Annotated in this window: 47 protein-coding genes and 2 pseudogenes (2 of these 49 only partly in view); 24 read left to right on the plus strand and 25 right to left on the minus strand. The window is 72.1% G+C overall.

Annotation, left to right across the window (positions count from 1 at the left end; genetic code table 11):
• Positions 1-497 carry the 3' portion of a glycoside hydrolase gene (locus tag ACYQ8Q_RS06545; protein WP_460073198.1) on the plus strand. Its footprint begins 2680 nt before the window's first position, so the window shows 497 of its 3177 coding nt (coding positions 2681-3177); its start codon lies beyond the left edge, outside the window; its stop codon occupies positions 495-497.
• A gap of 16 nt (positions 498-513) precedes the next feature.
• Here the strand turns inward: ACYQ8Q_RS06545 and ACYQ8Q_RS06550 are convergent, their stop codons facing one another.
• Genes ACYQ8Q_RS06550 through ACYQ8Q_RS06570 form a run of 5 tightly spaced genes read right to left on the minus strand, consistent with a single transcriptional unit; the run spans position 514 to position 7628 of the window.
• The gene (locus ACYQ8Q_RS06550; RefSeq protein WP_460062718.1) at positions 514-2646 is read right to left on the minus strand and encodes a glycoside hydrolase family 127 protein; all 2133 of its coding nucleotides are present in this window, start codon (positions 2644-2646) and stop codon (positions 514-516) included.
• A gap of 35 nt (positions 2647-2681) precedes the next feature.
• A complete protein-coding gene (locus ACYQ8Q_RS06555; RefSeq protein ID WP_460062720.1) occupies positions 2682-4574 on the minus strand; it encodes a glycoside hydrolase family 127 protein in 1893 nt (630 codons plus the stop codon).
• Positions 4575-4578: 4 nt separating this feature from the next.
• Complete coding sequence (locus tag ACYQ8Q_RS06560) at positions 4579-5400, minus strand: carbohydrate ABC transporter permease (protein ID WP_460062721.1); 822 nt, start codon at positions 5398-5400, stop codon at positions 4579-4581.
• A gap of 14 nt (positions 5401-5414) precedes the next feature.
• Positions 5415-6290, minus strand: coding sequence for a carbohydrate ABC transporter permease (locus ACYQ8Q_RS06565; RefSeq protein WP_460062723.1), 876 nt, complete (start codon positions 6288-6290; stop codon positions 5415-5417).
• Between the two features lie 27 nt (positions 6291-6317).
• Positions 6318-7628 (minus strand): ABC transporter substrate-binding protein, encoded by a 1311-nt coding sequence (locus ACYQ8Q_RS06570; protein WP_460062725.1) that lies wholly within the window; start codon positions 7626-7628, stop codon positions 6318-6320.
• 163 nt (positions 7629-7791) lie between these two features.
• On the opposite strand from ACYQ8Q_RS06570, the gene ACYQ8Q_RS06575 reads away from it, so the two are divergent.
• The 3 genes from ACYQ8Q_RS06575 (at position 7792) to ACYQ8Q_RS06585 (ending at position 13696) form a co-directional block, all read left to right on the plus strand.
• Positions 7792-8820 (plus strand): LacI family DNA-binding transcriptional regulator, encoded by a 1029-nt coding sequence (locus tag ACYQ8Q_RS06575; RefSeq protein WP_460062726.1) that lies wholly within the window; start codon positions 7792-7794, stop codon positions 8818-8820.
• Between the two features lie 128 nt (positions 8821-8948).
• Complete coding sequence (locus ACYQ8Q_RS06580; protein ID WP_460062728.1) at positions 8949-12206, plus strand: discoidin domain-containing protein; 3258 nt, start codon at positions 8949-8951, stop codon at positions 12204-12206.
• Positions 12203-13696, plus strand: a complete 1494-nt coding sequence (locus ACYQ8Q_RS06585; RefSeq protein ID WP_460062730.1) for a family 43 glycosylhydrolase — start codon at positions 12203-12205, stop codon at positions 13694-13696. Before ACYQ8Q_RS06580 ends, ACYQ8Q_RS06585 begins: the two co-directional genes overlap by 4 nt.
• A 32-nt stretch (positions 13697-13728) precedes the next feature.
• Here ACYQ8Q_RS06585 and ACYQ8Q_RS06590 read toward each other — a convergent pair whose 3' ends face one another.
• The gene (locus tag ACYQ8Q_RS06590) at positions 13729-14643 is read right to left on the minus strand and encodes a peptidoglycan-binding domain-containing protein (protein WP_460062731.1); all 915 of its coding nucleotides are present in this window, start codon (positions 14641-14643) and stop codon (positions 13729-13731) included.
• Positions 14644-14857: 214 nt separating this feature from the next.
• On the opposite strand from ACYQ8Q_RS06590, the gene ACYQ8Q_RS06595 reads away from it, so the two are divergent.
• Both ACYQ8Q_RS06595 and glpK read left to right on the plus strand, forming a co-directional pair.
• On the plus strand, positions 14858-15703 hold the full coding sequence (locus tag ACYQ8Q_RS06595) for an MIP/aquaporin family protein (protein WP_460062733.1): 846 nt from the start codon (positions 14858-14860) through the stop codon (positions 15701-15703).
• Positions 15704-15730: 27 nt separating this feature from the next.
• Complete coding sequence (gene glpK / locus ACYQ8Q_RS06600) at positions 15731-17248, plus strand: glycerol kinase GlpK (RefSeq protein ID WP_460062734.1); 1518 nt, start codon at positions 15731-15733, stop codon at positions 17246-17248.
• Positions 17249-17308: 60 nt separating this feature from the next.
• On the opposite strand, the gene ACYQ8Q_RS06605 is transcribed toward glpK, so the two are convergent.
• Positions 17309-18859, minus strand: coding sequence for a multicopper oxidase family protein (locus tag ACYQ8Q_RS06605; protein ID WP_460062736.1), 1551 nt, complete (start codon positions 18857-18859; stop codon positions 17309-17311).
• 374 nt (positions 18860-19233) lie between these two features.
• On the opposite strand from ACYQ8Q_RS06605, the gene ACYQ8Q_RS06610 reads away from it, so the two are divergent.
• Entirely contained in the window at positions 19234-20004 is a 771-nt protein-coding gene (locus ACYQ8Q_RS06610) for a polysaccharide deacetylase family protein (RefSeq protein ID WP_460062737.1), read from the plus strand.
• 20 nt (positions 20005-20024) lie between these two features.
• Here the strand turns inward: ACYQ8Q_RS06610 and ACYQ8Q_RS06615 are convergent, their stop codons facing one another.
• Positions 20025-21503 carry a hypothetical protein gene (locus tag ACYQ8Q_RS06615; RefSeq protein ID WP_460062739.1) on the minus strand — a complete coding sequence of 493 codons (1479 nt, stop codon included), beginning with the start codon at positions 21501-21503 and terminating at the stop codon, positions 20025-20027.
• Positions 21504-21668: 165 nt separating this feature from the next.
• Here ACYQ8Q_RS06615 and ACYQ8Q_RS06620 point away from each other — a divergent pair, with 165 nt between their 5' ends.
• The 3 genes from ACYQ8Q_RS06620 to meaB are packed head-to-tail and all read left to right on the plus strand — an operon-like array spanning position 21669 to position 26664.
• The gene (locus ACYQ8Q_RS06620) at positions 21669-23477 is read left to right on the plus strand and encodes a methylmalonyl-CoA mutase family protein (RefSeq protein ID WP_460062740.1); all 1809 of its coding nucleotides are present in this window, start codon (positions 21669-21671) and stop codon (positions 23475-23477) included.
• Positions 23477-25669 carry a methylmalonyl-CoA mutase gene (gene scpA / locus ACYQ8Q_RS06625; protein WP_460062741.1) on the plus strand — a complete coding sequence of 731 codons (2193 nt, stop codon included), beginning with the start codon at positions 23477-23479 and terminating at the stop codon, positions 25667-25669. Before ACYQ8Q_RS06620 ends, scpA begins: the two co-directional genes overlap by 1 nt.
• Positions 25666-26664, plus strand: coding sequence for a methylmalonyl Co-A mutase-associated GTPase MeaB (gene meaB, locus ACYQ8Q_RS06630; protein ID WP_460062742.1), 999 nt, complete (start codon positions 25666-25668; stop codon positions 26662-26664). The genes scpA and meaB overlap by 4 nt, the downstream gene beginning before the upstream one ends.
• Here meaB and ACYQ8Q_RS06635 read toward each other — a convergent pair.
• Positions 26643-27251: an O-methyltransferase gene (locus ACYQ8Q_RS06635; RefSeq protein WP_460062743.1), complete on the minus strand. Its 609-nt coding sequence runs from the start codon at positions 27249-27251 to the stop codon at positions 26643-26645. The two genes, meaB and ACYQ8Q_RS06635, sit on opposite strands and share 22 nt — an antisense overlap.
• A gap of 83 nt (positions 27252-27334) precedes the next feature.
• On the opposite strand from ACYQ8Q_RS06635, the gene rox reads away from it, so the two are divergent.
• Together rox and ACYQ8Q_RS06645 are read left to right on the plus strand one after the other, a co-directional pair.
• On the plus strand, positions 27335-28765 hold the full coding sequence (rox, locus tag ACYQ8Q_RS06640; protein ID WP_460073200.1) for a rifampin monooxygenase: 1431 nt from the start codon (positions 27335-27337) through the stop codon (positions 28763-28765).
• Positions 28766-28847: 82 nt separating this feature from the next.
• Positions 28848-29864, plus strand: coding sequence for a phosphotransferase family protein (locus ACYQ8Q_RS06645; RefSeq protein WP_460062745.1), 1017 nt, complete (start codon positions 28848-28850; stop codon positions 29862-29864).
• 170 nt (positions 29865-30034) lie between these two features.
• Here ACYQ8Q_RS06645 and ACYQ8Q_RS06650 read toward each other — a convergent pair whose 3' ends face one another.
• A complete protein-coding gene (locus tag ACYQ8Q_RS06650; RefSeq protein WP_460062746.1) occupies positions 30035-31036 on the minus strand; it encodes a DMT family transporter in 1002 nt (333 codons plus the stop codon).
• Positions 31037-31117: 81 nt separating this feature from the next.
• Between ACYQ8Q_RS06650 and ACYQ8Q_RS06655 the strand changes: the two genes are divergently transcribed.
• Positions 31118-32041, plus strand: coding sequence for a LysR family transcriptional regulator (locus tag ACYQ8Q_RS06655; RefSeq protein WP_460062748.1), 924 nt, complete (start codon positions 31118-31120; stop codon positions 32039-32041).
• A 190-nt stretch (positions 32042-32231) separates the two neighbouring features.
• Here the strand turns inward: ACYQ8Q_RS06655 and ACYQ8Q_RS06660 are convergent, their stop codons facing one another.
• The gene (locus ACYQ8Q_RS06660) at positions 32232-33260 is read right to left on the minus strand and encodes a DUF3152 domain-containing protein (protein WP_460062749.1); all 1029 of its coding nucleotides are present in this window, start codon (positions 33258-33260) and stop codon (positions 32232-32234) included.
• Between the two features lie 137 nt (positions 33261-33397).
• Here ACYQ8Q_RS06660 and ACYQ8Q_RS06665 point away from each other — a divergent pair, with 137 nt between their 5' ends.
• The 5 genes from ACYQ8Q_RS06665 to ACYQ8Q_RS06685 all read left to right on the plus strand — a co-directional run bounded on the left by ACYQ8Q_RS06665 (position 33398) and on the right by ACYQ8Q_RS06685 (position 38430).
• On the plus strand, positions 33398-34093 hold the full coding sequence (locus ACYQ8Q_RS06665) for a response regulator (protein WP_460062750.1): 696 nt from the start codon (positions 33398-33400) through the stop codon (positions 34091-34093).
• Complete coding sequence (locus tag ACYQ8Q_RS06670) at positions 33994-35688, plus strand: ATP-binding protein (RefSeq protein WP_460073201.1); 1695 nt, start codon at positions 33994-33996, stop codon at positions 35686-35688. Before ACYQ8Q_RS06665 ends, ACYQ8Q_RS06670 begins: the two co-directional genes overlap by 100 nt.
• Complete coding sequence (locus tag ACYQ8Q_RS06675) at positions 35685-36296, plus strand: hypothetical protein (RefSeq protein WP_460062751.1); 612 nt, start codon at positions 35685-35687, stop codon at positions 36294-36296. Before ACYQ8Q_RS06670 ends, ACYQ8Q_RS06675 begins: the two co-directional genes overlap by 4 nt.
• 74 nt (positions 36297-36370) lie before the next feature.
• Positions 36371-37765, plus strand: a complete 1395-nt coding sequence (locus ACYQ8Q_RS06680; RefSeq protein WP_460062752.1) for a histidine kinase — start codon at positions 36371-36373, stop codon at positions 37763-37765.
• A complete protein-coding gene (locus ACYQ8Q_RS06685) occupies positions 37762-38430 on the plus strand; it encodes a response regulator (protein ID WP_460062753.1) in 669 nt (222 codons plus the stop codon). Before ACYQ8Q_RS06680 ends, ACYQ8Q_RS06685 begins: the two co-directional genes overlap by 4 nt.
• 139 nt (positions 38431-38569) lie before the next feature.
• Here the strand turns inward: ACYQ8Q_RS06685 and ACYQ8Q_RS06690 are convergent, their stop codons facing one another.
• The 3 genes from ACYQ8Q_RS06690 to ACYQ8Q_RS06700 are packed head-to-tail and all read right to left on the minus strand — an operon-like array spanning position 38570 to position 42029.
• Positions 38570-39547 (minus strand): VOC family protein, encoded by a 978-nt coding sequence (locus ACYQ8Q_RS06690; protein ID WP_460062755.1) that lies wholly within the window; start codon positions 39545-39547, stop codon positions 38570-38572.
• Positions 39544-40422: an alpha/beta fold hydrolase gene (locus ACYQ8Q_RS06695; protein WP_460062757.1), complete on the minus strand. Its 879-nt coding sequence runs from the start codon at positions 40420-40422 to the stop codon at positions 39544-39546. Before ACYQ8Q_RS06695 ends, ACYQ8Q_RS06690 begins: the two co-directional genes overlap by 4 nt.
• A gap of 8 nt (positions 40423-40430) precedes the next feature.
• Positions 40431-42029: a bifunctional 3-(3-hydroxy-phenyl)propionate/3-hydroxycinnamic acid hydroxylase gene (locus ACYQ8Q_RS06700; protein WP_460073203.1), complete on the minus strand. Its 1599-nt coding sequence runs from the start codon at positions 42027-42029 to the stop codon at positions 40431-40433.
• Positions 42030-42257: 228 nt separating this feature from the next.
• On the opposite strand from ACYQ8Q_RS06700, the gene ACYQ8Q_RS06705 reads away from it, so the two are divergent.
• The 5 genes from ACYQ8Q_RS06705 (at position 42258) to ACYQ8Q_RS06725 (ending at position 46416) form a co-directional block, all read left to right on the plus strand.
• Complete coding sequence (locus ACYQ8Q_RS06705; protein ID WP_460062759.1) at positions 42258-42890, plus strand: TetR/AcrR family transcriptional regulator; 633 nt, start codon at positions 42258-42260, stop codon at positions 42888-42890.
• The gene (locus tag ACYQ8Q_RS06710) at positions 42887-43606 is read left to right on the plus strand and encodes a 2-keto-4-pentenoate hydratase (protein WP_460062760.1); all 720 of its coding nucleotides are present in this window, start codon (positions 42887-42889) and stop codon (positions 43604-43606) included. The genes ACYQ8Q_RS06705 and ACYQ8Q_RS06710 overlap by 4 nt, the downstream gene beginning before the upstream one ends.
• Before the next feature lie 116 nt (positions 43607-43722).
• Positions 43723-44772, plus strand: a complete 1050-nt coding sequence (locus ACYQ8Q_RS06715) for an amidohydrolase family protein (RefSeq protein WP_460062761.1) — start codon at positions 43723-43725, stop codon at positions 44770-44772.
• Between the two features lie 28 nt (positions 44773-44800).
• The gene (locus ACYQ8Q_RS06720; RefSeq protein ID WP_460062762.1) at positions 44801-45439 is read left to right on the plus strand and encodes a DUF6629 family protein; all 639 of its coding nucleotides are present in this window, start codon (positions 44801-44803) and stop codon (positions 45437-45439) included.
• Positions 45440-45483: 44 nt separating this feature from the next.
• Positions 45484-46416, plus strand: a complete 933-nt coding sequence (locus ACYQ8Q_RS06725) for a hypothetical protein (RefSeq protein WP_460062763.1) — start codon at positions 45484-45486, stop codon at positions 46414-46416.
• Between the two features lie 50 nt (positions 46417-46466).
• On the opposite strand, the pseudogene ACYQ8Q_RS06730 reads toward ACYQ8Q_RS06725, so the two are convergent.
• The 5 genes and pseudogenes from ACYQ8Q_RS06730 to ACYQ8Q_RS06750 form a co-directional block, all read right to left on the minus strand.
• Positions 46467-46667: pseudogene (locus ACYQ8Q_RS06730) on the minus strand (recombinase family protein); the annotation flags it as partial.
• Between the two features lie 43 nt (positions 46668-46710).
• Positions 46711-46857, minus strand: a pseudogene (locus tag ACYQ8Q_RS06735) (IS30 family transposase); the annotation flags it as partial.
• A gap of 143 nt (positions 46858-47000) precedes the next feature.
• Complete coding sequence (locus ACYQ8Q_RS06740) at positions 47001-47372, minus strand: VOC family protein (protein ID WP_460062764.1); 372 nt, start codon at positions 47370-47372, stop codon at positions 47001-47003.
• A 345-nt stretch (positions 47373-47717) separates the two neighbouring features.
• Positions 47718-48143 carry a hypothetical protein gene (locus ACYQ8Q_RS06745; protein ID WP_460062766.1) on the minus strand — a complete coding sequence of 142 codons (426 nt, stop codon included), beginning with the start codon at positions 48141-48143 and terminating at the stop codon, positions 47718-47720.
• Between the two features lie 333 nt (positions 48144-48476).
• On the minus strand, positions 48477-50159 hold the full coding sequence (locus ACYQ8Q_RS06750; RefSeq protein WP_460062767.1) for a recombinase family protein: 1683 nt from the start codon (positions 50157-50159) through the stop codon (positions 48477-48479).
• Between ACYQ8Q_RS06750 and ACYQ8Q_RS06755 the strand changes: the two genes are divergently transcribed.
• Positions 50160-50486, plus strand: coding sequence for an antibiotic biosynthesis monooxygenase family protein (locus tag ACYQ8Q_RS06755; RefSeq protein ID WP_460062768.1), 327 nt, complete (start codon positions 50160-50162; stop codon positions 50484-50486). It begins immediately after the preceding gene.
• A gap of 50 nt (positions 50487-50536) precedes the next feature.
• Here ACYQ8Q_RS06755 and ACYQ8Q_RS06760 read toward each other — a convergent pair whose 3' ends face one another.
• The 6 genes in view from ACYQ8Q_RS06760 to ACYQ8Q_RS06785 are tightly spaced (at most 37 nt apart) and all read right to left on the minus strand, a layout consistent with a single transcriptional unit that may run on beyond the window.
• Positions 50537-52861, minus strand: a complete 2325-nt coding sequence (locus ACYQ8Q_RS06760; protein WP_460062769.1) for a discoidin domain-containing protein — start codon at positions 52859-52861, stop codon at positions 50537-50539.
• The gene (locus tag ACYQ8Q_RS06765; protein ID WP_460062770.1) at positions 52858-53892 is read right to left on the minus strand and encodes a peptidylprolyl isomerase; all 1035 of its coding nucleotides are present in this window, start codon (positions 53890-53892) and stop codon (positions 52858-52860) included. Before ACYQ8Q_RS06765 ends, ACYQ8Q_RS06760 begins: the two co-directional genes overlap by 4 nt.
• Complete coding sequence (locus ACYQ8Q_RS06770) at positions 53889-55289, minus strand: alpha-L-fucosidase (protein WP_460062772.1); 1401 nt, start codon at positions 55287-55289, stop codon at positions 53889-53891. The genes ACYQ8Q_RS06765 and ACYQ8Q_RS06770 overlap by 4 nt, the downstream gene beginning before the upstream one ends.
• The gene (locus tag ACYQ8Q_RS06775) at positions 55286-55474 is read right to left on the minus strand and encodes a DUF6903 family protein (protein ID WP_460062773.1); all 189 of its coding nucleotides are present in this window, start codon (positions 55472-55474) and stop codon (positions 55286-55288) included. Before ACYQ8Q_RS06775 ends, ACYQ8Q_RS06770 begins: the two co-directional genes overlap by 4 nt.
• Positions 55475-55511: 37 nt before the next feature.
• Positions 55512-56390 carry a carbohydrate ABC transporter permease gene (locus ACYQ8Q_RS06780; protein WP_460062775.1) on the minus strand — a complete coding sequence of 293 codons (879 nt, stop codon included), beginning with the start codon at positions 56388-56390 and terminating at the stop codon, positions 55512-55514.
• Between the two features lie 10 nt (positions 56391-56400).
• Positions 56401-56719, minus strand: partial view of a carbohydrate ABC transporter permease gene (locus ACYQ8Q_RS06785; protein WP_460062776.1) — the 3' portion only. Its footprint extends 659 nt past the window's final position; the window shows 319 of its 978 coding nt (coding positions 660-978); its start codon lies off the right edge, out of view — the gene reads right to left on this strand; it ends in the stop codon at positions 56401-56403.

Raw genomic sequence — 56719 nt, forward strand, 5'->3', positions numbered from 1 at the left:
ACTTCTACCGGGACGGGAGCAACCTCTCCTTCCCGGCGGCCCTGAAGGCGCAGGTGCGTGACCCGGCCGGTGTCTGGACCGACGCGAGCGACGAGATCGCGGTCGGGACCGAGGGCACGCCGGTGGTGGACGTACCGCTGAGGGCGGGTCCGGCGACCGGGGTGCGGCTGGTGATGACGGCACGGGCCGGGGGGTACATCACGATGAGCGAGATCGAGGTGTACGCCCGGACGGCCGGGGTCTCCTCCGACGCGGCGGCCGGGTCGATCGAGGTGGCCGGTGTCCCGGTCGCGGCCTTCGACCCCGCGACGACGGACTACCGCGCGGTGACCGCCGACCCGGCCCGCGCCGTGGTCACGGCGACCGCCCGGGACCCGTACGCGACGGTCACCGTCACGAAGACGCGCGTGTCCGGCCGGACCCTGGCCGTCGTCGCCGTGACCGCCGAGGACGGGTCACGGACGACGACGTACCGGATCGAGCTGGTACGGCGCTGACGGGCTCCGGCGGCCCTCAGCGCCGCAGGTTCGCCCGGACCGCGGCGGCGACCACCGCGTCCCGTTCGGCCCGGGTGAGGCGGCCCTCGGCCAGCCAGCCGTCGGCGAGCGCCCGCACCGCGTCCAGGAAACGGGCCTGCGACGCGAAGGGCGCCCCCGCCCAGAGGACGTCGAGGAAGGTCAGCCCGTCCCCGCGGGCCCGGTTGGGGACGCCGGAGTCGGCCGTGCCGAACACCACGACGGGTTCGGAGCGCCGGAAGTAGGCGTGGTAGGGGGTGGAGTCCGCGACGAAGAACGGGGCGAGGGTCAGACCGTGGGTGGTGAAGTACTGCGGCCGGCCCTCGGGCCTGATCGCGGCGGTGAGATCGCCCTGGAGGGTGAAGTCCTTGTAGAAGGAGAACGCCCGGAACCCCTGGGCCGGGCTCTGGGCGACCAGCAGGACCGGCCCGTGGAACACCGACTGGACGGTGGGATCGTCCGGGGTCCGTTCGATCCGCAGGCGGTAGGGGGTGGAGATCTCCACCCGGTCGCCGGGCCGCCAGGTCCGGCTGACGGAGAGATGCGTGCCCGGTACGGCCGGGGCCGGGTGCGGGACCCCGTTGACGGTGACGGTCACCCCGGTCGTCGCCCAGGACGGGATCCGCAGCCGCAGATCGAGCGGTCCGGCGCCCTCCCGGAACGTCAGGGTGCGCACCCCCTCCGCCGGAAAGGCGCTGCTCTGCTCGACGACGAACCCGCGCTCGGGCCAGCGCAGGGTGGCGGCGAGGGGGAGGTCGACGTACAGGGTGCCGCCGTCGGCGGAGCGGAAGTAGACCGAGTCCTGGTACTTGGTGTGGTTCTCCATGCCGGTGCCGCCGCAGCAGGTCCCGGTGTTGTCGTACTCCCGCACCACCCCCGGGCCCATCCCCACGAAGTAGGTGACCTCCGGGCTGCTCGTGCTGCGGGCGTCACCGCGTGAGGCGAGGATGTGGTTGGTCAGGCCGCGTTCGTAGTGGTCCATGTAGGCCGGGTCCGGTTCGCGGAAGAACAGCTGCCGGCTCAGCTTCAGCAGGTTGTACGTCGCGCAGGTCTCGGCGTTGTTGTCGCCCAGGGTGGCCGCGACGGCGTTCCGGGCGCGGAACATCTCGCCCTGGCCCGTGCCGCCCAGGCTGTACGTCCGGGGCCCCACGACCATCCGCCAGAAGTGCCGGGCCGCTTCGGCGTACCGGGCCTCTCCCGTGTGGTCGAACATCCTCAGGTAGCCCGTGAACTGGGGGATGTGCTGGTTGGCGTGGCGGCCGTCGAGGAGGTCGCGGTCCTCGGCGCAGGCGTCCAGCAGCGCGGTGTTGTCGAAGCAGCGGGCGGCGGTGAGGTGTTCGGCCCGGCCGGTGAGGGCGTACAGGTCCGCCAGCACCTCGTTCATCCCGCCGTACTCCCCGGCGATGTAGATCGACCACATCCGTTCCAGTTGTGCCGTGGGCAGCCGGGCGAGCCTGCTGTGCACCCAGTCGCCCAGCCCCGAGGCGAGGGTGAGCGCCTGGGCGTTCCCGGCCAGGGTGTGGGCGTCGAGCAGCCCGCGCAGGATCTTGTGGCAGGTGTAGTACGGCGCCCAGATGGTGGGGTAGGTCGTGTAGCTCTCCAGCAGGACGAACTGGGTCTCCGGGTACGCCGCCAGATAGCCGGGGTGGCTGGGCCCGGGCGAGCCGTGCTCGGCGAAGGCCTGCCGGCAGGCCTCCAGCGCGCCGATCAGGTGGTCGAGCTTGGACTTGAGCGCGGCCTCCCGGGTGTCGGCGTACGCCTGGGCGAGGAGGGTGAGGAAGTGGCCCGCGAAGTGGCCGCGCAGATTGCCGTCGGAGGTCTCCCAGCCGCCGGGCGGCCGGGCGCCGCGGGTGTCGAGACCGGCGTTGGCCCGGAAGACGGCCAGGATGCGGTCGGCGGGGTAGGAGCGGGCGTATTCGAGCATGAGGTCGCGCTTGCGGCGGAACACCCCGTCGCCGAGCGCGACCTGGTCCAGCGGGAAGGGCTGCACGGCCCAGGTGGCCGGTGCGGGAGCGGATGCCGTGGCCGCGGCGGCTCCGGGGGCGGGGGTCGCCAGGGAGACGAGGGGGGCGGCCGCGGCCGTGCCGGCGGCGATGCCCAACAGGCGTCGGCGTGTGGGGGGTCGGGACATGGGGGGCTCCGATCGGGTCCGACGGTCGGCTGGGGTCAGGGGGCGCTCGGCAGCCACACGCGCATGGTCGAGGGACCGCGGTTCGCCCAGGAGTGGTAGGGGACGAGGACGATTCCGGTGCGCTCGGCGGCGGGGGGTTCGGCGGGCGCGTCGAGCGGCGCGTACGGCCAGGTCCCGTCCACCGGGCTGGTGGTCGCTCCGTCGGCCACGACGGTGTCGCCCCCGCCGTCCCGGGGCGGGACGGACGGGTCCACCCGGATCGCGTCGACGTCCTGATCACCCGTCAGGTCGACGGACTCCGCGCAGTACACCCGCGGCCCGCGCTGCACGGCGACCGTGCCGCGGATCGCGTCCACGCGCGCGTCGCCCACGATCCAGCGGGGTCGGACGGGCAGGTCGAGCCGTATCTCGTCGCCGGGGCGGAAGAGCCGGGTCACCCGGGCCGTTCCCGGGGCGACCTCGCGAGCGGCGCCGTCCGGGTCGACCAGCCGGGCCGTGTCGCCGTGCGCCCAGTCGGGCACCCGCAGCGACAGGGTCCACGGGTGGTCGGGGGCCCGGTCGATCCGTACGGTGACGCCGCCGTCCGAGGGGTAGCCGGTGCGGATCCGCAGCCCTACGCCGCCGGTGGAGATCTCCGCGTCGGCGTACTGGTGGAGCTGGAGGCCGCGGTCGTCGGTCGTGGCCAGATAGGCGGGCAGCGCGGCCAGGGTGCGGGACACGTTCGTCGGGCAGCAGGACACCGCGAACCAGGGGGCCCTGAGGCTCGACTCGGCGCGCGGGCTCTCGGCGTCCTTCGCCGGTGCGGTGCCCCGGCGGCGCCGGTGCAGGGTGTTGGCGTAGAAGAAGGCCCGGCCGTCCTCGGCGGGGCAGGTGGCGACGACGTTGTACAGGGTCCGCTCCGCCAGGTCGGCGAACCGGGGCTCCCCGGTGGCGAGCAGCAGCCGCCAGCTCAGCTGGACGGAGGCCACCCCGGCGCAGGTCTCCGAGTAGGCGCGGTCGGGCGGCAGGACGAAGTCGTCGCCGAAGGACTCGTCGCGGTGGTGGGAACCCATCCCGCCGGTGAGGTACGTGCGCCGGGCGACGGTGGCCTCCCACTGCCGTACGACGGCGGCGAGCAGGTCGTCGTCCCCGGTCTCCACGGCCACGTCGACCGCTCCGGCGGCGAGGTACAGGGCGCGCACGGCATGGCCGCGCAGCACACGGGCCTCCCGCACCGGCAGGTCGTCCTGGCAGTAGGCGCGGCCGAACTCGCCGTCGGCGAGGGTGCCGTGGCCCCTGCGGTCGACGAACAGGGCGGCCTGGTCGAGATAGCGCTGCTCGCCGGTGAGCCTGGCCAGTTCGACCAGGGCGGTCTCGATCACCGGGTGTCCGCAGACCCGTTCGACGCCGCCCCTGCCGAAGGTGGCGCAGACGTGGTCGGCGGCCCGGCGGGCGGTCTTCGCCAGCTCGCCCTCGCCCCTCGCCCGGGTCTGGGCCACGCCTGCCTGGATCAAGTGCCCGTAGCAGTACAGCTCGTGGCCCCATTCGAGGTCGCTGTAGCGGGGCTGCTGGCCGGGGCGGCCGAAGGCGGTGTTGAGATAGCCGTCCGGTTCCTGGGCGGCGGCGATCGCCGCTTCGAGGGCCGGGTCGCCCTGGTGGGCCGTCTCCCAGGACATGGCTTCGAGGAGCTTGTAGACGTCGGAGTCGGCGAACTCCCGGCCGCGCCGGTCCCGGTGGAGCCGGCCCTCGACGGCGGCGGTGAAGTTGCCGGTCCAGCCGACGCGTTCCATCCAGTCCCGGCAGTGGTCCAGGGTGGCGGTGGCGTTGACGTGCCGGCGCCGGGCCCAGAATCCGCCGGTGATCCGGACCTCGTCGAGGCCGAGCGGCCGCAGCCGTCCCCGGCTCGGCGCCACCGGCAGGACGGCGGACCCCTTGGTGTTCTCCTTCACGCCATCATCCCTTCAGCGCGCCCGACATGAAGCCCCGTACGTAGTGGCGTTGCAGCAGCAGGAAGAGCAGCAGACAGGGGACGGCGAGGACCACCACGCCCGCCTCGGTGGCCCCGTAGTCGACGGCGCCCATGCTCTGCTGGCGCAGGGTGGCGACGGCCAGCGGCAGGGGCGCCTTCGCGCTGTCCGAGATGAGGATCAGCGGTGCGATGAAGTCGTTCCAGGCCGCGAGGAACGCGAAGAGCCCCACGGTGATCAGGCCCGGTCGCACCGCCGGGAGCAGCACCCGGCGCAGCGCGCCCGCGGTGCCGCAGCCGTCGACGAGCGCGGACTCCTCCAGTTCGCGCGGGACCGCCTCGAAGGAGATCCGCATCATGAAGGTGGCGAACGGCAGTTGGAACAGGGTGAGGACCAGGCTGAGCCCGATCAGCGAGTTCTGCAGATGGAGTCGGCCGAGCAGCACGTAGAGCGGGATGAGCAGGGTGGCGTACGGGACCATGAGGACGGCCAGGGTCAGCAGGAACAGCAGGTTCCTGCCGGGGAAGGTGAAGCGGGCGAAGGCGTAGCCGCCCAGCAGGGAGACGCTCACGGTCAGGGCGACGGTGAGGGCGGAGACGACCGTGCTGTTGAGGAGGTACCGCCCGAGGCCGGCGTCGTACTCCAGCAGGGTGCGGTAGTTGCCGAGGCCGTGGCCGGACTCCTGGGCCGTGCCGGGCTGGGGGCTGACCGAGGCCCAGGCGTTCCACAGCAGGGGGAAGAGGAAGACGACGGCGAGACCTCCGGCGAGGACGTGGTGGGGCATCCGGCCGAGGGCGCGGGTGGGCACCGGGGGGTACCTCCTCAGGTTTCGTCGGTGTGGCGCAGACCGCGGAACTGCAGGGCGTTGAGCAGGAGCAGCGCGCCGAGCACGAGGATCGAGAGGGCGGCCGCGGTGCCGAGGTCCATCCGCTGGAAGGCCTCCCGGTAGATCAGCTGCACGACGGTGACGGTGCTGTTGTCCGGTCCGCCCTTGGTGAGGACGAAGAACTGGTCGAAGGCGAGCAGGGATCCGGTGACACAGAGCAGGAGGGACAGCGCGAGGGACGGGCGCAGGAGAGGCAGGGTGATCGAGCGGAAGGTCTGGGCCCGGCTCGCCCCGTCCATGCGGGCGGCCTCGTACACCTCGTGGGGGATGCGCTGGAGGCCCACGAGCAGGATCAGCATGTAGAAGCCGGCGAACTTCCAGACGACGAGGAACACCGTGGACAGCAGGGCGGAGGTGGGGGTGCCGAGGAAGGACACCGGGTCGTCGGCGAGTCCGAGGTGCTGCGGGAGGCGGCTGAGGGGTCCGGTGGTGGGGCTGTACAGGCCCCAGAAGAGGAGGGAGGCGGAGGCCAGGCCCAGGGCGCCGGGGAGGAAGTAGACCGTGCGGTAGAAGCCGGCGCCGGGGCGGGACTCCTGGACGAGGAGGGCGAGGAGGAGGGCGAGGCCGAGGAGGACGACGGTGACGAGGGCGGTGTAGAGGAGGGTGAAGCGGACGGCGGGCCAGAAGAGGGTGCCGTCGGTGACGTCGGTGTAGTTCTCGGGGGCGTTGGTGCCCCGGTCGCCGGCGAGGAGCGGCCAGTCGCTGAGGGACATCTGTCCCACGAGCAGCAGGGGCAGCAGGAAGAAGACGGTGACGAACAGGGCGGTGGGGGCCGCGTAGCCGAGTCCCTGGAGGGTGCGGGACCTCTGCATGCTGTCCTCCGGGTCGGTCGGCGACGGTCAGTCGGCCAGCGAGGCGGTGACGGCCTCGTTGTCCTTCTCGAGGGATCCGCCGTCGCCGAACACGGCGTCGCGCATGAGGGTCAGCCAGGGCCCGTTGGGGTCGTTGAAGGTCTGGCCGAACTTCAGCGCGTAGGGGGTGCGGCCGTCGGCGACGAGCTGGTTGACGGTGACCTGGCGGGGGTCGGCGGAGGAGTACTTGTTGGCGGCGAGGTCGGTGCGGGCGACCACGTCCTTGTGGGCGGCGACCACGTCGACCTGGGCCTCCTCGCCGAGGGACCAGGCGAGGAAGTTCCAGGCCTGGTCGGCCTTGTCGCTGGTGGCGGAGATGCCGACGGCGTCGCCGCCGACGAAGGTGGACTTCCCGCCGTCGGGTCCGGGGATGGGGGCGACGCCGAGGTCGAGGCCCTTGGGCATCAGGCCCAGGGTGGTGGACGGCATGGGCATGATGCCGACCTTTCCCTTGGGGAAGACGCCGGTCCAGGTGGTGCCGGTCTCGTCCTTGGCGCCGGGGGCGACGATGTCGTCGCGGACCCAGCCCCGGTAGGTGTCGTAGACCTTCCGCGCGGTGGCGGAGTCGAGGTCGGCCGCGGTGCCGTCCTTGTCGAGGACCTCCGCACCGGCCGCCCAGATCGATGGCCACCAGGTGAAGACGCCGCAGCCGCCGCAGTTGCCCCCGAAGAACGTGCCGTCGACGCCTGAGCCGAGGGCGTCCACGGCCCGTGCCTGCGCGTCCCACTCGGCGAGCGTGGTGGGCGGCTTCTCCGGGTCGAGCTTCGCCTTGCGGTAGAGGTCCTTGTTGTAGAACAGCACCGACAGATCGAGGGTGTGGGGGACGACGTACTTCTTGCCGTCGTACGTCCCGGCCTTGATGTGCGACTGGGCCAGCTGATCGGCGAAGGGCAGCGCGTCGATGCGGTCGGTGAGGTCGGCGAAGAGTCCGCTGGAGGTGTAGTTGGGGACGAACACCACGTCGGAGGCGAACAGGTCGGGTAGGTCGTGGGAGCCGGCCGCGGCGCCGACCTTGGCCTGGTAGTCGTCGGTGGGGACGACGGTCAGCTCGATCTTGTTCCGGTGGCCCGCGTTGTAGGCCTCGACCAGCGCCTCGCTCTGCGGCCGGGTCGCGGCCCGGGTCCACATCGTCAGCTTGCTGCCGTCGTCGAGGCCCTTGGCGTCGGCCGTCCCGTTGCCGCGGGAGCCGTTGCCGTCCCCCGAGCCGCACGCCGTGACCAGGCTCGTGGCGGCGAGGAGCGCGAGGGCACCGGTGACGAGCCGGCTCGTCCGTCCACGTGATCGGGTCGTACTCCCCATGACGTTCCCCCTCGACGGATCCGCGACAGATGCGCGACAGATGCGCGACAGAAATGAACCGAAAAGGCTTTCTGAAAGCTAGAACCGGGCTGACGTGTCGTCAATCCCCCCGTCCGCAACGGGTTTCGGGGTCGCGCCGAAACTTCTCGCGTACCGTTTACGCATGACACCGGCTGCCGGCTCCGCCCGTTCGCATCCCGCCACCCTGAGCGATGTCGCCCGGCTGGCGGGCGTCTCCGTCGCCACCGCGTCCAAGGCCCTCAACGGCCGCAGCCAGGTGCGCGCCGAGACCCGGCAGCGGGTGATCGAGGCGGCCGAGCGGCTGTCGTTCCGGCCCAACCAGCTCGCCCGCGGACTGCTCGTGGGACGCTCCGGCACGGTCGGTCTGCTCACCAGCGACCTGGAGGGCCGGTTCAGCATCCCGATCCTGATGGGCGCGGAGGACGCCTTCGGCGCGGGCGAGGTCGCGGTGTTCCTCTGTGACGCCCGCGGCGACGCGATCCGTGAGCAGCACCATGTCCGGGCGCTGCTCGGACGGCGGGTCGACGGGCTGATCGTGGTGGGCAGCCGGACCGATCCCCGCCCCTCGCTCGGCCGCGAGCTGCCCGTTCCGGTGGTCTACGCGTACGCGCCGTCGGACGACCCGCAGGATCTGTCGATCGTCCCGGACAACGTGGACGCCGGGCGGATCGCGGTGGAGCATCTGCTGGCCTGCGGCCGGACCCGGATCGCGCACATCACCGGCGACCCCGGGTACGCCGCGGCCCACGACCGGGCCGAGGGCGCCGCGGCGGCGCTCGCCGGCGCCGGTCTCGCCCTCGTCGGCGAGGCACGCTTCGGCGCCTGGTCGGAGGGGTGGGGGCGGGCGGCCACCGCGCTGCTGCTGGACCGGCACCCCGAGGTCGACGCGGTGCTGTGCGGCAGTGACCAGATAGCGCGGGGCGTGATGGACGTGCTGCGGGAGCGCGGGCACCGGGTGCCGGAGGACGTGGCGGTCATGGGCTTCGACGACTGGCAGGTCCTGACCGCCGCCTCCCGTCCGCCGCTGACGAGCGTCGACATGAACCTGGAGCAGGTCGGGCGGGCCGCCGCGCAGGCCCTGTCGGGGGCGATCGGCGGGGCCCGGCGCTCCGGGGTGGAGACGCTGCGCTGCCGGGTGGTCATCCGTGGCTCCACGGCCCCGCTGTCCTGAACCGCGCCGTCCCCCGACCGCCGCCGCACCGCACTGTCTTGACATGCCCTCAGCACGCTCCTACGGTGCCCGAAAACCTTTCAGGTCCCTTTTCCGTGCCTCTCGTCACCCCGCCCAGGGAGCCTTCGATGAGAAGACCGCACGCCCTGCTCGTCGCTCTGTTACTGACCTTCTGTTCGCTTCTCGTCGCTCCGTCGGCGCATGCCGCGCAGACCATCGGGTTCCCCACCTTCAGCGGGCCCGCGATCCCCGCCCCGCCCGTGGCGTACACCCCGGGCGACATGATGCGGAGCATCTACGACGCGGAGAGCTCCGGCACCGACTTCTGGATGGACCGGCTGCTGGCCCGCAGCGGTGACGACCCGGCCGGGCCCTGGCTGATGAGCCGGGGGCGTGCGCTGTTCATGAAGACCCACGACCCCTCGGTGCTGGGCTTCGGCGGCCATGTCGCCTACTGGGAGAGCATCAGCGACAACAACGCCTACACCGTCGCGATCACCCCGGGCACCTTCACCGAGCAGGTCGCGCAGCGCCGCCAGGCACCCAGCAACTGGCAGAGCGTGCACACCAGCGGCTCGGTCGCGGTCACCCAGACCAAGTTCATCACCGAGAACAACGTGGCCGTGACCAACCTGTCGATCAAGAACAACGGCAGCGCCTCCACCACGCTCCAACTGCGGGCGACCTCGCCGTACGCCACGTCGGGCTCGGGGAGCGAACTGACCGGGCAGGTGAACGCGTACAACAACCTCACCACGATCCGCCCCCGGCTGACCGGCGACGGGTTCACGGTGTCCAGCGGCGGCCTGAACCGCTCCGTCACCGTCGCCGCCGGGGCCACCGTCACCGCCAAGCTGGTGATGGGCTTCGTCACCGACGAGATCCCGCAGTCACTCACGGAGTACAACGCCTACGCGGGCTACTCGGCCGCGACCGCCTTCGCCACCCATGTGCGGGCCTACAACCTGTGGTGGGCGAAGAACGTGCCCTACATCGACGTACCGGAACCGGCGATCAAGAAGAACATCTACTACCGCTGGTGGCTGATGCGCTTCAACAACCTCGACGCCGACATCCCCGGGCAGACCTTCCAGTTCCCGACCTCCACCGAGGGCGTCCTCGGCTACAACAACGCGATCGCGCTGACCCAGCCGATGCACATCGACGACCTGAAGTACCTGCGCGATCCGTCCTACGCGTACGGGGACTGGCTGAGCGTCGGCCAGGTCTCCAAGGGCGGACGGTTCCTCGACAACCCGGGCGACCCGGAGAACTGGTCCAACAGCTACACCCAGTACATCGCCGAGGCGGCCTGGCGCAGCTACCAGATCCACGGCGGCCAGCCGGCCGTCGCGGGCAGTCTGGCCCACTACGCCGAGGGGGACGTCAAGGGGCAGCTGGCGTACTACGACCACGACGACAACAAGCTCATCGAGTACGACTGGGGCGCGCTGACCGGCAACGACGCCGACGCCGTCTCCTTCCACTGGAAGCCCGGGAACATGGACCGCGCCGAGTCCGCCTACCAGTACAGCGGGGCGCTCGCCGCCGCCCAGGCCTACGACGCGGCCGGCAACACGGCCAAGGCGACCGAGATGCGCACGCTCGCGGGCCAGATCAAGGACGCGATCGTCAACGTCCTGTGGAACCCGAACCGCCAGCTGTTCGAGCACCGGCTCAAGTCGACCAATGAATGGGTGCCCTGGAAGGAGATCAACAACTACTACCCGTTCTCGGTCGGCGCGGTCCCCAACACGGCCACCTACCGGCAGGCGCTGCGGCTGTACGACGACCCGGCCCAGTACCCGGTGTTCCCCTTCTACACCGCCAACCAGGTCGACAAGAAGGCGGCGGCCGACGCGGGCGAACCCGGTTCCAACAACTTCTCCACCATCAACTCCACGGTCCAGTTCCGGCTGTACTCCTCGGTGCTGCGCAACTACCCCAACTCCTGGATGACGGCGACCGACTACAAGAAGCTGCTGTACTGGAACACCTGGGCGCAGTACGTCGGCGGCAACACCGCCTGGCCGGACGCCAACGAGTTCTGGGCCGACTGGAACGGCAGCGCGATCACCTACCGCTCCTGGATCCACCACAACATCCTGGGCAGCAGCAACTGGACGGTGATCGAGGACGCGGCGGGGCTCCGGCCGCGCAACGACGCGAAGGTGGAGCTCTCCCCGATCGACATCGGCTGGAGCCACTTCACGGTCAACAACCTGCGCTACCGCAACGCCGATCTGTCGATCGTCTGGGACGACCCCTCCGACGGCATCGTGCGCTACCCCGGCGTCCCGGAGGGTTACTCCATCTACGTCAACGGCAGCCGGGCGGCGACCGTGAACTCCCTGGTGCCGTTCACCTGGGACCCGGCCACGGGTGAGGTGACGACGAGCGGCACGGTCTCCTTCCACACCGCCGTCCCCGGCCTCCAGGCGCCCAACCAGGTCGTGCAGGACAGCGCCCGGATGACCGACATGCTCGCCAAGGCGGGCGTCGACCTGACCGGCGATCCCGCCAACCTGGCGGCCGGGGCGACCGTCTCCGCCTCCTCCACCGGCTCCGGCGCCACCGCCTCCGGAGCGGTCGACGGCTATCCGACCAACGAGCCCTTCTGGGGCGCGGGCGGCTCGGCCGCCCAGGACTGGTACGAGGTGAGCCTCGGCACCGCACGCCGGCTCAACGAGGTCCGGCTGTACTTCAAGGACAGCCGCCCGGCGAGTACGACCTACCGGGCGCCCTCCGCGTACACCATCCAGTACGACAACGGCGGTTCCTGGACGGACGTGCCGAGCCAGACCAGGAGTCCGGCGGCCCCCCGGGGCAACTACAACCTGGTGACGTTCCCGGCGGTCACCGCCCAGCGGATCAGGGTCCTCGCCACCCACGCCTCCGGGGCGCGAACGGGGCTCACCGAGGTCAAGGTGTTCGACCGGGGCGGGGTCCAGCCACCCGCCAACCAGGCCACGTCCGCGACCGCCTCGGCGTCGTACACCTCGCCCTGGGAGACCGTGACGGCCGTCAACGACGGCATCGACCCGCCCTCCTCCAACGACACCGCCAACCCGCGCTGGGGCACCTGGCCGGAGACGGGACAGCAGTGGGCCGAACTGACCTGGCCGACCGCCAGGACCGTCAACCGGGCCGAGGTGTACTTCTTCGACGACGACCAGGGAATCGACATGCCGGCCTCCTGGAAACTCCAGTACTGGAACGGCAGTTCGTACGTCGACGTGCCCGGCGCGAGCGGCTATCCGCTGGCGAGGAACCAGTACGACAGCGTCACCTTCACCGCCACCAGCACCACGCGCCTACGGGTGCTGCTCACGAGCAACGGCTCCAACTCCGTCGGCCTCCTCGAAGCGAAGGTGTACAGCCCGTGACCCGGTCCAGATGCCTGTGCGCGCTGCTCGCGCTGTTCACCCTGGCGGTGGCCTTCCTCGTGGCGCCGCCCGCGTCCGCCGCCGTCTCCTTCACCTCGACGGGGGTCAACCAGAACGGCGGCAACTGCCTCGATCTGCCCGGTGGTTCGACGACCGCGGGAGCCCAGCTGCGGGCCTTCGCCTGTTCCTCGGGCGCCGACCAGAACTTCGGCTACACACCGGTGGCCGGGACGAGCGACACATACACGGTCACCACCCGGTCTGGTCAGTGCGTGGACGTCTACGGGGCGTCCACCGCGGACAACGCGGCGATCATCCAGTGGCCCTGCCACGGCGCGACGAACCAGCAGTGGCGGCTCGTCCCCGTCACCGTCTCCGGGACGGACAGGACCTTCAACCTGGTCTCCGTCGGCTCCGGCAAGTGCGTGGCGCCGAGCGGCGGTTCGTCCGCGTCGAACACCAACCTCGTGCAGCTGCCGTGCTCGTCCACGGGCGGCAGGGTGTGGCGGCTGCCCGGCTTCACCTCCGGCGGCACGAGCGCGGGGACCTACACCAACCCGCTCTCCCAGCACGGGCCCGACCCCTGGCTGACGTACTACGACGGCTTCTACTACCTGGCCACGACCACCTGGAACTCCACGGTGACCATGCGCAAGGCCAGCACCCTGGCGGGCCTCGCCACCGCCACCGACCAGGTGATCTTCACTCTCACCCGGCCCAACGGGGCGGGCACGATGTGGGCGCCGGAGTTCCATCTGCTCGACGGGCCGAACGGCAAGCGCTGGTACTTCTACTACACGGCCGGACGGGAGCCGTACGACCTCGGCACCCAGCGGATCCATGTGCTGGAGAGCGCCGGGCTCGACCCGATGGGGCCCTACAGCTTCAAGGCCGATCTGCTCGACCCCACCCAGGACAACACCTGGGAGCTGGACCCGAGCATCCTCCAGCTGAACGGGAACCTCTATCTGCTCGGCACCTTCTACAACGGCTCGCAGCCGATGTTCATCCGGCCGCTGTCGAACCCGTGGACCGCGAGCGGCACCCGCCGGGTGCTGTCCACCCCGACCTACGGCTGGGAGACGGTCGGCGGCGCGGTCAACGAGGGGGCGGAGGTCCTCCAGCACGGCGGGAAGACCTTCATCGTGTACTCGGCGAGCCACTGCTCCACCCCCGACTACAAGCTGGGCATGCTCACCTACAACGGCGGCGACCCGCTCAGCTCCTCGTCCTGGGTCAAGTCGCCGAATCCGGTCTTCCAGCGGTCCAACGCCAACGGAGTGTACGGCCCCGGCCACAACGGCTTCTTCAAGTCGCCCGACGGGACCGAGGACTGGATGGTCTACCACGCCAACTCCTCGGCGAGCGGCGGCTGCGACATGAACCGGACGACCCGGGCGCAGAAGTTCACCTGGAACGCCGACGGCACGCCGGACTTCGGCACGCCGGTGGCCCTCGGCGTCTCCCTGCCGGCGCCCTCGGGCGAGTAGACCGGCTCAGGGCTCCGAGGCCGTAGGGCCGCTCAGGGCTCCGAGGTCTCGGACTCCAGGGCGGCCCTGGTCGCCTTCCCGTAGACGCCCGACTCGTCCGTGAGGACGAGCCGGGCGAGCTGGTAGCTGCGGACGGCGCTCTCGACCTCGCTGCCGTACCGGCCGTCGGCGTCACCGTCGTAGAAACCGGCCTGGGTCAGCCGGAGCTGGAGTTCGGTGACCTCGGGTCCGCTGTCGCCGGGGCGGAGCACGGGGGCCTGCCCGCCGGACGGGCTGGGCGCGGGGGCCGCGGTGGAGGTGGCGCCGGTGCCGGTCGGGGACACCGTCGGCTCGGCGGACCCGGAGGGGGCGGAGGCGCTCTCGGAGGCGGTCTCGCCCGGTGACGCGGTCGGGCTCGCGGAGGTCTGCGTGGGGGACGCCGTGGCGGACGGTCCGGCGGTGGCCGTACCGGTCACGGTGGCTCCGGCCGGGACGCTCGCCCGGATGTCGTCGGGGCCCGCGTCCTTGCGTGCGGGGCTCTGGTAGCTGAACAGCGCGGCGATCGCGCCGCCCGTCACCAGCACCGCGGCGGCCGCCCCGACCCCGCTGAGCTGCACCAGCCGCCGGGGCCGCCACCGCTCTCCGGCCGCCGCTTCCACCCCTTCAGCCTCTTCAGCCTCCTCATCCTCTTCCGTCGCCTCGGTCTCTTCCGCCACGGGCTCGGGTGCGGTGCCGGCGCCGGCCGGGGTGATCGGCCCGGCTAAGTCCCCGGTGCCCTCCGCCGCGACCGCCGGTTCCGCGAAGGGACGTATCCGCAGGGGGTCGAAGTCCTCGGCGGCCGCCGCCTCCGCCGCCCGGGTCTCCAGGTGGGCCTCGGCAGCGCGGCGGGCGCAGGAGCAGGACGGACTGCCGTCCGCCGCCCTCGGCGCACCGCATTCGGGGCAGACCAGACCAGTCGGTTCACTCACGCGCCGTTCCTCTCCCTGATAACTACAGAATTCAACCAAACTTTCTGCACCGAATCCCCGGCGGACCGACGGGAAACGGCCAGCGCGCATCCGCCCCATCCACCGCAGATAAATATTCTGTATGTGCGGTAAGTGCTTGATCGTCCTATTCTGATCTCGTGAGGACTCGGGGCAATCTACGGCCGGTCCTGAGGCCGGCGGGAATCGAGCTGCTATGGCTGAGCGGCTGAAAAGATCGGCACTGGTCGGCGAGGTGTCGGCCGAATTCGCCGGAACCATGGTTCTCATCCTCTTCGGCTGCGGCGTGGTGGCCCAGGTCGTGGCCGGCGGAGGACTGACGACACCCCCGGGCGGGCTGGGCAACCACGACAGCATCGCCTGGGCATGGGGCATCGGCGTCACCATGGGCGTCTACGTCGCCGGACGGCTGAGCGGCGCGCATCTCAACCCCGCGGTGACGGTCGCCCTCGCCACGTTCAAAGGGTTCCCCTGGAAGAAGGTGGCGCCCTACGTCGTGGCCCAGACGGCCGGCGCGTTCGTCGCGGCCCTCATCGTGCGCTGGAACTACACCGACGCGCTCGCGAAGTACGACCCGGGCCACACCATCAAGTCCCAGGGCGTGTTCTCCACCCTCCCGGCCAACGGCAACCCCAATCTGCCGGTCCACGAGTGGGGCGCGTTCCGCGACCAGGTCATCGGCACCGCCATTCTGCTGCTGCTGATCCTGGCCGTCACGGACCTGCTGAACAATCCCCCCGGCGCCAATCTGGCCCCGTTCATCGTCGGCCTCGTCGTCGTGGGCATCGGCATGGCGTGGGGCACCCTCGCGGGGTACGCGATCAACCCGGCACGTGACTTCGGCCCCAGACTCGCGAGCTTCATCACGGGGTACGGCACAGCCTGGAGAGATCAGTACGACAACTTGTACTTCTGGGTGCCGATCGTCGGTCCGCTGATCGGCGGTCTGCTCGGCGCGTTCCTGTACAAGGTCTTCGTCGGCCGGTTCCTGCCCACGGCCGAGGCGGAGCCTCCCGGTCGTATCCCGGCCCCCGAGGACTGACACCCCCGACGAAAGAGGCGGCATCCCATGGCGGACTTCGTGGGAGCGGTGGACCAAGGCACCACCAGTTCCCGTTTCATGATCTTCGACCACAACGGCAACGAGGTGGCGAAGCACCAGCTGGAGCACGAACAGATCCTCCCCAAGGCGGGATGGGTCGAGCACGACCCGGTGGAGATCTGGGAGCGCACCAACTCCGTGATCCAGAACGCCCTGCGGCACGGGAACCTGTCCCCGACCGACCTGGCGGCGATCGGCATCACCAACCAGCGCGAGACCACCGTGGTGTGGGACCCGCGCAACGGACGGCCGTACTACAACGCCATCGTCTGGCAGGACACCCGCACCGACTCCATCGCCGCCGCCCTGGAACGCGAGGGCAAGGGCGACGTCATCCGCCGCAAGGCGGGGCTGCCGCCGGCGACGTACTTCTCCGGCGGGAAGATCCAGTGGATCCTGGAGAACGTCGACGGCGTGCGTGAGGCGGCCGAGCAGGGCAACGCCATCTTCGGCAACACCGACGCCTGGGTCCTGTGGAACCTGACCGGCGGTCCCGACGGCGGCATCCACGCCACCGATGTGACCAATGCCAGCCGGACCATGCTGATGGACCTCGAGACCCTCGACTGGGACGACGAACTGCTCGGGTTCTTCAACATCCCCCGGGCGATGCTGCCGAAGATCAATCCCTCCTCGCACGCGGAGGCGTTCGGGACCACCCGGACCTCCCGTCCGCTGCGCGAGGCCATCCCCATCGCCGGTGTGCTCGGCGACCAGCAGGCGGCCACCGTCGGCCAGGTCTGCTACGCGCCGGGCGAGGCGAAGAACACCTACGGCACCGGCAACTTCCTGGTGCTCAACACCGGTACCGAGCTGGTGCGTTCGCAGAACGGACTGCTCACCACGGTGGCCTACCAGTTCCAGGACAGCCCGGCGATCTACGCCCTGGAGGGCTCGATCGCGGTGACCGGTTCCGCGGTGCAGTGGCTGCGCGACCAGATGAAGATCATCGCCAGCGCGCCGGAGAGCGAGACGCTGGCCCGGGCCGTCGAGGACAACGGCGGCATGTACTTCGTCCCCGCGTTCTCCGGTCTGTTCGCGCCGTACTGGCGCTCCGACGCCCGCGGCGCGATCGTCGGGCTCGCCCGCTACAACACCAACGAGCATCTGGCCCGGGCGACCCTGGAGGCCATCTGCTACCAGAGCCGCGATGTCGTCGAGGCCATGGAGCAGGACTCCGGGGTCCATCTCGACGTCCTGAAGGTGGACGGCGGGATCACGGCGAACGACCTGTGCATGCAGATCCAGGCCGATGTGCTCGGCGTGCCCGTGAGCCGTCCGGTGGTCGCCGAGACCACCGCGCTCGGCGCCGCCTACGCGGCGGGCCTCGCCACCGGTTTCTGGCAGAGCCAGGACGAACTGCGCACCCACTGGCAGGAGTCCAAGCGCTGGGAGCCGCGGTGGTCGGAGGAACAGCGCGCGGAGGGCTACGAGGGCTGGAAGCGGGCGGTGGAGCGCACGCTCGACTGGGTCAAGGTCGAGTAGCCCCGGCCCCGGCCCCCGCACGGCTCCCGGCCACCCCGGCCGGGAGCCGCCTTCGTGCCGTCAGCGCACGTACTCGACGATCTGCATCATGCCCTCGTCCTCGTGCTGGGACTGGTGGCAGTGCACCATCGCGCGGCCGGTGAAGTCCTCGGCGCGCAGCCGGAAGGTGATCGACCCGTGCGGCGGGAGACCCACGGTGTCGTGCCAGACGGGGGTGGCCAGCGGGCGGTGGTTGATCTCGGTGACGAGGAAGTGGTTGGTGTGCAGATGGAGGGGGTGGTGGGCGTGGCGGTGGGAGTCGTTGGAGACGGTCCACTCCTCGACCTGGCCGAGGCGCACACGGTGATTGACGTAGTCGGGCCGGAAGCGGCCCCACTGGGGGTCGGTCCGCGCGGCCCGGAGGTCGCTGGGCGGGGTCTCCCCGTCGCCCAGGATGCGGTAGGCGTTGCGGAAGTCCCCGGAGAAGACGTTCTCGTAGCTGCGGAAGATCAGTGAGCGCCTGCGGGTGGGTTCCGGCAGGCTGGTGGGCCGGCCGGGCAGCCGGCTGGGCAGGGCCATCGTGCGGGGGGTGCCGGTGACCTTGAGGGTCATCAGCGGCTGGCGCACCCCGCCCGCGGTGAGCCGGTAGGTGCCGGGCTCGCCGCCGCGGACCAGCAGGTCGGCCCGGCCGCCGACCGGGAGCTGGAGGGCGGTGACGGGGACGGGCTTGGTGAAGGTGATGCCGTCGGCGGCGATCTGGTGCGTCTGCTGGCCGTCCAGGGTCAGATAGAGCGTGGTGAGCGCCCCGGCGTTGACGATCCGCCAGCGCTGGACCTCGCCCGGGGCGATGGTCAGGGTGGGGTTGGCCGCGCCGTTGACGAGGAAGGTCGAGGCGATGTCCTCGTAGGTGGTCTGCGCGGTCAGGTCGGGCACCTTGCCGCCGGACACCTTCAGTTCGTTGATGCAGACGACGATGTCCTTGGCCGCCGCGACCTCGGGCACCGCGTCGATGTCGCCCTCCACGATGATCACTCCGGCCAGGCCGTTCAGCAGCTGGGTCGCGGTGGAACCGTGGTGGTGCGGGTGGTACCAGAACGTGCCGGCCGGGTGGTTGAGGGGGATGTCGACGACGCTGCGCCAGCTGGTGGCGGCCTTCTGGGAGGTGGCGGCGGGCTCGAAGGAGCGGAAGACGTTGTCCGCCTCGCCCGTGGGGGCGACATGCATGCCGTGCAGATGCAGGTTGAAGGTGTTGAAGCCGTGCGGGACGTTCATGCCGGAGTCGTGGTGGGCCGGCGCGGGGTTCGGCGGGAGCGCGTTGACGTGCGTGATGTGCAGGGAGTCGCCGGGGCGCACCCGCAGGGTCGGTCCCGGCAGGGAGCCGTCGTAGGTGCGGGTGAGCACGGTGCCGACGCCGGGCAGCCGCTGCTCGGTGAACCCGACCGTCAGCCGGGTCTCCAGCCGGCGCGGGCGGGGCCGGACGGTCCGGGTCGCGGGCTGCGGAAAGGGGGTTCCGGCGGCCGTACGCGTCGTGGGGAGGGCGTCGGCGTGTGCGCCCGTCGCCCTCCCCGCGATGGCCGCCCCGGCCGCGAGCGGCAGGCCCTTCAGTACTCCACGACGCGGCACAGATGCCATGAATCGCCTCCAGGGCGGCAGCGGTCAGACCATCGATTCGGACACACCACACCCCTGTCATCACGGAGTGTGATGATAGTGTACGAGGAGTAGCCACCGGTGCACGGGTGGCGCGGCCGATCGGGGCACCGCCGTCCTCCGACCGCCACGGGTGCCCTCAGCCGCCGTCGGGGATGCCGGAGAGCGCTGCCGTGTCGGCGCGCCCGGCTCGATCCGCCCGGAAATCCGTTCGCCGCCCGCCGAGTTGTCCGGGAACTCCCCCGGAATTGTCCGTGATCCGTAACGAAGGGATCCCGCGGCCCCCGCTCCTCGTCCTGCCAGGTGATCGGAACGCGGCCGAGGGTCGCCGGGGAACTGCGGGAAAGTGGGCGGACATGGCGCGGCACAGCGGGCGGGGCTGGTACGGCAAGGTGCTGGGGGCGGCGCTCGGGGTGACGGTGCTGGCCACCGGCGTCTCGGTGTGGACCGCGCAGGCCGGTGCCGCGGGTGCCGGGTCCTCCCGGGCGGAGAGCTCCGCCAAGCCGGGCACCGCCGTCAAGCCGGTGGACGTGACCATCGCGCACGCCTCGGACAAGGGGGCGCGGGGCGTCAACATCACCATCGACGACGGGCCCGACCCCGAGTGGACCCCGCAGGTCCTCGACGTGCTGAAGGAGTACGGGGTGAAGGCCACGTTCTGCATGGTGGGCACGCAGGCGCAGGCCCACCCGGACCTGGTGAAGGAGGTGGTCGCGGCCGGGCACCGGCTGTGCGACCACTCGGTGTCGCACGACACCACCATGGACAAGAAGTCCGAGGCCTACCAGTCGCAGCAGATACTCGACGCCGAGCGGATGATCACCAAGGCGTCCGGGGGCGTCCGGCCGATGTACTACCGGGCGCCCGGCGGGGCCTTCACCCCGTACAGTCGGGGGCTCGCCGCCTCCCGCGGCATGCGCCCGCTGGGCTGGAACGTGGACTCCAAGGACTTCGAGCGCCCCGGAGCCGACGCCATCGTCACCACCGTCGAGCAGGAGCTGCCCAACGGGCCGACCATCCTCTTCCACGACGCGGGCGGCGACCGCTCCCAGACCGTCGAGGCGCTGCGCCGGATCCTGCCCTGGCTCCAGGAGCAGGGCTACTCCTTCGGCTTCCCGGTGCGCTGAGGCCGGCACAGGCCGGCCTACTAGCGCAGGCCCGGCGCGAGGTACGCCAGCAGGGCGCCTGCGCGGGCGGGGGTCCAGGAGCGGGCGTAGGCCGGTGGCGTCGCGCCCGGTGGTACGAGGGTCGCGACGGGCCGGCTCCGGGCGGCCCGGCCGATGGCCGCCGCGGTGGTGTTGGCGTCGTGGCCGCGGGTGGCGGCGGACGCGCAGCCCGCGTAGTAGGCGAGCGGGACGTAGTCGTGTCCGGTGAGCAGGCAGGGCGGACGGACGCCCAGACGGTGCAGCGCGGCCGCGGTGCGGGCCCACTCGCGGTGGGCGGCGGTGGTGCGCCGCACGGTGTGGTCCAGCACCACGAACTGCACGGTCAGATGCACGGCCAGGGCGAGCGTCACCAGAGCCGCCGTCAGCCGCCGCCGGGTCCGCCCCGGCACCCGGACGGCGTGCACCAGCAGATCGGCGACCGGCACCGCGAGCAGAGCGTAGGCGGGCAGCAGGAACCGGGGCGCGGCGTAGCCGATCAGGAAGAGGTAGGGAAAGGCCGCCGAGGCGGCGCAGGCCAGCGGTACCAGGGTGAGCGCCGGGCGCCGGGCCCGCACGGCGACGACGGCCGCGCCGACGGCGAGCAGCGGCAGCGCCCACCACCACAGGGTGAGCACGACGGGGGGCAGGTCTCCGGTGCACGGGCGGCACAGCGTACGGCCCGACAGGGCGCGCGCCTGGTCCACGACGGCGGGGTTCCAGCCGAGGCCGCCCTGGATGCGGGACGCGTCGGACAGGCGCCGCACCGGTCCGCCGTAGGAGAGCCAGGCCTCGATCACCCACTCGGCGGCTCCGAGGGCGAGCCCGCCGACCAGTGCCGACAGCGGCGCCGGGCGCCGCCACCGCCGTACCCCCACCAGGAGGACGAGCAGCGGCAGGGTCGCCCAGACCGCGTCCGTGGGGCGCATCCAGGCCATGAGCGCGGCACTGAGGGCCAGACCCCACAGGGCGGGCCGGGACCGGGGGCGCAGGAAGCAGCCCGTGGCGGCCAGGGCGCCGACGGCGACCCAGTAGTTGGGCATGGCCTGCGGTCCGTAGAACAGCGTCACCCACAGGGAGGCGAACAGGGCGCCCGCGACCGTGAGCACCCGGGGCGGGAAGACCCCGCGCCAGGCGCGCAGGGCGAGGAGGAGCCCCAGCCCGGACAGGACGGCCAGATAGACCCTCAGCGGCACGACGGACGACGACCAGAGCGCGACCGGCGCCACCAGCAGCGGGACGCCGCGGGCGCGCGGGGCGCTGAAGAACGCGGCCGGGGCGTGCGAGGAGACCTGGCTGACATAGACCGACTCGTCCCAGCCGAGCCCCATTCCCGGCCGTACGAACAGGAGTTGGGCCAGGGTGAACGCGCCGGCCACGGCGAGCGGCCCGACGTCCGGCCCGGACCGCCACGGGGCGCGGCCCGTCCTCGGGGAGCCGGGGCCGCGCGCACCGGTCAGCATGGCCTGCTGGCTGTCGCTCACCCGGCCAACGTCCCAGCCGGGACCGGAGCGGGCCTGCGGGACGCGGCCGAACGGCCCAACGGCTCCGCGGGCGGCGGCCGGTGAACGGCATCACATTCTGGGGGAGGGAAACGTCACAGCCGTGCCCTCTGCTGCCCCTTTGCGCCTCTGGCCTACCATCCGAGCATGACGGTCCTGCCTGACGACGGGCTTGAGCTGGCCGCCGAGTTCCCTGACTCCACCCACGAGCAGTGGCAGCGCCTCGTCGCGGGCGTGCTGCGCAAGTCGGGCAAGGACGTCGAGGGAGCTCAGGCCGAGGAAGCCCTGTCCACCGCGCTCGAGGACGGGCTGCGCACCCGTCCTCTGTACACCGCGCACGACATCGCGCCCGAGCCGGGTTTCCCCGGATTCGCCCCCTTCGTCCGGTCCGGTCGGCCGGAAGGGAACACGCTCGGGGGGTGGGACGTACGGCAGCGGCACCAGATGGCCGACAACGGTGCGGTGCTCACGGACCTGGAGAACGGCGTCACCTCCCTGTGGCTGGTCGTCGGCGAGGCGGGCATCCCGGTGTCGTCGCTCGCCACGGTCCTCGACGGGGTCTATCTCGACCTGGCGCCGGTCGTCCTGGACGCGGGTGCCGATGCCGAGCCCGCCGCGCGGGAGCTGCTGCGGCTGTACGCGGACCGGGGCGTCGCCAAGGACGCGGTGCGCGGCTCTCTGGGCGCGGACCCGCTCGGGCACGAGGCCCGTACCGGGCAGACCGCGGACTTCGCGCCGGCCGCCGCGCTGGCGCGGCTGTGCGCCGCGGAGTACCCGGGGCTGCGGGCGCTGACGGTGGACGCGCTGCCGTACCACGAGGCGGGCGGCTCGGCCGCCCAGGAGCTGGGTGCGTCGCTGGCGACGGGTGTCGCGTATCTGCGGGCGCTGACCGAGGCCGGGCTGAGCGTCGAACAGGCCTGTGCTCAGCTGGAGTTCCGTTACGCGGCCACCGCCGACCAGTTCCTGACGATCGCCAAGCTGCGCGCCGCGCGCCGGCTGTGGGCCCGGGTGGCCGAGGTGTGCGGGGCGCCCGCCGCGGGTGCGCAGGTGCAGCACGCGGTGACCTCGCCGGTGATGATGTCGCGGCGTGATCCGTGGGTGAACATGCTGCGCGCGACGGTGGCCACGCTGGCCGCCGGGGCGGGCGGGGCCGATGCGGTCACCGTGCTGCCGTTCGACGACGCGGCCGGGCTGCCGGACGCGTTCGCCCGCCGGATCGCCCGCAACACCTCGACGATCCTCATCGAGGAGTCCCATCTCGCCCGGGTCATCGACCCGGCGGGCGGCTCCTGGTACGTGGAGCGGCTCACGGACGAACTCGCCCGCGCGGGCTGGGAGTTCTTCCGCACGATCGAGCGCGACGGCGGCCAGGCGGCCGTGCTGCGCTCGGGCCGTCTGCGCACCGACCTGGCGACGACCTGGGCGGAGCGCTCCAAGCGGCTCGCCAAGCGCCGCGAACCCGTCACGGGGGTCAGCGAGTTCCCGTTCCTCGCCGAGAAGCCGGTCGTCCGGGAGAGCGCGCCCGCGCCCCGCTCCGGCGGTCTGCCGCGGGTGCGCCGCGACGAGGCGTTCGAGGAGCTGCGGGCCCGTTCGGACGCCCACCTCGCCGCGACCGGATCCCGGCCGCGGGTGTTCCTGGCGGCGCTCGGCCCGGCCGCCGCGCACACCGCGCGGCTGACCTTCGCCGCCAACCTCTTCCAGGCGGGCGGCATCGAGCCGGTCACCGAGGGCACGTTCGAGGAGAGCGGAGCCGGCGAGGCCTGTCTGTGCTCCAGCGACGCGCTGTACGAGGAGCGGGCCGGCGCGGAGGCGGCGCGGCTGAAGGCCGCAGGTGCCGCGCAGGTGTTCCTCGCCGGGCGTCCCGGGCAGTACCCGGATGTCGACGCGTACGTCTTCGCGGGCTGTGACGCGGTCGCCGTTCTGTCCGCCACCCTCGACCGCATGGGAGTGTCCTGATGACCGCCCCTTCTGGCCCCTCCGTCCCCGACTTCTCCGGGATCGAGCTGGGGACCCCGGTCGCCGACGGCGGTGCCGACGAGTGGCGTACGGCCGTGAAGAAGGCGGCCGGCGGGGACGATCTGCTCTGGGAGACGCCGGAGGGCATCGCGGTCAAGCCGCTGTACACGGGGCAGGATCTGGAGGGCCTGGACTTCCTGGGCACCCACCCGGGCATCGCCCCGTATCTGCGCGGCCCCTACCCGACGATGTACGTCAACCAGCCCTGGACGATCCGTCAGTACGCGGGCTTCTCCACGGCCGAGGAGTCCAACGCCTTCTACCGCCGCAACCTCGCGGCCGGCCAGAAGGGCCTGTCGGTCGCCTTCGACCTGCCCACGCACCGCGGCTACGACAGCGACCACCCGCGGGTGACCGGTGACGTCGGCATGGCGGGCGTGGCGATCGACTCGATTCTCGACATGCGGCAGCTGTTCGACGGGATCCCCCTCGACAGGATGACGGTGTCGATGACGATGAACGGCGCCGTGCTGCCGGTGCTGGCGCTGTACATCGTGGCGGCGGAGGAGCAGGGCGTACCGCCCGAGAAGCTGGCCGGGACCATCCAGAACGACATCCTCAAGGAGTTCATGGTCCGCAACACCTACATCTATCCGCCGAAGCCGTCGATGCGGATCATCTCCGACATCTTCGCGTACACCTCGCAGCGGATGCCCCGCTACAACTCCATCTCCATCTCCGGCTACCACATCCAGGAGGCCGGTGCGACGGCGGACCTGGAGCTGGCGTACACGCTCGCGGACGGTGTGGAGTACATCCGGGCGGGCCGGGAGGCGGGCCTGGACGTGGACGCGTTCGCGCCCCGGCTGTCGTTCTTCTGGGCGATCGGCATGAACTTCTTCATGGAGGTCGCCAAGCTGCGGGCGGCGCGCCTGCTGTGGGCGAAGCTGGTGAAGCAGTTCGACCCGAAGAACACCAAGTCGCTGTCGCTGCGCACCCATTCGCAGACCTCCGGCTGGTCGCTGACCGCGCAGGACGTCTTCAACAACGTCACGCGGACCTGTGTCGAGGCGATGGCGGCGACCCAGGGCCACACCCAGTCGCTGCACACCAACGCCCTCGACGAGGCCCTCGCGCTGCCCACCGACTTCTCCGCGCGCATCGCCCGCAACACCCAGCTGCTGATCCAGCAGGAGTCCGGCACCACCCGGGTGATCGACCCCTGGGGCGGCAGCGCGTACGTGGAGAAGCTGACGTACGACCTCGCCCGCCGGGCCTGGCAGCACATCCAGGAGGTGGAGGCGGCGGGCGGCATGGCCAGGGCGATCGACGCCGGCATCCCCAAGCTGCGCATCGAGGAGGCCGCGGCCCGCACCCAGGCCCGGATCGACTCCGGGCGCCAGCCCGTCATCGGCGTCAACAAGTACCGCGTGGCCAGCGACGAGGCGATCGAGGTCCTCAAGGTCGACAACTCCTCGGTGCGCGCCCAGCAGATCGAGAAGCTGCGGCGGCTGCGCGCGGAGCGGGACGAGCGGGCCTGCCAGGCCGCGCTGGACGCGCTGACGCGCGCCGCCGGCGGTGAGGGCAACCTGCTGGAGCTGGCGGTGGACGCGGCCCGCGCCAAGGCGACCGTCGGCGAGATCTCGGACGCCCTGGAGAAGGTGTACGGGCGGCACGCGAGCCAGATCCGTACGATCTCCGGCGTGTACCGCACCGAAGCAGGAGACTCCCCGTCCGTGGAGCGCACCCGCGCCCTGGTGGACGCGTTCGCGGAGGCCGAGGGCCGCCGTCCGCGCATCCTGGTCGCCAAGATGGGCCAGGACGGCCACGACCGCGGCCAGAAGGTGATCGCCACCGCGTTCGCCGACCTCGGCTTCGACGTGGACGTCGGCCCGCTGTTCCAGACCCCGGCCGAGGTGGCCCGCCAGGCGGTCGAGGCGGACGTGCACATCGTCGGGGTGTCCTCCCTGGCCGCCGGACACCTCACCCTCGTCCCGGCGCTGCGCGAGGCGCTCGCCGAGGAGGGGCGCGAGGACATCGTGATCGTGGTGGGCGGGGTCATCCCGCCGCAGGACGTCCCGACGCTCCTCGAGATGGGCGCGGCGGCCGTCTTCCCGCCGGGCACGGTCATCCCGGACGCGGCGCACGACCTGGTGGCGAGGCTGGGTGCCGACCTCGGGCACGAGCTGTGATCGATGTCGACGCGTATGTGAAGGGGGTGCTCGACGGGAAGCGGGCGCTGATCGCCCGCGCCATCACCCTCGTCGAGTCCACCCGGCCCCAGCACCGGGCGCTGGCCCAGGAGTTGCTGACCGCGCTGCTGCCGCACAGCGGCCGGGCGCGGCGGATCGGGATCAGCGGGGTGCCGGGGGTCGGCAAGTCGACGTTCATCGACGCCTTCGGCACGCTGCTGACCTCGCTGGGCCACCGGGTGGCGGTGCTGGCCGTCGACCCGTCCTCGACGCGTACGGGCGGCTCCATCCTGGGCGACAAGACCCGGATGGAGCGCCTCGCGGTCGACCCGGCGGCCTTCGTACGGCCCTCCCCCAGCGCGGGCACCCTCGGCGGGGTCGCCAAGGCGACCCGGGAGTCGATGGTGGTGATGGAGGCGGCCGGCTACGACGTGATCCTGGTGGAGACGGTCGGCGTCGGGCAGTCCGAGACCGCGGTGGCCGACATGGTCGACTCCTTCCTGCTGCTCACCCTCGCCCGTACCGGCGACCAGCTCCAGGGCATCAAGAAGGGCGTCCTGGAGCTGGCGGACGTGATCGCCGTGAACAAGGCGGACGGCCCGCACGAACGTGACGCGAAGGCCGCGGCGCGCGAACTCACCGGCGCCCTGCGGCTGATGCACGGCCCCGACCCGGTCTGGACCCCGCCGGTGCTCAGTTGCAGCGCCCGGGAGTCGACCGGCCTGGACACCGTCCGGGAGCGTCTCGAACAGCATCGCGCGCTGCTGGACTCCACCGGCCGGCTCACCGCCAAGCGCCGGGACCAGCAGGTCGGCTGGACCTGGAGCATGGTCCGCGACGAACTCCTGGGCCGGCTGCACGCCGATCCCGCGGTACGAGCCCTGGCGCCGGCCCTCGAACAGCGGGTCAGGGACGGCGAGTTGACGGCGACTCTGGCCGCCGAGCGGATCCTCGGGGCGTTCGGGGGGCCGGTTCAGTCCCCGGTCGGGGACTGACCCCGGTCCGCGGACGAGCGCACCGCCATCAGCAGCCCGCTGGCCCAGGCCAGCCGGACGCAGCGGAAGTCCTCGCGCGCCTCCAGCTCGGCCAGCAGCCGTTCCACGGACGCCTGGTGGCCCTCGGGCCAGCCGGGCTGCGGGTCGAGGTCGTCGATCAGATAGGTCCCACCCGGCGCGACCAGGTCCAGCGCCCGGTCGAGACGGTTGAACTTGCCCGGCCAGGTGTCCGCGAAGACCAGGTCGAAGGGCGCGCCGTCGTAGGCGTCCAGCCACGCCCCGCCGTCCCCCTCCACGAAGGTCACCCGTGTGTCGGCGGACAGCTCCTCGCGGGCGACGGCCTGGTGGGCGGGTTCGAGCTCCACGGTGACCAGGCGGGCGGCGGGGCCCATCCCGCTGAGGAGCCAGGCGGTCCCCTCCCCCGTCCCGGTGCCGAGTTCGAGGACGCGTCCCTCGGGACGGGCGGCCGCGAGGACGGCCAGGAGGCTTCCGGTGCGGTCCTCGCAGGACATGGTGAAACCGGCGGCGCGGGTACGGGCGCGCAGGGCGGGCAGGGTGTCGGGGAAACGGCTCGGGGTGTCGTCCATCAGAGGATGGTGCACGAACACCACGGGATGGTGCCCGGAATTTGACTCTCGGCCTGGGGGATGCGCGGCGTATGGGCGTTTCGATGATCGATGTGATCGTGGTGGGCGGCGGGCCGACCGGTCTGATGTTGGCCGCCGAGTTGCGGCTGCACGGCGTGGGGGTGGTCGTGCTGGAGCGGCTGACCGAGCCGACCCCGCAGTCCCGGGGACAGGGCCTGCACGCGCGCAGCGTCGAGATCATGGACCAGCGCGGGCTGCTGGAGCGGTTCCTCGCGGTCAGCGAGAAGTTCTCGGTCGGGGGCCTGTTCGGCGGCATCGTGAAGCCGTGGCCGGACCGGCTGGACACGGCGCACGCGTACGGCCTGGCCACCCCTCAGCCGGTCACCGAGCGGCTGCTGAACGAGTGGGCCGTGGAGGTGGGCGCCGAGATCCGGCGCGGCTGTGACGTGGTCGGGGTGAGCCAGGACGACGAGGGGGTCACCGCCGAGCTGGCGGACGGGACGCGGCTGCGCTCCCGCTACCTCGTCGGCTGCGACGGCGGCCGCAGTCTGGTGCGCGGGCAGCTCGGGGTCGCCTTCCCCGGTGAGCCCGCCACCGTGGAGACGCTCCTGGGTGAGATGGAGCTGGCCGAGGACCCGGCGAGGATCGCCGCCGTGGTGGAGGAGGTCCGCAGGACCCAGCTGCGCTTCGGCGCGGCGCCCGTCGCCGAGGGGGCGTACCGGGTCATCGTGCCCGCCGACGGGGTGAGCGAGGACCGGACGACGCCGCCGACGCTGGAGGAGTTCAGGCGGCAGCTCCGGGCCTTCGCGGGCACCGACTTCGGGGCTCACTCGCCGCGCTGGCTGTCCCGGTTCGGCGACGCCACCCGGCAGGCCGAGCGCTACCGGGTCGGGCGGGTGCTGCTGGCCGGCGACGCGGCGCACATCCACCCGCCGACCGGCGGGCAGGGGCTCAACCTGGGCGTCCAGGACGCGTTCAACCTGGGCTGGAAGCTGGCCGCCGAGATCGCCGGCTGGGCCCCCGACGGGCTGCTGGACAGCTATCACACCGAGCGCCACCCGGTGGGCGCCCGGGTACTGGACAACACCCGGGCGGCGATCACGCTGCTGGGGGCGGAACCGGGTCCGACCGCACTGCGGGAGCTGTTCTCGAGGCTGATGGACATCGAGGAGGTGAACCGGTACGTGACCGGGATGATCACCGCGGTCGAGGTCCGCTACGACGTCGGCGAGGGCCACGAGCTGCTCGGCCGGCGGCTGCGGGACGTGGCGCTGAAGGAGCGGGGGCGTCTGTACCCGCTCCTGCACGGCGGGCGCGGGCTGCTGCTCGACCGGACCGGGCGGCTGTCGGTGACGGGCTGGGCGGACCGGGTCGACCATGTCGTCGACGTCAGCGAGGAGCTGGACGTGCCCGCGGTGCTGCTGCGGCCGGACGGGCATGTGGTGTGGGTCGGCGAGGACCAGGGGGAGCTGGCCGGGAGGCTGTCGGCGTGGTTCGGCGCCGCGGTCGGCTGAGCACTGGACCGCCGATCGGCGCACCGCGCAGAATGTGAGCGCTCCCAGCACCCCGTGCCGACGACCGGAAGCGAGCCGACGCATGCAGAGCCTGACCAAACGCCGGTTGTCCGCCGAGGAGTTGGACGTCCTGATGCGCGAGGCGACGGGTGTCGGGTGCCGGCTGGAGACGGAGCTGACCGACGGCTGGTTCAACACCGCCTACCGGGTGCGGTTCGACGACGGCCGTACGGCGGTGGTGAAGCTCGCGCCGCCCGCCGGCACGCCCGTCCTGCGCTACGAGCGGGGCATCATGGCGACCGAGGCGGCGATGTACCGGCGGCTCGCGTCCCCGGCGGGTGGCGGGGTGCCCACCCCCGATCTGCTGTACGCGGGCGAGGACTTCCTCGCGGTGTCCGTGCTGGACGGCAGCCCGTGGGACAAGGTGGCCGACCGGCTGCCCGCCGCGGCCGAGGGCGCGCTGCGGCGCGAGCTCGGCGGGATCACCGCCCGGTTGCACACGCTGGTCGCCGAGGACGGACGGTTCGGCTACCCGGCCCCCGAGTCCGGGCTGTCCGCCCCCGACTGGCGGACGGCGTTCACCGCCATGGTGGAGGCGCTGCTGGCGGACGCGGAGCACTGGGGCTCCGACCTCGGCGCGTCGCACGCGGAGATCAGGGCCTTGGTGGCGGCCGGCGGGACCGCCCTGGACGAGGTCACCCGGCCGTGTCTGGTCCACTTCGACCTGTGGCCGGGGAACATCTTCGTCAGCGTCTCCGATGCGGCGGGGGCCGAGGGCTCCGTCGGCTCCGCCCCCAGGATCACCGGTCTCATCGACCACGAGCGTGCCTTCTGGGGCGACCCCGCGGCCGAGCTGGTCTCCCTGGAGCTCGGCGGGGACGTGGGGCCGGACAGCGACCTCGTCGCCGGATACCGGGAGGCCGGGGGCCGGCTCGACTTCACCCCCGCCCTCCGGCACCGCCTGGCGCTCTACGGCCTCTACCTGGGACTGCTGGTGGTGGTGGAGTGCGGTCCGCGCGGCTACGAGGACAGCGACCACCTCACCTGGTGCCGGACCTACCTGACGGAACGCCTGACGACACTACGCACACTCGACTAGCCAACCGATCCGACCTCAGGGAGAAGCCCCGGCTCAGGGGGATGTCCCCGGCTCAGGAGGATGCCCCCCCACTCAGGGAAACGGTCCGCGACTGAGGGGACGGAGACGGTTCAGGCAAGCGATACCGGCTCAGGGAGACGGCCGGAGGCTGCGGGGAGACGGTCCGCGGCTCATGGGGACGGCGTCGGCTCTGGGCGGCGGTCCGGCTCTGGGCGGTGGTCCGGCCCGGGGCCGTGGTCCAGCCCGGGGCCGTGAGCCGGCCCGGTGGGGTGAGCCGGCTTGGTCGGGTGGAGCCCGCGGGTGCGGCGTTCGACGGTCTGGCCCCAGTAGGTGCCGGTGACGATCAGCGTGGCTCCGAGGGCGGAGAGCGCGGTGAGGTGTTCGCCGCCGAAGCCGATGCCGACCAGCAGGGCCCAGACCGGTTCGGTGCCCAGCAGCAGACTCGCGCGGGTCGCCGAGGTGCGCTGCACCGCCCAGGTCTGCGCCAGGAAGGCGAACAGCCCGCAGAACAGGGCCAGATAGGCGAGCTGGGCCCAGGTGGCGGCGTCGATGCGGGCCAGCTCCGGCAGCCCGGTCGCCGCGCAGGGCAGGAACAGGACCGTGCCGACGACGACCTGCACGGTCGTCAGGTGCAGCGGTCGTATCGCCCGGCCCGTGGTGAGCCGTCCGACGAGCACCACATGGCCCGCCCGGACCACCGCCGCCGCGAGCATCAGCAGATCACCGGCGCCGGGAGCGCGCAGACCGGTGCCCGACACGAGCAGGCCCACGCCCGCGACACAGACACCGGCGGCGAGGAAGAACGCCGGCGGCGGTCCGCCGGGGCGCCCGGCACGGTCCAGCACCGGCGTGAGGACCAGGGTGAGGCTGATGATCAGGCCCGCGTTGGCGGCACTGGTGTGGGCGACGCCGTACGTCTCCAGGACGAGGACGGCGGCCTGGGTGACCCCGAGCAGACAGCCGCGCACCGCCTCGTCCCGGGTGAGCGGGCCGGACCTCGCGCGCAGGGCGGTGACCACGGCGACACAGGCGGCGGCGGAGAGGGCGTAGCGCAGGAAGAGGACGAGGAGGACCGGGGTGGTGGCCGTGGCCGTCTTCGCCGACAGATAGCTGGAACCCCAGACGACGGCGACGGCCAGCAGCACCACGTCCGTGCGGCGGGTGGCTGGCATGGGATCCACCCTCGCGGACCTGTATGTTGAAGTAAACGACGACTTGCTCAAACAACGCTTAAGCGAAGCTACACTCACGGCATGGACGAGAGGCAGCTGCGGGTGCTGCGGGAACTGGGCGAGCTGGGCAGCGTCACCGCGGCCGCCGAGGCGCTGCGGGTGACGCCCTCGGCGATCTCGCAGCAGCTGCGGCTGCTTCAGCGGTCGATCCCGGTGCCGCTCACCGAGCGCGACGGCCGTCGGCTGGTCCTCACCGCCGCCGGTCAGGCGCTGGCCGACGCGGCGATCGGGGTGGAGACGGCGCTGGCCCGGGCGCGCCACGCCGTGGACGAGTTCGTGGAACGGCCCGACGGCGCGGTGTCGGTGGCGGCCTTCCACAGCGGGGCCGCCGCGTTCTTCCCGCTCCTGCTGCGGGGCCTCGGCACACCCGGATCGCCGCGCGTCTCCCTGCACGACGCGGACGTGGCGCAGGACGACTTCCCGCCGCTGACCCGCGACTACGACCTCGTCCTCGCCCACCGGCTCGACCACGCGCCGCCCTGGCCGCGCACCGCGACGGCCACGCCGCTGCTGCGGGAGCCCCTGGACATCGCCCTGCCCGCCGACCATCCGCTGGCCGCGAAGCCCGCGCTGACGCCCCAGGAGGTCGCCGATCAGCCCTGGATCACCGTGCACGACGGCTTTCCCCTGATGGCCACCGTCGAGGCCGTCTCGGCCGCCGCCGGCCGCAGGGTGGAGATCGTCCATCGCATCAACGAGATCGCGGTGGTCGCGGAGGTGGTGGCCGCGGGCGGCGGCGTCGCCCTGATGCCGCGCTGGACCTCCCGCCCCCACCCGGCCGTGGTCCTGCGCCCGCTCAGCGGTATCCGCGCCGCCCGCCACATCGACGTACTGCACCGCCCCGAACGCGCGGCCCGCAGAGCCGTCCGCACCGTCCTCGCCGAACTGCGGCGAGCGGCACGGACGGTACAGGGCCGGGGCGACGATCCGGCCCCGGACGCCTAGGCCGCCGACGTTGACATCACCCCGGCCGCCGCTCTGACCGCGACCGCCCTCGCGGGAGCCCAGTTCGCGGCCGGCTGCTCCAGCGGCTCCGGCGGGAAGAAGGCCGGGGAGAGCGCGAACGGAGCGTCCGCGGGCGCGGTCGCCCCCCGGCGGGTGTGTGCGAGTTCCTGGTCTTCGTACTCGGCGGGGGTCAGGGAACGGCGGGGCCGGTGATCTCCCTGCCGTCGTCGTCGTAGGGCCAGACGTTGGGGACGCAGCCGTCCATGCCCTTGATCTGCTGCATCATCGCGGGGGCCGACTTCCCGGCGCCGGGGCAGCCGACGTGGCCGTGGCCGAGGTAGTGGCCGACCTCGTGGTTGATGATCAGCGCCCGGTAGGAGGGGATGTCCTGGGCGTAGACGGGGGTGGCCAGTTCCCAGCGCTCCAGGTTGACCATGACCTTGTCGAAGACGTTGCAGTTGAAGTCGCCGTGGGTGTCCAGCCCGCCCTCCAGGCAGACCTTGTCGACGGTGCCGGGGGTGGCCACCTTGACGACGAAGTCGGCGGTCTTGCCGGAGACCCGCTGGAAGGCGAGGGCGCCGTCGGCGGTCCAGCCGCGCGGGTCGGCCAGGACGGCGTCCACCTGCCGCGCCACGTCCGCGGTGGAGAGCCGCAGGCCCGTCTCGACCTCGACCCGGTAGCGCAGGGGCTTCTTCCCCTTGCCGACCGGATCGCCGCCGCCGGAGGCGGTGACGAAGGTGCCCGGGCCGGTGCTCGGGAGGGGGACGGTGGTCCCGGAGGGGCTCGGCGAGGAGCTCTCCGTCGTCGCACCGGACGAGCCGGAGGAGGACGCGCCGGGGCTCGGGGTGGTACGGCCGGGGGCCGGCCCGGCCGAGCCGGAGACCCCCGGTTCGGAGGCACCCGCCCCACCGGCACCCGACCCGACGGAGCCGGACCCGCCGACGCCCGACCCGACGGAGCCCGCCCCGGAGGCGCCGGACCCGGCGGCGCTCGACCGCGAGGCGCCGGGCTCGGCGCTCTCGGCGCCTCCCGCCCTCGACAGCACGTCCTTGCCGGCCGGCAGCGCCCAGCCCACGGCGGCGAAGCCGGCGACCCCGAGGGCGGTGGTCGCGGCGAGCCCTGTCCACAGCAGGCCCTTCCCGCGGCGCCGCCCCGAGGCGTGCGCGGGGCCACTCCGGCGGCGGCCGGTGGTGGAGGACTGTGCTTTGTGCTCGCTCATGGTCAGCCAGACTGTGAAGTTGATGTGATCGACTCAGGGTCAGACAATAACGGAACCGTAACGGGTGATCATCCGGTCTATGTGATCATCCGGTAACAGAGGCCCGTCCCAGGGCCGGCGGTCCCGATACTGAGCCCATGCCACGTGTTCTGCTGATCGAAGACGACCCCGCCGTCCGGGAAGGGGTCGCGCTGGGGCTGCGCCGCCAGAACCATGAGGTCGCCGCCGTCCCGACCGGGGAGGAGGGCATGGAACGGCTGCGGTCCTTCCGGCCCGATGTCGTCGTCCTCGATCTGATGCTGCCCGGCATGAGCGGCCTGGACGTGTGCCGTGCCGTCCGCTCCGTCGACCAGACCCTGCCGATCATCATGGCGACCGCGCGGGGGGATGACGTGGACATCGTTGTCGGTCTGGAGGCGGGCGCGGACGACTACGTCGTCAAGCCGGTGCAGGCGCGGGTGCTGGACGCGCGGATCCGTGCCGTGCTGCGCCGGGCGGGCGGAGGGGCCCCGGGCGACGGCGGACTGCCGAAGATCGACACGTACGGGGAGCTGGCCGTCGACCGGGCCGGGCTGTCCGTCACCGTGCGGGGCGCCCCGGTCCAGCTCGCCCCGTCCGAGCTGCGGCTGCTGCTGACGCTGTCCGCCTCGCCGGGGCAGGTGTTCAGCCGGCAGCAGCTGCTGGAGGCGGTCTGGGAGCACAGCTACCACGGCGACGCGCGGCTGGTGGACGCCTGCGTCAAACGGCTGCGCGCCAAGATGGGCGACCCGCCGCGCGAACCGCGGTACATCCAGACGGTCCGCGGTTTCGGCTACCGGTTCGCGTCGCGGTGAGTCGCGCGGTGCGGGCGAGGACCCGCGGCAGAGGGACCGGGAGCGCGCCCGCCCCCGAGGAGCAACCGCCCCCGCCTCCGCACGGGGTGAGCACCCCGGTGAAGGTGAAGGGGGCGCGCGCTCCGTCCCGGGTGGTGCTGCGGGGGCTGCGGGTACGGCTGGTGGTGGCGTTCGGGCTGGTCGCCGCCCTGGCCACCACCACGACCGGTGCGCTGACCTTCCGCGAGGCGCGCAACGGGGTGCTCCAGCAGAGCCAGGACACCGTCATCCGGACACTGCGTACCCAGGTCAGCCGGCTCTCCACGGGCGTCGGCTACCCGCCGACCGAGGAGGTGCTCCGGCGGTTCGCGGCCGACGTGGCGCTCGCCGAACCGTCCGGCACCTGGCGCGTCCTCGTCACCTACGACGGGATGAGCGTGACCTCGATGCCCGGCTACGGCTTCGACGAGGTGACGCCCGCCGTGCGCGAGGCCGTCGACGCCAGTTCGGCGACCGTGTTCCAGCGGGTGCGCAAGGACGGACGGACCTCCCTCGTCGTCGGCATGTCGGTCGTCTTCGCCTCCGCCGAGGGCGGCCGCATACCCACCGGGATCCGGGTCTTCCTGACCGTGCCCCAGACCGACGAACAGCGGTCCGTCGACGCGCTGGTCACGGCCATCGAACGGGCGACCGCGTCGGCGCTCGGCGTCGCCGTGCTGCTCGCCCTGTTCGCGGCGCGCGGGGTGCTGCGTCCGGTCCGGGCGCTGCGCCGGGCGACCCGCAGCATCGCCGAGGGCCGGCTCGACACCCGGCTGGACGTCAACGGCTCCGACGAACTCGCCGATCTGTCCCACACCTTCAACGAGACCGCGGCGGCGCTGGAACAGTCCGTCGCCGAGCTGCGCGGCATGGAGGCGCGGGCCCGCCGTTTCGCCTCCGACGTCTCGCACGAGCTGCGCACCCCGCTGGCCGCGATGTCGGCGGTCACCGACGTGCTGGACGAGGAGGCCGCGCACCTCGATCCGGACACGGCGACCGCGGTACGGCTGATCAGCGAGGAGACCGTGAAGCTGGCCCGGCTGGTGGAGGACCTGATGGAGATCTCCCGCTTCGACGCGGGGGCGGCGGAACTGCACCTGGACGAGGTCGACCTCGCCGAGTCCGTACGGCGCACGATCTCCTCCCGGGGCTGGTCGGACGCGGTCGAGGCCCGGCTGCCGGGGCCCGACCAGCTGCGCGGCCGGGTCGATCCGCGCCGGCTGGACGTGGTGGTGGCCAACCTGGTCGGCAACGCCCTGCGGCACGGCGGCCGGCCGGTGCGCCTCACGCTGTCCGAGGGCGGGCCGCACGTCACGCTGCGGCACGCGGTCCTCGAGGTGGCCGACAGCGGGCCGGGCATCCCCGAGGACGTGCTGCCGTACGTCTTCGACCGCTTCTACAAGTCCGACAGCGCGCGCACCCGCACCGAGGGCAGCGGGCTGGGCCTGGCGATCACCGAGGAGAACGTACGGATGCACGGCGGTACCGTCCGCGCGGCCAACCGTCCGGGCGGCGGTGCCGTCTTCACGGTCGAACTCCCGCTGCGGCGGGACGAGTCGGCGTGGGAGAACCTGTGACGAGACCGGCCTGCCGTGCGGCGCTGCTGACCGTCGGCGCGGCGCTCGCGCTCTGCTCGTGCGGCATCCCCTCGTCGGGTGTGGTCGAGGCGGGCGGTCCGGCGAGCGGGATCACCGCGACGACCCCGCTCTACTTCGTCCAGGACGGCGCGCTGTTCGCCGTACGCCGTGCGGTCCCCGAGGCCGGGGACGCCGCGGTGGCCATCGAGCAGATGCTGGAGGGCCCGGACGTGGTGGAGCGGTCCCAGGGGGTGACCACACGGGTGGCCCGGGCGTCGGGGCCGGAGTCCCTCCTCCCGACCGAGGACGCCTCGCAGACCGTGGACGACCTCATCGACGCGGCCCGGCGGGCCGCCTCGGCGGTCCCCTCCGCGTCCGAGGCCGCCGAGAGGCCCGTACGGGCCGAGAGGGAGGACCACCGGTTGTCGGTCTTCCTGCCGCCGGACGTGAAAATGGAGAGGTCCGCCCTGGCCGAGCGGCAGCTCATCTGTACGGCGGGCCGGGCTCTGCGCGTCTCCCTGCGGGACGGCAAGACGGTGACGGTGACCGTCACCGCCGCCGACGGCACACACACGGAGGGCACCGACGAGGACTGCCCTGACCCGTAGAACGGGCGGGGCCCGGTGCTGATCCTGCCTGGGCCGGGGACGGGGCCGGGACGGGGACGGGGACAATGGTGTGCATGAGCGCGCCGCGCGCGGCAGCCGCCGCCGACACCGCCCGGGGGACGGCCCTCCCCTCGTCCCCCGGGCTGGACGACGCCTGGGCGCATCCGCTGCTGGGGCGGCTGCTGCGCGACCAGAGCCGCAGACAACGGCTGGACCGGCGGCATCCGTGGCTGCTGGACACCGCGGTCGTGCTGTTCGTCGTGGCGATCACCCTGCCGGACCTGCTCCAGGGCGGGCGCACCTCGCCGTTCGGCGAGACCGACGCACGCGACCAGGTGGCGAACGGTGTCCTGTACCTGCTCGTCGCCGCCCTCGTCGTACCGCTGTGGTGGCGGCGCCGGGCCCCGGCCGTCACGTTCTTCGTGATCGCGGCGGTGTCGGTGGTCCAGTGGGCGCTGGGCGTCTGGCTGCCGACCGGGATGGCCGCGCTGATCGCCCTGTACACCCTGGCCCGCCGGGGGTCCCTGCGGATGCTGGGCTGGGCCGTCGCGGTGACGGTGGCGGAGCTGCTGGTGGCGGTCTTCGTCCTGGTGCCCATGGAGCACCCGGTGTTCGGCGCGTTCTTCCTGCTGGGCACGGCGACCGCAGCCGTCGCGGTCGGGCTGACCCTGCGGATCCGGCGGATGTACCTGGAGGCGCTGGAGGACCGGGCCCGGCGGCTGGAGATCGAGCAGGAGCAGCGGCTGCGGCTCACGGCGGCCGCCGAGCGGTCCCGGGTGGCGCGCGAGATGCACGACATCGTCGGCCACAACCTCTCCGTCATGGTGAGTGTGGCCGACGGCGCCGCGGTCCTCGCGGGCAACCGGGGCGAGCGCTCGCAGGAGGCGCTGCGCATCCTCGGGGACACCGGCCGCCAGGCGATGAGCGAACTGCGCCGGGTGCTGGGCGTGCTGCGCGAGGAGCAGCGGGACGAGGTGCGGATGCTCGGGCCGCAGCCCGGCGTCGGGGACCTGGACGCGCTGCTGGGCCGGGTCCGTGCGGCGGGTGTGGGGGTGACGTACCGGACGGTGGGCGATCCCGGTTCGCTGGGCGGCGGGGTCCAGCTCACCGTGTACCGGGTGGTCCAGGAGGCGCTGACCAACACGCTCAAGCACGCGGGAGCGGGGTCCTCGGCCGAGGTCGGCGTCACCGTGGACGCCGGGGAGGTGCGGATCAGGGTGGCCGACACCGGCGTACCGTCCGGGGCGCCGCCGCGTACCTGGCCGGACGGGGACGACGACGGACCCGGGCACGGGCTGGTGGGCATCCGGCAGCGGGCCGCCATGTACGGGGGTACCGTCGTCGCCGGGCCGCGCGAGGCGGGGCACGGCTGGCTGGTGGACGTGGTCCTGAACGCTCCCCCCGCGCCGGCTCCTTCGGCTCCTTCGGCTCCTTCGGCTCCTTCGGCTCAGGGAGACCATCTGTCATGACCACCGTGCTGATCGCCGACGACCAGCCCTTGCAGCGCATGGGCTTCCGCATGCTGATCGAGGGCACCCCGGGCCTGGAGCCGGTCGGTGAGGCGGCGCACGGCGCCGAGGCCGTCCGGCTGGCCGCGCAGCTGCGCCCCGACGTCGTCCTGATGGACGTCCGGATGCCGGGCATGGACGGCCTGGAGGCCACCCGTCGGATCGTCGCGGGCGGCGGCCGCACCCGTGTCCTGATCGTCACCACCTTCGACCTCGACGAGTACGCGTACGACGGCCTGCGGGCCGGTGCCAGCGGCTTCCTCCTCAAGGACGCGCGCCCCGAGGAGCTCGTCGCGGGCATCCACGCGGTGGCCACCGGGGACGCCGTCGTCGCCCCGCGCCTGACCCGGCGGCTGCTGGACGCGTACGCCCATCAGGTCCTCGCGCCCGGCGGAGCCCCCGTGGCGGAGGATCCCCGGCTGCGGACGCTCACCGAGCGCGAGCGCGAGGTCCTCGTCGCCATCGGGCAGGGCTGGACCAACACCGAGATCGCCGAACGGCTCGTCCTCACCGAGTCCACCGTGAAGAAGCACGTCGGCCGCGTCCTCGCCAAGATCGGCGCCCGCGACCGCATCCAGGCGGTGATCACGGCGTACGACGCGGGGCTGGTCAGGGCGAGGTCGTAGTACGGGTGAGCCATGTGGCTGCGCGACGTCCCCTCGTACACGGGTCCCAGCCGTGGGAGCGCGCTTCCGGCTCGTCGGGCTCAGGGGTGATCGCGTGCCGTGGCTGAAGGGTCACCCCTTGATCAACCGGGTCGGCCTCTCAGAAGCGCGCCGGGCGGACGAGCGAGCGGGCGGCGATCCGGAACTGGTCGAGGGTGTCGACGATCGTCCGGCCCACCGGGGTGTGGCCCCAGACGCTGATGCCCTGGTGGGTGGAGGGCTCCCAGGTGCGCTCGTCGACGACGAGGGGGTTCCAGCCGACCTCCCACTCGAAGCCCGAGGGGGTGCGGGCGTAGTAGGAGAGTTCCCTGTCGTTGGTGTGCCGGCCGACGGACAGGGCCATGTCGAAGCCGAGTTCGTGGACGCGCTCGTAGCTGCGGGCCAGGTCGTCGAGGGAGGCGGCCTGGATGTTGAGGTGCTGGACGCGGGTGCGGACGGGGTCGATCGGCAGGCCCCGGACGGCGGCGATCGCGATCGAGTGATGGCGTTCGTTGACGCGCAGGAAGCGGATCCTGAGCTTGACGCCGCTGATCGTCTCGTCGATGGAGTCGGTGAGCCGGGCGTCGAAGACGGTGTGGAAGTAGCCGCGCGTCAGGGCGGGCCTGGCCGAGGTGAGCGCGACATGGCCCATGCCCGCGTCGCCGGTGACCCAGCCGGAGGCGAGCATCCTCAGAGGTTCGGGCGACCGGGCCGGGGTGGTGCAGATCTCCTGGGTGATGCCCTTGGGGCCGGGAAGACGCAACAGGCGTTCGACGCCGCGCAGCCGCGCCTCCTCCGCGCTGCCCTCGGCGACGGGGAGGCCCTGGGCCCGGACGCGGGCCTCGATCCGCTCGAAGGTGGTGTGGTCGTCGACGTGCCAGCCGATGGCGACGACGTCCTCGGCGGGTCCGCGCCGCAGCAGGAAGCGGCACGCGTGGTCGTCGAGGCGGAAGCGGAGCAGACCGGCGTCGAGGTCGTCGTGGTGCATGCCGATGGCGTCGGTGCCGAAGCGGCGCCAGTCGGTGAAGCGCTCGGTCTCGACGACGAGGTGACCGAGGCGGACCGCGCCGAAGACGGAGGCGGTGTCGTGCGGGGTCATCGCCGGCCCGCCAGGAAGTCGGCGCAGAGCCGGTTGAAGAGCTCGGCGCGCTCGAACTGCACCCAGTGGCCGGTGTTGGCGACCTCGTACAGGTCGCAGTTGGGCATACGGCGGGCCAGCATCCGGCCGCCCGAGGGGCGGTTGACCTTGTCCGCGGCGCCCCACAGCACCAGGGTGGGCACGGGCAGCCGGGACAGCCGGTCGTCGCGGGTGAGGTCCATCCTCCACAGCGTGCGCAGCGCGTGCGGCCCGGACGGACGGCGCAGCGGCGGGGCCGCGATCACCTCCGGGTCGATGCTCGCCTCGTACCGGGCGTCGATCACCGAGTCGGGGACGTCCGCGGCGTTGAAGACGAGATGGTTGCGGATGAACCGCTCCAGTTTCGGCCGCGAAGGGCCGTCCCCGGAGTAGTAGTCGAGCAGACTGGTGAGGCCGGGGGTGGGCAGGGCACGGGTGGTGCCGATGCCGCCGGGGCCCATCAGGACCATGCGGTCGACACGGTCGGGGGTGTCCAGGGCGAGCCGCAGCGCACCGGCCCCGCCGTAGGAGTTGCCCACCAAGTGGGCCTTTTCCAGGCCGAGTTGGTCGAGCAGTCCGCGGATGCCGGCGGCGAGGTCACCGAAGGGGTCCGTCCCGTCCACGCCCTTGCTGCTGCGGCCGTAGCCGGGCAGATCGGGCACGACGACCCGGTGGTCCTTGGCCAACTCGGCGATGTTGCGGGTGTAGTTGGAGACGCCGGAGGCGCCGGGGCCGCCGCCGTGCAGCAGCAGGACGGGCGGGCCGTCGCCGGTCTCCGCGACGAAGATCTGCCGGCCGCCGACGTCGAGCAGCGACTCCTGCATCGGCGGCGGTGCGGTGGGTGCGGGTGTGCGCATGACGGTCCTCACGGGGTGGTCGGGGCGGTCGGGGCGGTCGGGGCGGGCGGGGCGGGCGGGGCGGTCGGGATCGTCCGGTACGGGGTGGGGGCGAAGCCGGCCGGTGGGGGCGGGAGCGGGGCGCCCGGGCCGGCGGCGGCGTAGACGTAGGCGTCGGGGCGCAGGGCGAGGGTGGCGGCCCGGTGTGCGGTGAGCCAGGACAGCAGGACGCCGTCGCGGTCGACGACCGCCCCCTCGGCGGGGTGCGATCCGGCCGGGAGGACGGCCAGCGAGGGCACTCCGCGGCGGTCCCAGGCGGGCTGCGGGCGGGGCGGGCCGAGGTGCAGCAGCAGCCAGCGGCCGTCGAGCACGTCGTCCAGCCGGACCCGGCCGCCGTCGGCGCCGGTCACCCAGGGCTGGGGGATCTGGCGCCCGGAGGCCCTGGTGCGCGGACCGGCCAGAAAGCCCTTCGCGTAGTGGGCGACGGGGATCCAGTGGGAGTCGACAAGGCGGGAGCCGACGCCCGCCACACGGTGTACCGCGCGCAGGGCGGTGTCGCGGACCCGGGCCACGGGGAGCCGGCGTTCGGTGATGATCCGCCCGACGAGCACGGCCCGCCGGGTCACCTCCTTGACGTGCGGCTTGCGTTCGGTCTCGTAGGAGTCGAGGACGGTGTCGGGCAGTTCGCCGCGCAGCACGGCGGCGAGTTTCCAGCACAGGTTGGCCGCGTCGCGGACGCCCGCGGCCATGCCCTGGCCGATCCACGGCGGCATCGCGTGGGCGGCGTCGCCCGCGAGGAAGACCCTGCCCACCCGGAAGCGGGCGGCGAAGCGGACGTGGTGGCTGTAGACGGTGGCCCGCAGGATCCTGATCCGGTCGCGGCCGATCCCGTACCGGGAGACCATCGCGTGGATCGCGTCGTCGGTGGTGAGCCGCCGCTCGTCGTCGCCGGGCAGGACCGGGAACTCCCAGCGGTGGTGGCCGAGCGGGGTGGGGCAGTCCACCGCCGGGCGGGCCGGGTCGCAGCGGAAGCGCAGCCGGTCGTGGTCCGGCCAGGGCCTCAGCATCTCGGCGTCGACGACGACCCAGCGGTCCTCGTACGTCCGTCCCTCGTAGCCCACGTTGAGCTGGGCGCGGGTGAGGCTGGAGCCGCCGTCGGCCGCGATGACGTACCGCGCGCGCAGCCGTCGTACGGAGTCGTCGGCGGTCCCGACCACCGTGAGTTCCACTCCGGTGGCGTCCTGGCCGAGCCGCAGACACTCGTGGCGCAGCAGGATCTCCACGTTCGGGTAGCGGTCGACGCCCTCGCGCAGGACCTGCTCCAGGGCCGGCTGGTAGAGGAACATCTGCGGCGGATGGCCGTGTCCGCGCGGGGCGGGGCGCGCGCTGAGGAAGGTGCGGCCGCCCGCGTCGACGAAGTCGAGGGGGCGCTCGGCCAGCATGTCCCGCTTGAGCCGGTCGGCCAGGCCGATCCGCTGCCAGATGCGGATGACCTCCTCGTCGGTGGAGATGGCCCGCGCCCGGGAGTAGATCTCGGCGGCCCGCTCCACCACGACCACACGGAGGCCCATGCCGCCGAGCAGGTTCGCCGCGGTGACGCCGGTCGGCCCGTAACCGATCACCGCCACGTCGTACACGCGGTCCTCGGTGCCGCCCTCGGCTCTCTCCTCGGCTCTCTCCTCGGCGCTCTCCTCGGCGCTCTCCTCGGCACTGATCGCACTCACCGGGCCACCTCGCTGTCGTCCCTGGAACCGCATCGGCTCTTGCTGTAGTGGTCATTCCAATTGGAGTAGCCGCTACGGTAAGGTGGGCGCACCGAGGGGTCAAGTGCCGGGAACGACGGAAGGGCGCACGCCATGAGCAGGGCGGAGTCGACGCGCAGGAAGCGCGCGAACGGTGTGGAGTCGCGGCAGCGCATCCTGGACGCGACGATCGAGATCGCCGGCGAGCGCGGCTACGAGGGCACCTCGATCGCCGCGGTCAGCGCCAAGTGCGGACTGCCCGCGAGCTCGATCTACTGGCACTTCAAGGACAAGGACGATCTGATCGCGGCGGTCATCGAGCGCAGTTTCGAGACCTGGCTCGCGGCCGTCGTCCTGCCCGGCGAGGAGGCCGGCACCCCGCAGGAGCGGATCGCCCTGATGGCGGCGAACGTGGCGAAGTCGCTGGTCGACGCCCCGGACTTCCTGCGCCTCGGTCTGATGCTCGCCCTGGAACGGCGACCCACCGAGCCACGCGGGCGGACCGTCTTCCTCCAGGTCCGCGAGATCGCCGGACGCAAGATCGCCGAGGTGGTGGGGACCCTCGTGCCCGAGCTGGACGAGGAGGCCGTGCGCACCCTCACCACGTACGCCGTCGCCGGCGCCGACGGGCTGTTCATCCAGCGGGAGATCCACGGCGACGCGGTCGACCTGCCCGCGATGTTCCAGCTGCACGCGCGGCTGCTCTTCGAGACGGCCCGGCGCCTGGCGTCGGAGGGCGCGGGATGACCCTGACCGCCGGGCAGCGCGAGGAGGCGGCATGGCTGCTGCGCAGGGCCGAGCACCGGGTGCGCCCGAGCGACCCGCTGTCGGCACTGCTGCCCGGTCTGGACCCGGCCGACGCGTACGCCGTCCAGCAGTCCGGCCTCGCCCGCAGGCCGACCGACGGCGCCTCGGTCGTCCGCCACGAGGTCGGCCTCACCTCGGCCGCGATGCGCCGGCTCCTCGGGGTCGACGAGCCCGACCACGGCCGTCTGCCGGACGACATGACCCACTGCGACGGCGCCACCGTCCTCGCCGCACGCTACCGCGCGCCCCGCGTCGAGCCGGAGACCTGCTTCCGGCCCGCCCGCCCGCCGCGCGGCCCCGGCGTCACCGTCGCGGACGTCCTCGACGCCACCGAGGCCGTCGCGCCCGCCCGGGAGATCGCCGACAGCCGTGTCCGCGACTGCCGGATCACCCCGGCCGACACCATCGCCGACAACGCCGGCTCGGCCGGCCTGGTCCGCGGGCCCTGGACGCCGCCGCGGCACGCGCCCGACCTGGCCTCCGTCACCGCCGACCTGTTCCTCGACGGCGAGCGGGTCGCCTCGGGCGCCGGACACGAGGTGCTCGGCGGACCCGCCCGGGCCGTCCCGCCACCGCGGTGGCCCGGCCGGCCGACACCCTCGCCGCTCCCGGTACGCCCCTGCGGACCGGCCGGCCGGTCCTGCCCGGCGCCCTGACCACCGCCCCCTCCGTCGGCGCCGGCCAGAAGGCCGAGGCACGGTGCAGCGGCCCGGGGGCCGTATCGGTGATCTTCGTCTGAACGTCCCTTCCGGAAAGCCGAGAGCCACGCCCCATGACGACCGCACCCCGCCGTATCGACGTCCACCAGCACCTCGTCCCGGACCTCTACCGCGACGCCCTCACCCGGGCGGGCATCACCGAGGCGGGCGGCCGCGCCCTGCCCGACTGGAGCCCCGAGGCCGCCCTGGAGCTGATGGACCTGCTCCGGACCGAGACCGCGATCCTGTCCGTCTCCACCCCCGGCACCGGCTTCCTGAGCGACCCCGCCGAGGCCGCCGGCCTGGCGCGCCGCCTCAACGACCACTGCGCCGAGGTCACCGCCGCACATCCCGGCCGGTTCGGCTGGTTCGCCACCCTGCCGATGCCCGATGTCGCCGCCTCGGCACGGGAGGCCGAGCGCGCCCTCGGTGAGCTGGGTGCCGACGGGGTCACCCTGCTCGCCAACAACCAGGGCGTCTACCTCGGCACCGAGAGCCAGGACGCCCTGTGGCGGGTCCTGGACGCACACGGCGCCGTCGCCCTCGTGCACCCCGCCGAACTGCCCGGCCCCGCCGTCGACGGCATCCCCCCGTTCGCCGCCGACTTCCTCCTCGACACCGCCCGGGCCGCCTATCTCCTCGTACGGGACCGTGTCCCCCGGCGTCACCCGAACATCCGGTTCATCCTCAGCCACGCCGGCGGTTTCGTCCCGTACGCCTCCCACCGCATGGCCGTCGCCCTCGCCGCCGACACCGGACGCAGCCCCCTCGACAGCCTGGACGACCTGCGCGGCTTCTACTACGACACCGCGCTCTCGGCCGGCCCCGCCGCGCTGCCCACGCTGCTCGCCTTCGCCCGTCCCGGGCATGTGCTGTTCGGCAGCGACTGGCCCTTCGCCCCCACCCCGGCCGGCCAGTACTTCACCAACGGCCTCGACGACGGCGTGGACCCCGGCACGCTCGCCGCGATCAACCGCACCAACGCCGAGGCCCTCTTCCCCCGGCTGGCCGCACACCCGCCCGCCCCGGCCCCGGCCCGGTCGTTGCCGGTCCGGCTGCGGCACTCCGCCCGGCGCGCCGGAGCCCGCCTGTTCTACCGGATGGTCCAGCCGGGAACCCACTGATCCGGAAGACCGGCCCTATCGTGGCCTGATGTGCTGGAGTGCGACGGCCGATCTCGTGGCGGGCACCGGTGTCGCGGCCGTCGGGGTGGCCTCGGTGGCGCGGGTGCGCGCCCCACGGGACCTGCCGCTCGCCGCGCTGCCGCTCCTGCTCGGGGCCCATCAGATCGTCGAGTCGGCCGTCTGGCACCGGGGCGGGGGCGGCGGGGCCGCCACCGTCGTCTGGGCCGTCATCGCCCTGCCGCTGCTGGCGGTGTGGGTGCCCGCGGGGGTGTGGTGCGCGGCCGCGCCGCCCGCCCGTCCCCGGCTGACCGGGCCACTGGCGGTGGGCGTCGCGACCGCGGCGGCCCTCGGGTACGGGCTGGCCACCGGCCCGGTGACGGCCGAGATCCACGGCCGTACCGTCGGCTACACCTTCGGCCTCCCCCACCCGTTGGTCCTCGTCACGGGCTATCTGCTGGCCACCGTGGGTTCCCTGCTGCTGTCCGGCGACCGCCGGCTGACACTGCTGGGCGTGCTCGTCGCCGTGGGGGCGCTGGTGTGCTGGGCGCTGTGGCGGCTGGAGTTCGTCTCGACCTGGTGTGCGCTGGCGGCCGTGTGCTCGGTCGTGCTGTACGACTGGGCGCGCACCCGGCCGCCCGCCAGGACGCCCCTCGATCAGGTCAGGTGAGTCCCGGCGTGCGCGGTGCCGTGGCCCGGTGGAGGCTGGGCGGCATGGCGGGCAGGCGCGGACACGAGGGCGGGACGGAAGACGTGGAAGCACTGCTCGACGGCCTCTACACCACCCCGCCGTCCGGTTTCGTGGCGCGCCGTGAGGAGCTGGCCCTGGCCGCCAGGACGGCGGGCCGGACGGAGGACGCCCGCCGGATCCACGGGGCCCGCCGGCCCACCCTCGCCGCCTGGGCCGCGAATCTGCTCCTGCGGTCACGGCCGGAGGAGAGCCGCCGGTTCCTGGAGCTGGGGCAGGCGCTGCGCAGGGCCCACCGGGACCTGGACCCGGCCGCGGTCCGGGAGCTGTCCGACCAGCGCCGCAGGATCGTCGCCGCGCTGACCCGTCGGACGGCCGACCTCGCGCTCGACGCCGGGCAGCGGCTGTCGGCCGCCGTGCTGACCGAGGTCACCGCCACCTTGCAGGCCGTGCTCGCCGACGCCGACGCGGCGGACCGGTGGGCCACGGGCCACCTGGACAGCGCCCTCGTCCCGCCCTCGGGTTTCCCGGCGCGCGCCGCCCCGGAGCGCGCGGTCCATCGCAACCCGCCGCACCCTCCTCGTACGGCCCCTCCTCGTACGGACGAACTCGCCCGGCGGCGCCGGGAGCGCCTCGCCCGGGCCCGTGCGGTGGCCGACGCCACCGCGCGGGAGCGGGACGAGCGGCGCGCGGAGCACACCGACGCCGAGGCGGCCGTACAGCGGGCGCGGGACCACCACGGACGGGCCCGGCGGGAGGCGGAGGACGCGGAGGAGGCGCTGCGCCGGGCCCGGGAGGCACTCCGGTCGGCGGCAGAGGAGGAGCGGCGGGCCGAGGAGCGGTCCCGCACCACCGCCGCCGCGTCGGCCCGTGCGGAGCGGGAGGCCCGGCGGACCGCCCGCGAGGCGCACCGGCTCGAACCGTCTGCCGAGGACGGCCGTCCACCCGTCCGACCCTGAGCCTTGGCAGCGTCCAGACCCGCCCGTGTGCGCTCAACGATCATGTCTCGCTCAAGCTCAGCAAAGGCAACCATCATCGTGAGGAAGAACTTGCCCTCACCCTTCGGCGAGTAGCTACCAGCCAGCGTGCCCGTCAGAATCCGCAGCGCGATCCTCCGGGCGTGCAGATCCTCAGCGATCGTGAGCACGTCCTTGGTGGAACGGCCCAAACGGTCCAGCTTCCACACGGCAAGAGTGTCGCTCTCCCGCATGTAGTCGAGAGCAGCGAGCAGCCCGGCACGGACGGCGTTCTTGCCGGACGCCGCCGCTCTGGTGCAGAAACCGACGGGCGCTCTGCATCGGTGCCCCGAGCGCCCTCCCGATCAAGCTGAACGATTGCCCCTCGCGCCACCGTCTCCAGATCTCATCCTGCTGAGCCGGTGAAAACCCGTAGTCACGCACCTGTGCCTCCACGATCACGTGATCATCCGTGGGTGGTGCGTTGATCACTTGAGGGTGCCATCGTTTGATAGACGCTCAAGAGGACGTCCAGTTGGAGTACGCCAGGACGGCCGGTATCCGTCAGCGAGGGTCTGAACCCCCAGTCAGCCTCTGACGATGCAGAAGGGGTGCCCAGCCGGATCGGTGAGAACTCGCGCCTTGACCCCATGGGGCTGGTGATCCGGCTTGCCCGCGCCCAGCTCCAGCAGCCGGGCCTCGGCTTCCCCCAAGTCCTCCTCGACCTTGAAGCAGATGTGAAGCTGCTGGGGAACGGTCTGGTCAGGCCAGCGCGGAGCCCGGTAGCCGTCGACCCGTTGAAAACCGATGGAGAGCCCGTCCTCACGGTCGAGAGCCGCGAAGTCGGTGTCCGACTTCGGGTGGGGTTCGAGGCCGGTGGCCTGCTGATAGAACGCCGCCAGAGCCAACGGATCAGGGCAGTCGAGTGTTATCGCGCTCAACTTCATCTGCAGGGGCATGACACCTCCGGACGATCAGTGGACTTCCCTGATGCACACTCTAGAGACGACTACCTAACGAAGCGCGGGATTATGCGCCTACATGACCGCTGAGCTGCGGTTTTCCCACCAGTTTCGACTATTTCCCGGGCGCGCGCACGGCGGGTAGGGCGGGGGTGCCCGGGAGCGAGCTGGAAAAGTTCCAGACCCCCCTTCCTTCCCGCCAGCGACCGTCAGTCGTCCAGCGCCACGCCCCGCCAACCCTCGTATCCGGCCAGCTTCCGGCGCGCACCAAAACGACTGTCCATCGCGGCGAACAGCGCCCGCTTACCCCCAGTGGTGCCCAGCGAGCGAGCAAGCACCGGCTCAGCGGCACAGAACGCCTCCCAAACGGCAGACGTGCGCAGTTTTCAGCGCGAACGGAGCCGGGGGAGTGGTGATGGCGGCAGCGGCATGGCGCAGAGATGCAGCTTCCTGATGCAGGAGCGCCCGTGCTTCCGCTTCGGCGAGCAGTACGTTGGTCTCGATGGCGCCTGCCTGACGCTCCAACTCTGCGCGCCGCTCTCCGGCCTCAATGGCAGGGGCGTAGTACCAGCGAAGTCCGGCGGCCACGTCCGCCAGCCAGTCCCCCACGCCCTTGCGGATCAGCGGAAGATCCCGCCACTCCCCGCCGGGCGTCGCCCAACTTGCCCCCGTCCATACGAATGGCAGTGGGTCGCGAGCCTTGTCGGCATGCTGGGCGGCAGTCTCCAGCGCGCGACGGGCGGCCACGTCGTCTATGTACTTCCTCAAGATCCGACTCTCTGTAGTTGCGTCCGAGCCTTGCCTTTCCGCTGTCCCCAAGATCGCGAAGCGGCGGAGGACCCGCAGGTGACCGGAGATGGACCAAAGGTCAACCGTTAGGTGACTCCATGGACCCACAAAACGCCAGTTCAACAGCGGAATAGGTGAAAGGAGAGACCAATATGAACATCTACCGCTGTAGGGCAAACCGGGAACGGTGTCACCATCGTCATTCGTCACCGGCCGACACCATCCACAGGGCCACAATGCCCGCAGGAACGCCCACGGCCCGCCGCCGGAGGGGGATTCCAGCAACGGGCCGTGAACGGCGCGCTCAGGCGCCTACTTGACTGGCGCCTCTGCCCAGTGCACAGTCACCCGATCCTCCGTGTTCGCGTTCCGGCCACGGCCGATGGACTTGGCAATGGTGATGCGGTCGACGAAGAACGCCAAGAAGCTACGCCGGTCCTCCAGGCCCCAACTGCCCCACGTCGAGTCCGGCCCCAGCGGGTCACCCTCCGGGTCCGTCCATTCCGAGGGGATCGCCACCGTGCCAGCCTCGGCGGTCCCCAGTTCTTCCACGCGTCCGGCCGTTCGCGCTTCGTGCGCCGTCAACCGCTCCACGGACTCACGGAACATCTGGTCACCGACGGCACCCGCGTACAAGCCGGCCTGCCGGTCGACATACAGCGTGCGGAGCGCTTCCCGTACGTGCTCCAACTCGGCGCGTGCGGCTGCTAGTTCGGCCTGCCGCTCGCCCGTGTCCGCTTGCGCTGCAAACCGGCGTGCGGCCTCGGCGAGCCATTCGAGATCTTCGGAGTCTTCGGGGTCCAGCGCTGACAGGCGGGACCACACCGTACGGGCCACCACGTCGTCGGCGGCGTCCATGTTGATGGCCAGACCACCGTGTCCCGGTACGGCGCCGGACTGGGCCCGGTTGCACCGATAGAGCTGCTTGCCCTCCCTCCGGTCGGTCACCATGGACGACCCGCAGACGCCGCAGAAGAGCATCCCGGCGCCACCCAGCAGAGACGGCACCGAGCGGCCACCCTGACGGACCACCTGGGGCGCACGGCCGTCGAGTACCTCTTGAAGGCGCCACCAGTCATCCGGCGGAATGATCGGCTCATGCGCAGCCAGCGGGGCCCCTGAGTCGTCGCGCAGGATGACGCGCTTGGCCCCCTGGCGTTCGGCGGCGTAGCCAGCAAGGCGCGGGTCACGGAGGATGCGGAGCACAGTGGACGACACCCACGTCGTACGCTCCAGCGGCTGGCTGATGCCTCGGGCCCGGCGGGCGGTCACACGCGCCGACATGTCCGCTGCTTTGGTCGGTACGCGCTCAGTGTTCAGCTTGCGAGCCATGGCCGATGCGGTCATGCCGCCCAGCGCCCAGGTCACCATGTCGCGCACGTACGGGGCCTCAGCGGGATCGGGGACCAGCCTGACCACCACCAGTTCCCCGCGCGGTTCACGCGTCGACTGGAAGCCGTACGGGGCCATGCCGGACACGTGGCTACCTGCTGCCCTCAGCGTCTCTTTCGTCGCCGTGATGTACGCCGACTTCATGTCGGACTCTTGCTGGGCCAGCGCGGCGATAAGGCCGAAGATCGCGACGCCCATGGGGGTGGACGTATCCAGGTAGGGCTCTTCCACGCTGACGAGCAGCACGCCGTGTTCGGCCAACTCCTCATTGATCAGCATGGCCTCAAGGGCACCCTGTCGAGTGAGGCGGGACAGCGAGAACACGACCACTGCGTCTACGTGCCCGGCACGAACGGCGGACATCATCTCCTCGAACTCCGGCCGGACAACCTTGGGGTCCCAGCCGGATTTGCCGACGTCGGCGAAGTGGCCCGCGTTGTCCCAGCCTTTGGCCGTGATCAGCGCCTCGCACTTGGTCCGCTGCGCTTCGGGGGACGACGCGGAGTCGTCCTCACGCTTCCTTGACTGTCGGATGTAGGACACTGCGCGCACATGGTCCAGATCAGGGGTCCAGTCGGGGCCCCGTTTGACGAGAGGTGTCATGTGCCTAGCGTAGTAAAAATCAACGTACTGACCGTCCCGGCCGAGCAGCGGGAGACCCTCGAGAAGCGGTTCGCCGCGCGGGCGCATGCCGTGGAGAACTCGGACGGGTTCGAGTGGTTCGAGCTGCTCCGCCCGGTCGAGGGCACCGACACCTACCTCGTCTACACGCGCTGGCGGGACGAGGAGTCGTTCCAGGCGTGGATGGAGGGCCCGATGAAGTCCGCGCACCGGGGCGGCGCCGAGGGCGAGCAGGCCCGGCCCGCCGCCTCGGCCTCGACCCTGTGGTCCTTCGAGGTGGTGCAGCAGGCGGCCCCGAAGGGCGCGTAGCCGGTCGTGCCGGTGGGCGGGCGGGGTGCCGTCCGCCCACCGGTCGCGGGTCATCCGTCGTACACGGCGATCTCGGTCATCGTCGGGGTGTACTGCTCGGTGGCGATCTTCCCGGTGAGTGCCACCCGCAGCCGGGAGGTCGTGACGCTCCCGAAGCCGGTCACGGTGAGGTCATGGCCGATGCCGGTGTCCCGGCTCGCGAACGTCACCCAGGTCCCGGTGGCGGTGTCCCAGCGCTGCAACGCGAAGGTCCGCACCCTCGGATTGGTGCCGGAGTCGGTGTACTCGTCCAGATAGACCTGGTCGAAGGTGGTGGCGGTGCCGAAGTCGATGTCGAGGGTGACCGGGTAGGCCGCGTCGTCGGCCGCCGCCCAGCGAGTGGTGAGGCTGCCGTCGGTGAGCTTGTCCGCGGTGAGGGTGCCGTTCGCCCCGGGGTGGGTGGAGCTGGCGGTGACCGGTTTGCCGAGCGCGAGGTCGACGCGCTGGTCGGTCTCCTCCTCGACGGGGTCGTCGTCGACGGGGTTCTCCACCCGGGTGCCGACGGCTCGCTCGGCGATGCCGATGTCCGGGGCGGTGCCGTAGTAGAGGTGGGTGCCGAGGAAGTCCTCGGTGCCGAGGTGCGGGTTGTACCGGCCGGCGTCGATCAGCGGCGAGTCGTCGCGGAGCGCGAAGTGCGCCGCCGCCTCCCGGATCCGGTCCACGCCGAGGCCGGTGAGGTAGTCGTCGGGGTCGCCGTCGAAGCGCGGGTCGGCCCGCAGCCCTCGTGGGTCGGCGGGCTCCTGGGTGGAGTGGGTCCCGCCCGCCTCGTAGTAGTCGTTGTTCGAGAACACCGCCTGCCGCAGCGCACCCGTGCGCCGGTACCAGGGGGTCGCGGTCGTCGTCGAGGTGTTGTGGAAGACGTTGTTGAGGAAGTAGACACGGCTCAGGAACGTCTCGTCGTGGACGTAGTCGAGGTCCGCGCCGTCGTAGACGAAGGTGTTGTTGGTGAAGTACGTCGGTGAGTAGTTCGTCGACAGCATGTTCTTCACCAGGACGCCGTTGTCGTTGACGCTGAGGTTGTAACGGGCCACGGAGTTCGCGCTGTTGCCCATGTAGGCCATCCAGCCCGCCGCGTTGTCGTGCGAGTAGTTGAACTGGTACGTGACGTTGAAGTTGGTGTACTCGAGATCGAAGGGCGTGCCGTCGTACTCGTTGTCCGGGCCGCCGTAGACCTCGTTGTACTGCATCACCGAGTCGGCGCCCGCCCACAGGTACAGGGCGCAGGACACCGCGTCGTAGCGTTTCAGGAAGCCGTTGACCTCGTTGTACTCGACCGTCATGTTCTTGGTGTCGGCGAGCTGGATCGCGCCCTGGCCGATGCTCTCGGCGTAGTTGTGGCCGATGTACACGTCACGGCTGTAGAGGTCGCGGGTGCGGACCCACAACTGCTCCCAGCCCTCGTGCCACTTGCCGTTCTCGTCGTACTGCCCGGCGTCCGTGCCGTCGGCGGCGAACCAGTTGAACGCGAACTGGACGGCGTGCAGTTCGACGTTCTCGAAGGTGTTGTTCTCGATCCGGACGTCCTTGAAGTAGTAGCCGCCGGTGCCGTACTCCTTGTAGCTCTTGCTGCCGAAGACCTGGAAGTCGACCGCTCCGTAGTGGATTTTCTGCCAGGAGCTGGGGCCGTCCAGGTGGTGGACGTGGACGTTCGAGATCCGGAAGTGGTCCATGACGCTGTCCGCGCCGCTCGCCAGCAGATCGGCGTTGACGGAGACCATGATGCCGTCGCGGACGTACGTCCCCGAGGTGATGTCCGTGGCGAAGTCGTCGTCGTTGGACAGCTCGACGTTGTCGATGTCCCAGTACTGCTGGTTGCGCAGCACGATGGCGCCGGTCAGTCCGACCGTGGCCGGGTTCTTGGTGCCGTCGGACCTGAAGGGGCTGGGGACCTTGCCGTTGGTCGCGATGTAGGGGCGGCGGGCGTCGGGGTCGCCGTACGCCGAGATGGTGATCGGCTTGCCCGCGCTGCCGGAGCCCTTGGGCCACAGCTGCTGGTCCGGCCACTGCTCGCCGGCCTTGAGCAGGATGCGGTCGCCGGGGGCGAAGGTGGTCGCGGTGGCCTTGGCGAGGGTGCGCCAGGCGGTCGCCGGGGAGGTGCCGGCTGCGGTGTCGCGGCCGAGGGTGGCGTCGAGGTAGTAGTCCTTGCCGCCGGTGGTGTTGGGGCTGTTGCCGGGCCAGGCGGTCCGCAGGGCGGCGCGGGCGGGGGTGTCGTGGGGGGTGGTGGTGGCGTGGGCCGCCGGGACGAGCGCTCCGACGAGCAGGGCGGCGAGCAGGGCGACGAAGCCCGCGTACCGCGTCCGTGGGCGGCGGGGCGGTCCGGTGTCGACGGGTCTCATGACTGCACTTCCTCCGCGTTGATGGCGTCCACCGCCGAGGTGTCGACATCGATGTCGCTCCTGTCGACACGGCGCTGGAGGTACTGGTCGAACTTGTCCTCGACGAGCGAGAGACGGATCCGCCGGGAGTACGTGGCGAACGCCTTGTCCTCGTCGACCTTCTTGCCGTCGAGCTCGTAGTAGGTGATCTGTCCGGTGCCCTGGACGGGGGCCGAGATCCCGCCCGGCGCGAGCCTGCCGAGCACGGCCGCGAGGTCCTGGTCATGGGCGTTCAGGCCGCCCGAGGCGCCCGGCTCGTACGTTCCTGTCGTCAGCCGCGCGCCGGGGGCCGTGCCGGCGACGGCGGCGAGGCTCCCGGCCGTGCGCACCGTCCGGCGCAACGCCTCGGCGGTCGTCGGGCCGCCCACCGGCACGACGAGCCGGGAGTACGTGTAGGTGGTGGCGTCGGCGCTCCAGTCGTCGCGGTCGGCGTCGAAGGCGCGGCGGACCTCGGCGTCGGTGACCTTCAGGGGTGCGTCGGCGCCCTTGGCGAGCCGCTGTTCGAGGGCCGTGGTGAGGGCGGTGAGGCGGTGCGTGTAGTACTCCTCGGCGGTGAACCGCCCGACGCCGTACACGGTCCGGCCCGCCGCCATGGCCTGGGCCCGGGAGTCGTTCTCGTCGGCCAGGTCGGCGAGGAGGGCCCGGTGGTCGACGGAGTCGACGAGGCCCTGTTCCTTCGCCAGGACGAGGAGGGTCTTGTCGTGCCGGATCTCCTTCAGCGCCCGGTCCTCCAGCCACTGGAGCGCGCTCCGGCCGCCGGCCTCGGCGGTCCAGCTCGGGGTGCCCACCAGGCTGTAGCGGGTGCGCAGTTCGTTCTGCACGGTCGGCGCCAACCGACGCATGTGGAAGAGGAGTTCGTCCCGGGTCACCGGATGTCCGTCCACGGTGGCCACGTCGTCGGAGGGGTCGTGGCCGAGGGTGACGACCAAGGTGACCAGCAGCGCGGCGACGAGCGCGCAGGCGCCGGTGGTCCAGACGGCCAGGCGCTTCACGACGCCGCTCCGATCGCCGCGACCCGGTCGAGGACGGGCGTGTCCCGGCTCTCCGGTATCTCCACGGTCACCGCGTCCACCTCCACCGGCGCGAAGGGGAGAATGCGCCGGTGGCCGACCGCGTGCGCCTCGGCGAGGGTGGTCCAGCGGCCGTCCCGGTGCCGGCCCCGGACCACGAGGTGCTCGATGCGCTGGCCGTGGGCGATGTCCTCGCCCACGACGACCGCTTCGACATACCGGGGTCCCGTGAACGACAAGGTGGCGGCGGGGAGCGGATCCGCCGCGTCGGGCCGCCACCGGGGCGTGGGTCCGTCCGCCGTGCCGGACGACACGGTCATGGTCGCCTCGACGCGGCGGGCCTCGAAGTCGGCTATGCGCCGCCCGAGTTGTTCCAGAACGCGTACGTCGGCGTCCCGGAGCCGGCCGTCCCGGGCGGGCGGAACGTTCAGCAGGAAGCAGGAGTTGCCGCCGACGGTGCGGAGGTAGATGCCGAAGAGTTCAGCCGCGGAGCGGACTTGGGAGTCCTCGGCGGGGTGGTGGAACCAGCCGGGTCGGATCGAGGTGTTGACCTCGGCCGGGTACCAGACCAGGTCGTCCTCGTGTCCGGCGAGCGCGGCCCGGCTGCCGAGGTCACGGTCGTCGCTGCGGACCAGCCGGGCGAAGGTGCCGTCGTCGGCGTGCTGGGAGCGGTCGGCGGTGCGTTCGGCGTCCTGGAGGGCGCGCGGGACGACGCTCCACTCGTCGGGGCGGGTCTCGCCCGCCTCGTTGCCGCACCAGCGGACGTCCGGGCCGCACACGCTGATCACCGCGTCAGGCTGGAGTTCGCGGACGACCGCGTAGTACCGGTCCCAGTCGTAGAGCTGCCGTTTGCCGTTCGGGCCCTCGCCGTTGGCGCCGTCGAGCCAGACCGAGAACAACGGCCCGTAGCGGGTGAGGAGTTCGGTGAGCTGGGCGACATAGAAGTCGTCGTACGCGGTGCCGGAGCCGTAGCTGGCCTCGGTGCGGTCCCAGGGTGAGAGGTAGATCCCGAACCGCAGGCCGTGCCGGCGCGCCGCCCGCGCGACCTCCGCGACCACGTCGCCCTGTCCGCCGCGCCATGGGGAGGCGGCCACCGAGTAGCCGGTGACATCGCTCGGCCAGAGACAGAAGCCGTCGTGGTGCTTGCAGGTGAGGATGACGCCGGTCATCCCGGCGCTCCTGAGGGCCCGGATCCAGGAGTCGGCGTCTAGAGCGGAGGGGTCGAAGAGGGCCGGGTCGTCATGGCCCTCGCCCCACTCCCGGTCCGTCATCGTGTTCATCCCGAAGTGCAGGAAGCCGTAGAACTCCATGGCCTGCCAGGCGAGTTGGCGTGGGCTGGGCCGGACGGCGGCCAGTGCGCGGCCGGTCGGCCCGCTCATCGGAACCGCCGGTTGTAGACGGTGAGGAGGGTCAGCAGACCGGCCAGTCCGGCGAGCATCACCAGGAGATGGCCCCACCCGACGGTGGTACGGGCGGTGACCACGAGCGCGACACAGGCCGCCGCGACGAGCGTACGGGCGGCGACCAGGAGCGCCGTACGCATCGATTCCCTCATGTCGGTCATGTCGGTGTTCCTTCCGCTGGTGGCGCGCGGGCCGGGGTCAGCCCTTCACCCCGCCGGAGGCGATGCCCTCGACGAGACGGCGCTGGATGAGCGCGTAGACGAGGAGGACCGGCACGATGACGATGACCATGCCGGCGTAGAGGCGTCCGTAGTCGGCCGCCGCCTTCTGCGCGGTGAACAGATTGAGCAGGCCGACCTGGAGCGTCCTGTTGTCGCCCGGGAGCAGGGTGAGCGAGAGGATGAAGTCGTTCCAGTAGGCGAGGAAGTCGAACAGGATGACGGTGGTGACGGCCGGGCGGGCCATCGGGAGCATGATCCGGGTCATGATCCGCAGGCGGGAGGCGCCGTCCAGGGCGGCGGCCTCCTCGTACTCGACGGGGATCGACCGGAAGTAGGCGGTCAGCAGGTAGACGGTGAAGGGGATCGAGGTGGCGGCGTAGACGAGGGACAGGATCGCCGGGTTGTCGAGGAAGAAGCCGCCGGGGAAGACGTCGATCAGTGCGCGGTCCCAGTCCACGAGCATCAGGAAGATCGGTACGACGATGTAGTTGACGTTGACGAAGAGGCCGGCCATCAGCACGGTCTCGACGACCCGGCGGCCGCGGAACTCGTAGCGGGCGACGACGTACGCCGCCGGGACCGAGACGGCGAGGACGAGGACCAGGCCGAGCAGGGTGACGAGCACCGAGGTCAGGAAGTAGCGGCCCATGTGGGCGCCGAGGAACGCGTCGCCGTAGTTGCGCAGATGCAGGCTCTCCGGCAGGGTCCACGGGCTGCCGAAGAACTCGCTCTTCCGTTTGAGGGAGGCGAGCAGCACCCAGCCGACCGGCACCGCGACGGCGAGCGCGAGGGCGGCGACGAGGGCATGGGTGAGCAGCCGGGCGGCGCGGGGGCGGTGGGCGGCTGGCGTGGTCATGGGAAGGTCCTCAGAACTGGAGGGGCTCGCGGCGGGTCGCCCGGCTCACCAGGAGCGACACGAGGAACGAGAACGCGAAGACGACGACGCCGATCGCCATGCCGTAGCCGTACGACGAGTTCGTGTACGCCTGCTTGTACATGTAGTCGAGCAGCACCTCGGAGGAGCCGTCGGGGCCGCCGCCGGTCATCGCCCGGACGAGGACGAAGCTGAGGTTGACGGAGCTCATGATGAAGAAGGTCAGGGTGGTGCGCAGGCTCTGCCAGATCAGCGGCAGGGTGAGGTCGAAGAACTGGCGGACGGCGGAGGCCCCGTCGAGCGCGCTCGCC

Source organism: Streptomyces sp. YKOK-I1, assembly GCF_054660435.1.

Coding starts and splice junctions, on each gene's coding strand:
- ACYQ8Q_RS06550 (WP_460062718.1), bottom strand. CDS start 2,646: ATGTCCCGACCCCCCACACGCCGACGCCTGTTGGGCATCGCCGCCGGC.
- ACYQ8Q_RS06565 (WP_460062723.1), bottom strand. CDS start 6,290: ATGCAGAGGTCCCGCACCCTCCAGGGACTCGGCTACGCGGCCCCCACC.
- ACYQ8Q_RS06570 (WP_460062725.1), bottom strand. CDS start 7,628: ATGGGGAGTACGACCCGATCACGTGGACGGACGAGCCGGCTCGTCACC.
- ACYQ8Q_RS06575 (WP_460062726.1), top strand. CDS start 7,792: ATGACACCGGCTGCCGGCTCCGCCCGTTCGCATCCCGCCACCCTGAGC.
- ACYQ8Q_RS06580 (WP_460062728.1), top strand. CDS start 8,949: ATGAGAAGACCGCACGCCCTGCTCGTCGCTCTGTTACTGACCTTCTGT.
- ACYQ8Q_RS06595 (WP_460062733.1), top strand. CDS start 14,858: ATGGCTGAGCGGCTGAAAAGATCGGCACTGGTCGGCGAGGTGTCGGCC.
- glpK (WP_460062734.1), top strand. CDS start 15,731: ATGGCGGACTTCGTGGGAGCGGTGGACCAAGGCACCACCAGTTCCCGT.
- ACYQ8Q_RS06605 (WP_460062736.1), bottom strand. CDS start 18,859: ATGGCATCTGTGCCGCGTCGTGGAGTACTGAAGGGCCTGCCGCTCGCG.
- ACYQ8Q_RS06610 (WP_460062737.1), top strand. CDS start 19,234: ATGGCGCGGCACAGCGGGCGGGGCTGGTACGGCAAGGTGCTGGGGGCG.
- ACYQ8Q_RS06620 (WP_460062740.1), top strand. CDS start 21,669: ATGACGGTCCTGCCTGACGACGGGCTTGAGCTGGCCGCCGAGTTCCCT.
- scpA (WP_460062741.1), top strand. CDS start 23,477: ATGACCGCCCCTTCTGGCCCCTCCGTCCCCGACTTCTCCGGGATCGAG.
- ACYQ8Q_RS06635 (WP_460062743.1), bottom strand. CDS start 27,251: ATGGACGACACCCCGAGCCGTTTCCCCGACACCCTGCCCGCCCTGCGC.
- rox (WP_460073200.1), top strand. CDS start 27,335: ATGATCGATGTGATCGTGGTGGGCGGCGGGCCGACCGGTCTGATGTTG.
- ACYQ8Q_RS06645 (WP_460062745.1), top strand. CDS start 28,848: ATGCAGAGCCTGACCAAACGCCGGTTGTCCGCCGAGGAGTTGGACGTC.
- ACYQ8Q_RS06650 (WP_460062746.1), bottom strand. CDS start 31,036: ATGCCAGCCACCCGCCGCACGGACGTGGTGCTGCTGGCCGTCGCCGTC.
- ACYQ8Q_RS06655 (WP_460062748.1), top strand. CDS start 31,118: ATGGACGAGAGGCAGCTGCGGGTGCTGCGGGAACTGGGCGAGCTGGGC.
- ACYQ8Q_RS06660 (WP_460062749.1), bottom strand. CDS start 33,260: ATGAGCGAGCACAAAGCACAGTCCTCCACCACCGGCCGCCGCCGGAGT.
- ACYQ8Q_RS06665 (WP_460062750.1), top strand. CDS start 33,398: ATGCCACGTGTTCTGCTGATCGAAGACGACCCCGCCGTCCGGGAAGGG.
- ACYQ8Q_RS06680 (WP_460062752.1), top strand. CDS start 36,371: ATGAGCGCGCCGCGCGCGGCAGCCGCCGCCGACACCGCCCGGGGGACG.
- ACYQ8Q_RS06685 (WP_460062753.1), top strand. CDS start 37,762: ATGACCACCGTGCTGATCGCCGACGACCAGCCCTTGCAGCGCATGGGC.
- ACYQ8Q_RS06690 (WP_460062755.1), bottom strand. CDS start 39,547: ATGACCCCGCACGACACCGCCTCCGTCTTCGGCGCGGTCCGCCTCGGT.
- ACYQ8Q_RS06695 (WP_460062757.1), bottom strand. CDS start 40,422: ATGCGCACACCCGCACCCACCGCACCGCCGCCGATGCAGGAGTCGCTG.
- ACYQ8Q_RS06705 (WP_460062759.1), top strand. CDS start 42,258: ATGAGCAGGGCGGAGTCGACGCGCAGGAAGCGCGCGAACGGTGTGGAG.
- ACYQ8Q_RS06710 (WP_460062760.1), top strand. CDS start 42,887: ATGACCCTGACCGCCGGGCAGCGCGAGGAGGCGGCATGGCTGCTGCGC.
- ACYQ8Q_RS06715 (WP_460062761.1), top strand. CDS start 43,723: ATGACGACCGCACCCCGCCGTATCGACGTCCACCAGCACCTCGTCCCG.
- ACYQ8Q_RS06720 (WP_460062762.1), top strand. CDS start 44,801: ATGTGCTGGAGTGCGACGGCCGATCTCGTGGCGGGCACCGGTGTCGCG.
- ACYQ8Q_RS06725 (WP_460062763.1), top strand. CDS start 45,484: ATGGCGGGCAGGCGCGGACACGAGGGCGGGACGGAAGACGTGGAAGCA.
- ACYQ8Q_RS06740 (WP_460062764.1), bottom strand. CDS start 47,372: ATGCCCCTGCAGATGAAGTTGAGCGCGATAACACTCGACTGCCCTGAT.
- ACYQ8Q_RS06750 (WP_460062767.1), bottom strand. CDS start 50,159: ATGACACCTCTCGTCAAACGGGGCCCCGACTGGACCCCTGATCTGGAC.
- ACYQ8Q_RS06760 (WP_460062769.1), bottom strand. CDS start 52,861: ATGAGACCCGTCGACACCGGACCGCCCCGCCGCCCACGGACGCGGTAC.
- ACYQ8Q_RS06770 (WP_460062772.1), bottom strand. CDS start 55,289: ATGAGCGGGCCGACCGGCCGCGCACTGGCCGCCGTCCGGCCCAGCCCA.
- ACYQ8Q_RS06775 (WP_460062773.1), bottom strand. CDS start 55,474: ATGACCGACATGAGGGAATCGATGCGTACGGCGCTCCTGGTCGCCGCC.
- ACYQ8Q_RS06780 (WP_460062775.1), bottom strand. CDS start 56,390: ATGACCACGCCAGCCGCCCACCGCCCCCGCGCCGCCCGGCTGCTCACC.